The 53,543-nt window shown below is 36.5% G+C and carries 48 protein-coding genes and 1 pseudogene; 13 read left to right on the top strand and 36 right to left on the bottom strand.

Annotated elements, in window-relative coordinates:
- Window positions 1-41 precede the first annotated feature (41 nt).
- The 4 genes from HMPREF2810_RS03140 to HMPREF2810_RS03155 all read right to left on the bottom strand — a co-directional run bounded on the left by HMPREF2810_RS03140 (window position 42) and on the right by HMPREF2810_RS03155 (window position 4,075).
- Window positions 42-752 (bottom strand): DUF1003 domain-containing protein, encoded by a 711-nt coding sequence (locus tag HMPREF2810_RS03140; RefSeq protein ID WP_002386953.1) that lies wholly within the window; start codon window positions 750-752, stop codon window positions 42-44.
- A gap of 99 nt (window positions 753-851) precedes the next feature.
- Window positions 852-2,018, bottom strand: coding sequence for a serine hydrolase domain-containing protein (locus tag HMPREF2810_RS03145; RefSeq protein WP_002386952.1), 1,167 nt, complete (start codon window positions 2,016-2,018; stop codon window positions 852-854).
- A gap of 152 nt (window positions 2,019-2,170) precedes the next feature.
- On the bottom strand, window positions 2,171-2,551 hold the full coding sequence (locus HMPREF2810_RS03150; protein ID WP_002358720.1) for a VOC family protein: 381 nt from the start codon (window positions 2,549-2,551) through the stop codon (window positions 2,171-2,173).
- A gap of 132 nt (window positions 2,552-2,683) precedes the next feature.
- The gene (locus HMPREF2810_RS03155) at window positions 2,684-4,075 is read right to left on the bottom strand and encodes an L-cystine transporter (protein WP_002355598.1); all 1,392 of its coding nucleotides are present in this window, start codon (window positions 4,073-4,075) and stop codon (window positions 2,684-2,686) included.
- A 297-nt stretch (window positions 4,076-4,372) separates the two neighbouring features.
- On the opposite strand from HMPREF2810_RS03155, the gene HMPREF2810_RS03160 reads away from it, so the two are divergent.
- Window positions 4,373-4,708: a hypothetical protein gene (locus HMPREF2810_RS03160; protein ID WP_002358719.1), complete on the top strand. Its 336-nt coding sequence runs from the start codon at window positions 4,373-4,375 to the stop codon at window positions 4,706-4,708.
- 46 nt (window positions 4,709-4,754) lie between these two features.
- Here HMPREF2810_RS03160 and HMPREF2810_RS03165 read toward each other — a convergent pair whose 3' ends face one another.
- The 9 genes from HMPREF2810_RS03165 to ptcA all read right to left on the bottom strand — a co-directional run bounded on the left by HMPREF2810_RS03165 (window position 4,755) and on the right by ptcA (window position 14,218).
- Window positions 4,755-5,141, bottom strand: coding sequence for a DUF1149 family protein (locus tag HMPREF2810_RS03165; protein ID WP_002358717.1), 387 nt, complete (start codon window positions 5,139-5,141; stop codon window positions 4,755-4,757).
- A gap of 112 nt (window positions 5,142-5,253) precedes the next feature.
- The gene (locus HMPREF2810_RS03170) at window positions 5,254-5,685 is read right to left on the bottom strand and encodes a hypothetical protein (RefSeq protein WP_002386950.1); all 432 of its coding nucleotides are present in this window, start codon (window positions 5,683-5,685) and stop codon (window positions 5,254-5,256) included.
- A gap of 349 nt (window positions 5,686-6,034) precedes the next feature.
- Window positions 6,035-6,679 (bottom strand): deoxynucleoside kinase, encoded by a 645-nt coding sequence (locus HMPREF2810_RS03175; protein WP_002355594.1) that lies wholly within the window; start codon window positions 6,677-6,679, stop codon window positions 6,035-6,037.
- Window positions 6,680-6,687: 8 nt separating this feature from the next.
- Entirely contained in the window at window positions 6,688-7,386 is a 699-nt protein-coding gene (gene pnuC / locus HMPREF2810_RS03180) for a nicotinamide riboside transporter PnuC (RefSeq protein WP_002364798.1), read from the bottom strand.
- Between the two features lie 555 nt (window positions 7,387-7,941).
- The gene (locus HMPREF2810_RS03190) at window positions 7,942-9,528 is read right to left on the bottom strand and encodes an amidase family protein (RefSeq protein ID WP_002386948.1); all 1,587 of its coding nucleotides are present in this window, start codon (window positions 9,526-9,528) and stop codon (window positions 7,942-7,944) included.
- A 196-nt stretch (window positions 9,529-9,724) separates the two neighbouring features.
- Window positions 9,725-10,654, bottom strand: coding sequence for a carbamate kinase (gene arcC, locus HMPREF2810_RS03195; protein ID WP_002363186.1), 930 nt, complete (start codon window positions 10,652-10,654; stop codon window positions 9,725-9,727).
- Window positions 10,655-10,665: 11 nt separating this feature from the next.
- The gene (aguA, locus tag HMPREF2810_RS03200; RefSeq protein WP_002363185.1) at window positions 10,666-11,763 is read right to left on the bottom strand and encodes an agmatine deiminase; all 1,098 of its coding nucleotides are present in this window, start codon (window positions 11,761-11,763) and stop codon (window positions 10,666-10,668) included.
- On the bottom strand, window positions 11,756-13,132 hold the full coding sequence (locus HMPREF2810_RS03205) for an APC family permease (protein ID WP_002355588.1): 1,377 nt from the start codon (window positions 13,130-13,132) through the stop codon (window positions 11,756-11,758). The genes aguA and HMPREF2810_RS03205 overlap by 8 nt, the downstream gene beginning before the upstream one ends.
- Window positions 13,133-13,198: 66 nt before the next feature.
- A complete protein-coding gene (gene ptcA / locus HMPREF2810_RS03210; protein WP_002355587.1) occupies window positions 13,199-14,218 on the bottom strand; it encodes a putrescine carbamoyltransferase in 1,020 nt (339 codons plus the stop codon).
- A gap of 398 nt (window positions 14,219-14,616) precedes the next feature.
- Here ptcA and HMPREF2810_RS16155 point away from each other — a divergent pair, with 398 nt between their 5' ends.
- Window positions 14,617-15,462 (top strand): helix-turn-helix domain-containing protein, encoded by an 846-nt coding sequence (locus HMPREF2810_RS16155; protein ID WP_002392183.1) that lies wholly within the window; start codon window positions 14,617-14,619, stop codon window positions 15,460-15,462.
- A 42-nt stretch (window positions 15,463-15,504) separates the two neighbouring features.
- Here the strand turns inward: HMPREF2810_RS16155 and HMPREF2810_RS03220 are convergent, their stop codons facing one another.
- The 8 genes from HMPREF2810_RS03220 to HMPREF2810_RS15975 form a co-directional block, all read right to left on the bottom strand.
- Window positions 15,505-15,822, bottom strand: a complete 318-nt coding sequence (locus HMPREF2810_RS03220) for a thioredoxin family protein (RefSeq protein WP_002355583.1) — start codon at window positions 15,820-15,822, stop codon at window positions 15,505-15,507.
- A 139-nt stretch (window positions 15,823-15,961) separates the two neighbouring features.
- Entirely contained in the window at window positions 15,962-16,090 is a 129-nt protein-coding gene (locus HMPREF2810_RS15970) for a hypothetical protein (protein WP_002355577.1), read from the bottom strand.
- A complete protein-coding gene (gene rlmD / locus HMPREF2810_RS03230; RefSeq protein ID WP_002361260.1) occupies window positions 16,091-17,464 on the bottom strand; it encodes a 23S rRNA (uracil(1939)-C(5))-methyltransferase RlmD in 1,374 nt (457 codons plus the stop codon).
- Between the two features lie 199 nt (window positions 17,465-17,663).
- A complete protein-coding gene (locus tag HMPREF2810_RS03235) occupies window positions 17,664-18,752 on the bottom strand; it encodes a diacylglycerol kinase (RefSeq protein WP_002355572.1) in 1,089 nt (362 codons plus the stop codon).
- A gap of 18 nt (window positions 18,753-18,770) precedes the next feature.
- Window positions 18,771-20,201 carry an Asp-tRNA(Asn)/Glu-tRNA(Gln) amidotransferase subunit GatB gene (gatB, locus tag HMPREF2810_RS03240; RefSeq protein ID WP_002358703.1) on the bottom strand — a complete coding sequence of 477 codons (1,431 nt, stop codon included), beginning with the start codon at window positions 20,199-20,201 and terminating at the stop codon, window positions 18,771-18,773.
- A complete protein-coding gene (gatA, locus tag HMPREF2810_RS03245) occupies window positions 20,201-21,670 on the bottom strand; it encodes an Asp-tRNA(Asn)/Glu-tRNA(Gln) amidotransferase subunit GatA (protein WP_002361259.1) in 1,470 nt (489 codons plus the stop codon). Before gatA ends, gatB begins: the two co-directional genes overlap by 1 nt.
- Complete coding sequence (gatC, locus tag HMPREF2810_RS03250) at window positions 21,670-21,975, bottom strand: Asp-tRNA(Asn)/Glu-tRNA(Gln) amidotransferase subunit GatC (RefSeq protein ID WP_002355569.1); 306 nt, start codon at window positions 21,973-21,975, stop codon at window positions 21,670-21,672. The genes gatA and gatC overlap by 1 nt, the downstream gene beginning before the upstream one ends.
- Window positions 21,976-22,292: 317 nt before the next feature.
- Window positions 22,293-22,385 carry a putative holin-like toxin gene (locus tag HMPREF2810_RS15975; protein WP_306297391.1) on the bottom strand — a complete coding sequence of 31 codons (93 nt, stop codon included), beginning with the start codon at window positions 22,383-22,385 and terminating at the stop codon, window positions 22,293-22,295.
- Here HMPREF2810_RS15975 and HMPREF2810_RS16205 point away from each other — a divergent pair.
- Complete coding sequence (locus HMPREF2810_RS16205) at window positions 22,345-22,560, top strand: hypothetical protein (protein WP_002399765.1); 216 nt, start codon at window positions 22,345-22,347, stop codon at window positions 22,558-22,560. The genes HMPREF2810_RS15975 and HMPREF2810_RS16205 overlap by 41 nt on opposite strands.
- Here HMPREF2810_RS16205 and ligA read toward each other — a convergent pair.
- Window positions 22,557-24,587, bottom strand: coding sequence for an NAD-dependent DNA ligase LigA (gene ligA, locus HMPREF2810_RS03260; RefSeq protein ID WP_002361258.1), 2,031 nt, complete (start codon window positions 24,585-24,587; stop codon window positions 22,557-22,559). The genes HMPREF2810_RS16205 and ligA overlap by 4 nt on opposite strands.
- Window positions 24,588-24,712: 125 nt before the next feature.
- Window positions 24,713-26,971, bottom strand: coding sequence for a DNA helicase PcrA (pcrA, locus tag HMPREF2810_RS03265; protein ID WP_002363179.1), 2,259 nt, complete (start codon window positions 26,969-26,971; stop codon window positions 24,713-24,715).
- A gap of 164 nt (window positions 26,972-27,135) precedes the next feature.
- Between pcrA and HMPREF2810_RS03270 the strand changes: the two genes are divergently transcribed.
- From HMPREF2810_RS03270 to HMPREF2810_RS03285, 4 genes are all read left to right on the top strand, one after another.
- Entirely contained in the window at window positions 27,136-28,695 is a 1,560-nt protein-coding gene (locus tag HMPREF2810_RS03270; protein ID WP_002361257.1) for a ClC family H(+)/Cl(-) exchange transporter, read from the top strand.
- 138 nt (window positions 28,696-28,833) lie between these two features.
- On the top strand, window positions 28,834-29,586 hold the full coding sequence (locus tag HMPREF2810_RS03275) for a DeoR/GlpR family DNA-binding transcription regulator (RefSeq protein ID WP_010706705.1): 753 nt from the start codon (window positions 28,834-28,836) through the stop codon (window positions 29,584-29,586).
- Window positions 29,583-30,500: a 1-phosphofructokinase gene (pfkB, locus tag HMPREF2810_RS03280; protein WP_002363177.1), complete on the top strand. Its 918-nt coding sequence runs from the start codon at window positions 29,583-29,585 to the stop codon at window positions 30,498-30,500. Before HMPREF2810_RS03275 ends, pfkB begins: the two co-directional genes overlap by 4 nt.
- A gap of 23 nt (window positions 30,501-30,523) precedes the next feature.
- Window positions 30,524-32,446, top strand: a complete 1,923-nt coding sequence (locus HMPREF2810_RS03285; protein ID WP_002366176.1) for a PTS fructose transporter subunit IIABC — start codon at window positions 30,524-30,526, stop codon at window positions 32,444-32,446.
- A 46-nt stretch (window positions 32,447-32,492) separates the two neighbouring features.
- Here HMPREF2810_RS03285 and HMPREF2810_RS03290 read toward each other — a convergent pair whose 3' ends face one another.
- Together HMPREF2810_RS03290 and tig are read right to left on the bottom strand one after the other, a co-directional pair.
- Window positions 32,493-33,155 carry a DUF2238 domain-containing protein gene (locus tag HMPREF2810_RS03290; RefSeq protein WP_002384931.1) on the bottom strand — a complete coding sequence of 221 codons (663 nt, stop codon included), beginning with the start codon at window positions 33,153-33,155 and terminating at the stop codon, window positions 32,493-32,495.
- A gap of 111 nt (window positions 33,156-33,266) precedes the next feature.
- Window positions 33,267-34,550, bottom strand: a complete 1,284-nt coding sequence (gene tig / locus HMPREF2810_RS03295) for a trigger factor (protein WP_002355556.1) — start codon at window positions 34,548-34,550, stop codon at window positions 33,267-33,269.
- Between the two features lie 263 nt (window positions 34,551-34,813).
- Between tig and HMPREF2810_RS03300 the strand changes: the two genes are divergently transcribed.
- From HMPREF2810_RS03300 to HMPREF2810_RS03310, 3 genes and pseudogenes are all read left to right on the top strand, one after another.
- Window positions 34,814-37,189 (top strand): hypothetical protein, encoded by a 2,376-nt coding sequence (locus HMPREF2810_RS03300; protein WP_025193167.1) that lies wholly within the window; start codon window positions 34,814-34,816, stop codon window positions 37,187-37,189.
- Between the two features lie 54 nt (window positions 37,190-37,243).
- Window positions 37,244-37,983 (top strand): annotated as a pseudogene (locus HMPREF2810_RS03305) (WxL domain-containing protein).
- Between the two features lie 35 nt (window positions 37,984-38,018).
- A complete protein-coding gene (locus HMPREF2810_RS03310; protein WP_002403513.1) occupies window positions 38,019-39,098 on the top strand; it encodes a WxLIP family cell surface protein in 1,080 nt (359 codons plus the stop codon).
- A 44-nt stretch (window positions 39,099-39,142) separates the two neighbouring features.
- Here HMPREF2810_RS03310 and ptsP read toward each other — a convergent pair whose 3' ends face one another.
- The 3 genes from ptsP to HMPREF2810_RS03325 form a co-directional block, all read right to left on the bottom strand.
- Window positions 39,143-40,870: a phosphoenolpyruvate--protein phosphotransferase gene (ptsP, locus tag HMPREF2810_RS03315; RefSeq protein ID WP_002361251.1), complete on the bottom strand. Its 1,728-nt coding sequence runs from the start codon at window positions 40,868-40,870 to the stop codon at window positions 39,143-39,145.
- Entirely contained in the window at window positions 40,870-41,136 is a 267-nt protein-coding gene (locus HMPREF2810_RS03320; RefSeq protein ID WP_002355551.1) for a phosphocarrier protein HPr, read from the bottom strand. The genes ptsP and HMPREF2810_RS03320 overlap by 1 nt, the downstream gene beginning before the upstream one ends.
- A gap of 170 nt (window positions 41,137-41,306) precedes the next feature.
- Window positions 41,307-41,498, bottom strand: a complete 192-nt coding sequence (locus HMPREF2810_RS03325) for a hypothetical protein (protein ID WP_002366170.1) — start codon at window positions 41,496-41,498, stop codon at window positions 41,307-41,309.
- Between the two features lie 302 nt (window positions 41,499-41,800).
- Between HMPREF2810_RS03325 and HMPREF2810_RS03330 the strand changes: the two genes are divergently transcribed.
- Together HMPREF2810_RS03330 and HMPREF2810_RS03335 are read left to right on the top strand one after the other, a co-directional pair.
- Window positions 41,801-44,041: an ATP-dependent Clp protease ATP-binding subunit gene (locus HMPREF2810_RS03330; RefSeq protein WP_002384925.1), complete on the top strand. Its 2,241-nt coding sequence runs from the start codon at window positions 41,801-41,803 to the stop codon at window positions 44,039-44,041.
- A 194-nt stretch (window positions 44,042-44,235) separates the two neighbouring features.
- Window positions 44,236-44,550, top strand: coding sequence for a DUF1827 family protein (locus HMPREF2810_RS03335; protein WP_002355547.1), 315 nt, complete (start codon window positions 44,236-44,238; stop codon window positions 44,548-44,550).
- Window positions 44,551-44,592: 42 nt separating this feature from the next.
- On the opposite strand, the gene HMPREF2810_RS03340 is transcribed toward HMPREF2810_RS03335, so the two are convergent.
- The 8 genes from HMPREF2810_RS03340 to HMPREF2810_RS03375 all read right to left on the bottom strand — a co-directional run bounded on the left by HMPREF2810_RS03340 (window position 44,593) and on the right by HMPREF2810_RS03375 (window position 52,229).
- On the bottom strand, window positions 44,593-45,663 hold the full coding sequence (locus HMPREF2810_RS03340; RefSeq protein WP_002375935.1) for a hypothetical protein: 1,071 nt from the start codon (window positions 45,661-45,663) through the stop codon (window positions 44,593-44,595).
- 66 nt (window positions 45,664-45,729) lie between these two features.
- A complete protein-coding gene (locus HMPREF2810_RS03345; RefSeq protein WP_002355545.1) occupies window positions 45,730-46,377 on the bottom strand; it encodes a DUF421 domain-containing protein in 648 nt (215 codons plus the stop codon).
- Window positions 46,378-46,392: 15 nt separating this feature from the next.
- Window positions 46,393-46,836 carry a DUF3290 domain-containing protein gene (locus HMPREF2810_RS03350; protein WP_002355544.1) on the bottom strand — a complete coding sequence of 148 codons (444 nt, stop codon included), beginning with the start codon at window positions 46,834-46,836 and terminating at the stop codon, window positions 46,393-46,395.
- A 483-nt stretch (window positions 46,837-47,319) separates the two neighbouring features.
- Entirely contained in the window at window positions 47,320-47,814 is a 495-nt protein-coding gene (locus HMPREF2810_RS03355) for a Pycsar system effector family protein (protein ID WP_002384923.1), read from the bottom strand.
- Window positions 47,815-47,821: 7 nt separating this feature from the next.
- On the bottom strand, window positions 47,822-49,090 hold the full coding sequence (locus HMPREF2810_RS03360) for a nucleotide-binding domain-containing protein (protein WP_010774078.1): 1,269 nt from the start codon (window positions 49,088-49,090) through the stop codon (window positions 47,822-47,824).
- Between the two features lie 161 nt (window positions 49,091-49,251).
- The gene (locus HMPREF2810_RS03365; protein ID WP_002384921.1) at window positions 49,252-49,446 is read right to left on the bottom strand and encodes a hypothetical protein; all 195 of its coding nucleotides are present in this window, start codon (window positions 49,444-49,446) and stop codon (window positions 49,252-49,254) included.
- Window positions 49,427-50,488, bottom strand: a complete 1,062-nt coding sequence (locus HMPREF2810_RS03370) for a hypothetical protein (protein WP_002388528.1) — start codon at window positions 50,486-50,488, stop codon at window positions 49,427-49,429. Before HMPREF2810_RS03370 ends, HMPREF2810_RS03365 begins: the two co-directional genes overlap by 20 nt.
- The gene (locus HMPREF2810_RS03375) at window positions 50,478-52,229 is read right to left on the bottom strand and encodes a DUF262 domain-containing protein (RefSeq protein ID WP_002384918.1); all 1,752 of its coding nucleotides are present in this window, start codon (window positions 52,227-52,229) and stop codon (window positions 50,478-50,480) included. Before HMPREF2810_RS03375 ends, HMPREF2810_RS03370 begins: the two co-directional genes overlap by 11 nt.
- Before the next feature lie 965 nt (window positions 52,230-53,194).
- Between HMPREF2810_RS03375 and HMPREF2810_RS03380 the strand changes: the two genes are divergently transcribed.
- Window positions 53,195-53,440, top strand: coding sequence for a hypothetical protein (locus HMPREF2810_RS03380; protein WP_224561195.1), 246 nt, complete (start codon window positions 53,195-53,197; stop codon window positions 53,438-53,440).
- The last annotated feature ends 103 nt before the right edge of the window (window positions 53,441-53,543 follow it).

Consider the following 53,543-nt stretch of genomic DNA (forward strand, 5'->3'; position numbering starts at 1 on the left):
TTCTCGGAGCTAAACGGTTCTGTCCCGACCTCTTCTATATACTACTCCTTTTCAGAAGTCGCGGCGAGTTGTTCTTGCAATTCACCTAAAAGTTCAATTTGAATATTTTGGATTTTCACCAAATTTTCTAGTTGATTATTGATAATATAATCCATTTTCTCATGTAATAAATTAATTTCTACTTCTGCTTTTAAGTTAATTTTATAATCATTATTCGCTTGTTCTCTGTCACGGGCTTCTTGTCTGTTTTGACTCATCATAATAATCGGTGCTTGGATAGCTGCTAAACAAGATAAGGCGAGATTTAGCAAAATATAAGGATATTTGTCAAATGGTTGTCCCAATAAAGTGGTAGAGTTAATCACGATCCAAGCAATCAACACGAAGCAAAAGAAGCCAATAAACACCCAGCTACCGCCAAATTTAGCAATGGTATCCGCTGCTCGTTGGCCAAAGGTTAATTTCTTTTCCATCTTTTCATTCATATTATTGGAAATCAGCTTATCTTCTTTGATATGTTGAACCACCAATTCATTCAGTTGTTGGATTTTTTCAGAATCATTTGCGACCAATTGTTTCATGTAATCCAAACGATAATTAAGTAACTCCGCCAATGTAATCATCGATTCAGCTGTCAATTGTGGATTGTTTTGGAGAATAAAAGCTTGCGTTTCCTGTTCTATATCTTGAAGATAAATGTTTTTTTTCGTTGGTTCACCAATAACAACTTGTTTATTTTTTGATTGTTTCATCTTCGTCACTCCCTTTGATCGTTCTTCCCTTTATTTTAATATAAAGTCTCTCAGAAGAAACCTAAAAAGGCTTTGGGAGTGATCGTTGTTACTTCTGCTTTAAAATTTAACAGTTAAATTGGTTACATCATGGAACAACGAACCAATTAATTCTTTGTATTTCGCTGGATTCACACAGTTAGTTAGCAATATGACCCCTGTCTTCATATCTTTTGAAAATAAAACCAGGGCTTGTTGACCCGCTTCAACGCCGTGTAAACGTAAATAATTATCATGAACATAGATGCCGCCATGATAAGAGCTTTGCTGAGAAGACGTCCATAATTTTTGCAAAAGTGCGGTGGAAACTAAATGTCCACTCGTTAATTGATGTAAGTACCAATACAAATCACCTGTCGTCATATCCACATTACCAGTCCCAAATTCATGGGCAAAACTAGCTGCAGGAATTGAGAGCACTTGGTTATATGAATTATCTTCTGTCCATTTATAACTTGTTGAATTATTGGGCTGTTCCAATAAGGTTTCATAGAAGCCAAAATTCTTTAAACCAGCCGTTTTGTGATAAAGATTATTAAATAATTCTTGATAGGTACGTTGATACATTTTCTCTAACATTCCTGCTAAAAGGACAAAATTTACTGGGGAATAATTGTATTTTCCTTTATTGACTTGAATGGTATTTTGTTTAACAAATTGAATAATTTCTTCATCGGTAACGATATTATTAGGCATTGCTGATAACTTTAAACCACTTGTCATATTCAACATATCGCTAATCGTAATATCCTCAGCACCTTGAATTTGCGGATAAAACGTAGCGAGTTTTGTATCTAATGTAAGTTTACCTTCTTCAATTGCTTTTAAGATCAAGGTTGTGGTAAAAGATTTTTGAATTGAGCCAATCTGAAACCTTGTGTTTGGCGTGTTGGCTTGTTGCTTTTCAAAATTGGCAAAGCCATATCCTTTATTTACTAAAACCTGATCATCTTTAATGATCAAAGCCGAACCAATATAATTTGTTTCTTGAATTTTTTGATCAAGTTCGCCACTATCTGGTGCAACTATTTCTTTCGTTAAATTCGCATAATTATCACTTCGGCGATCTTCTTCCAAGACCACTTTCGATTCTTGACTAACTTGTGAATCTCTAGTGAAAAAGAACGTTTTTATTAAATAACCACTACCACCAATCACCACCAACAAACATACTATAAAAAGCCAATTCACTCCTCCATGTCTTTTCTTTGCATGTCGTTTACGCATACCGCTTACCTCCGCCTATTCTATTAACAGCATTATCATACGCTATATTTTCATGAAAATTACAGATTTTAGTAAAATTTATAAAACTTTCAACTTTTATAAAAAACAGCTTGGCACCGGAATCTAGATTGATTCTGGTGCCAAGCTGTTTTTTATTTACTTTCTTGCCCCATCACAGCAAAGTAATTATCATCGTTATCTGCAAAATTAAAAACTAAGCCTGTTGGCAATTGAACCATTTCACCAACAGTAACGCCAGCCTCTTGCATTTTTTTATAGAGACCAATGATATCATCGCTAGCAAACATTAAAGAAGGGGTATTCCCCGCCACTTCTGGTGAATGTTTTTGAATAAAGGCCAAATCATATAAAACAATAATCGCTTCTGCTGATTCACTTGGTGCAATTTCTACCACCAATGTGCCGTCAACTTCCTCTCTTTCCTTTTCAACAAAGCCAAACGTTTGCCAAAATTGACTAGATTCCTCAACATTATTCACATATAACATAATCTTTACTTGGTTTGAAAACATTCCTTCACGTCCTTTTGAATTTAGTTAACAACTTATTATATACGTTCTTTTAAATAATTACTGCACTTTCGCTTAAAATTCAAAAAAAGTGTTTGAGCAAGACATTGCTCAAACACTTTTCGTTTTATTGATTTAGATATTTGCATCTAAGACAACGTCGCGATCATTTAAGACATCACGATCTAATTCATGAATACGAGCACTTGTTAACACGCCTGCAACCATACTATCGTTAACGTTAACAGCTGTCCGCGCCATGTCAATAAGTGGTTCAACTGAAATTACTAAACCAACAATTGCAACTGGTAAGTTCATTGCGCCTAAAACGATTAGAGAAGCAAAGGTTGCTCCGCCGCCGACACCGGCTACGCCAAATGAACTGATTGTGACAACTGCTACTAACATTAAAATAAATTGTAAACTAAAGACATCAATTCCAACAGTTGGTGCAACGATGGTTGCTAACATAGCTGGATAAACGCCGGCACAACCATTTTGTCCAATAGATAAACCGAAACTACCAGCAAAGTTTGCTGTGGCATCATCGACACCTAATGCTTTGGTTTGTGTTTCAATATTTAATGGTAAAGCTCCTGCACTTGAACGAGAAGTAAAAGCAAAGCTCAAGACTGGAAAAACTTTTTTTAGATACGTAACTGGATTGACTTTTAAAGTAATTAAAATCAGCATGTGAATGGCAAAAACAATGATTAAGGCCACATATGATGCCAACACAAATTTACCTAAGTTAATAATCGCAACAAAATCACTTGTTGCTACAACATTAATCATTAACGCTAACACGCCATAAGGGGTCAAGCGTAAAACTAAGGTAACAATTCGCATGGTAATTTTATATAAACTATCAATTAAATTTGCAAAAAATTCAGCTTCTTTTGGCGCTTTACGACGAACGCCTAAATAAGCGACACCAACAAACGCAGCAAAGATTACCACCCCAATGGTACTCATTGGTCGTGTTCCCGCAAAGTCAGCAAAGACATTTTTAGGAATGAATGAAACGATTTGTTGGGGAATCGTCAAATCTTGAATCGCATCTTGACGCGTCGCTAACTCGGCAATTCTTGACGTTTCTGCAGCACCTTGCGTGAATTTTGCCCCTTGAAGACCAAACGCTAAGGTTGTTCCAATCCCCACCAAGGCAGCTACTGCTGTTGTTCCTAGTAAGGTGGCTAACACATTAAAGCTAATTTTTCCTAATTTATTGGATTCTTTCATTTTTGTAAATGCACCTACAATAGATACAAATACTAACGGAATTACGAGCATTTGTAGAAACGCTACATAACCATTACCTACAATCCCGATCCATTCCATTGATTGCGTAGTAATTTTACTGTCTGTACCAAAAGCAAATTGAATAATTGCACCTAAAACAATCCCCACGCCCAATGCTGAAAAGACACGTGTTGAGAATTTTAAATGTTTCTTTTGCATTTGGTAGAAACCGAATAACACAGCAATAAATGCAAGGATCACTAATACAGTGATGAATGTTGTCATTTTAGTTCCTCCCTATGTTTTTAATGACAAGTACATCAAAGGAAGTAAAGGTTCCCGGTACTCACTCTCCAGTAAATACCCTGAAAACAGCAAACTGTTTCCAGTGATAGTTCTATTGTACCTTATTTTATAGCAAATAGTGGGATAATTTGCTTACTTTTTGATAGAAAATAACCGTTGTGATAGTTTAAAACTATCACCAAGCGTTGTTTTACTAGTCACTGTAAAAATAATTTGTTTTTTGTCCTCTTTCTTTTAAGCTGACGTGGTATACTTAGTTCTAGGAGGTGTAAGCGTATGCAAAAAATTTGTTGGATCCTTTCTGTCAACCGTGATGGAGCGACGTTGTTTGTGGGGAGCCCTGCAAATGGAGGTCCTTGGCTCTTTTCAAATAAAGAGCAGCAAAACATCAAAGCCTTTTTTCAACCAACCTATGAAATTGACTTTATCAGTTATGATGTTCTTTCAGAGGAAGTACCAGAAGCTGCGTTCATTTTGTACAATGAAATGCTCGCTCCCTATCTTCCCGAAAAAATCACCAAAGTTGGTCAGCCGATTGCTTATGTGGATATCGCTACAAAAAATTATGAACAGTTTAAAAAAGCTTTGGTTGCTAAATCTTCACAAGAATAAAAACAGCGTTTATAACGGAATCCGTTATAAACGCTGTTTTTAAAGTTTAAGCTTCTTCTGATTGTTGAAAATTCAATTGAACACCTGGACGATCCAGAGCAATTTCAGTTACTTCATAAGATAAACGTTCGACGATGCTAAATAAAGGACGCACAAGTTCATCGACTTCTTCTTGCGAAATATCTTCTTGTTTTTCAATTTTACGATCAATAATGTGATTAATTTGGCTAATCGCCCCTGATAAAACAAATTCGTCAAAGACAATTCGAAATTCTAAGCGAGCAACAAGTGCTGAGCTATTTTCTGGATAATTTTCTTCTTCTACTTCAATTGGTGAAAAACTGACACGTAAATCTGTCTCTACTTCTGAATCAGGTACTCGCATATCATAGTGATACGCTTCAACAATTTCTTGTTGGCGTTTAATTTCCATTGTTTTTTCTCTCCTTTTTTAACAAGATATTCCCCTTTTAGAATATCCAATGGTTTCTTTTCTCAAGTATACCACAAGTCCGAAAGTTGCCTAGACCAAAAAACACAGAAGATCAGACTTTTTTGATAAATTGATTTTGACAGTTTGAACAAGTGACTTTGATTGTTCCTCGTCCTTTCGGCGCACGTAATGACTGCTGACATTTTGGACATTTAAAATAACGATACTCTTTCTGAGTCATATGTCGCTTGCGAAAAGCATGAACCTTTTGCATTAGGCGTTGTTTTCGAAGAATAAACCATTGATTTTCATTCAATCGCGGGTGAATATGTTTTGAAAAAAAGCGATAATACACGTAGGCGACTGTGATTAAAATCAATAACCGAACCCAAAGATAGCCAGTAAAAATATTGATGAGCGCCAGCACGACACTTGTTAGCAACAGCGTTCGATTCAATTCATCGAACCGGGCATAACGTCCTTGTAAAAATCGTTGCGCTTTTTTGCGCCAACGTAGAATGCGTTCAAACCAAATTTGGCTCATTTATCTTCCTTCTTTCGAGCATTATTTTTTGAATAAATGATTGATTTACAGAAACTTTCAATCAAAATTTACACTTACTAAGTCCAAATTTTGAACAACTGTCGGTTATTTTCGATGGTATACTTCTAGAGAAGTCAGGTCAACCGATGAATGACTTCGTTGATAATAGCTACCGCTATTTTATACAAACTTAAACTGTCGATAGATAGATTATCCGATTTTAACTTAGGGGAAGGTTAAAATCCGATTCTATAATTTAGCACTACACTCCTTTATTTAGTAGCAACTTTAGCCTATCTATCCACATTTTAAGTCAAAAAGAAGCAAGTCCGGACTTGCTTCTTTTTATTTATCTTTCTAATTCTTCAATTTTCTTCTCAATTAACGCCAAGACATATTGACACGCTTCAGGATCTTCGACAAAATCATATTTATCGCCATCAATTTGAATTTTAGGACTTTCATCATAGTCTTCATACCATTGATCATAACGCTCGTTCAACATTTGATAGTAATCATACAACGTTGGATCTGTCTCAATTTGTTCATAAGGACGGCCACGTTTTTTGATGCGTTCCAACATTTTGGGAAATGAAATACGAATGTGAACTAACAAATCAGGTCTTTTTTTATGCGCAGCATAAGGCAATTCTTGGAGCATGTTTTGTAATAAGTCATCGTACACTTTGACCTCTGTTTCGTTGGCACGACCTAAATCTGCATTTAAATGAAAAAGTAATGAATCTTCATAAATCGAGCGATCCAATACATTATTTTCATGCGTTAATGCTTGTTTAATACTATCAAAACGTTTATTTAAAAAATAAATTTGTAATAAAAATGCGTACTTTTCCGGTTCCGCATAAAATAAAGGTAATACCTCATTATCATCAACTGATTCGTAAAAGGCTTCTGAACCTAAACGGTTTGCAATTAAAGCTGTTAAACTAGATTTACCAGCGCCAATCGTACCTGCTAAAACAATCACTGCCATCGAACTCCCTACCTATTTTTTTCCATTTTATTTTTTATCTTCAACCAATTAAACATACCAAAAATTGAGTTAAAAGTATACATACAATACATAACAAATATCGCATAATCACCACCAGCGTGCGTCCCTGCTCGGAACCATAACAAAATTGAAAAAATATTTCCTAGTAGCCAAAACACGAATTGCGATTGATAACGTTTAATCATCAATAACATCCCTGTCGCTGAAACACTGAACGTGATTGCATCTAATGTTTGTTGCGCATCATTTACAAAGCCTAACAAAATATATGCAGCTACGCCAATGAGCAGCCACGTGAAAAAGGCATACAACCACTGAATACCTTTTAAAACTTTTACTTCGGTTACTTGACCCGAGCCATCCTCGCTAGCCCGAAGCCAAGCATAAAGCCCTGTAATGTCCATAATAATATAGAAGCTTTGTAAAAGAACTTCCGCATATACCCGTGTCACTAACCCAAAATAGCCAATAATCACTGCACTGATTAACCCAAAAATGTAATTGCTGACTTTTCCTTGGGCAATTAAATTCACACAAATGATGCCGGCTAAACCACCTACTAACGTAATCCAATTCGATGGATTGATAGCGAACGCAACCAACTGTACCCCCACCATCAAAGCTAAAAACAAGTAACTTCTCGTTTCCCAACCTTTAAAATCATTCACCAAAAAATTCTTATTCACGACAAATTTCCGACCTTCCTAAAACCAAACTTTTCTCTGTTGACGTCTCAATAAGAGTACTCCGTTTTAAAAAACAAGTCAATCAGATTTCGGAATAAAAAGAAGATTTTAATACTATATATTGATTCGAAAAATATCAAAACACTACATATAGTTATTAAGCAAGCTTTCTGATATCCTTTATTGCCACAATATTTTCTTCATCTTGTTTTAATCTTCTATGTATTCATGGATTTGTTTCCATCTAATAATTCCTGCAGCAGAACCCTTTACGACGGTAGCGCTTCAAATTAATATTGCGAAAGCGGAAGCAACCGCACATATTTATACTTCAAACACAGCCATCGTTCACTCTTTTTATTGAAATGCTTAAAAATTGATGGCCTTATTTCTCGAATCTGGCCACTTATTAACTTATTACATGAAAACATTCGCCTAAAAAAGCAAAAAAAAACGACTCACCTAAATAATCGACCTACAAACAATTCCTTTCATTTGTAGGTCGATTATCTTTATTAGGTTTGATACGGATGTTTCGCCATTCCTAGTTTCCCTTTACTGCTCATCTCTATTTATTTTTTTACTGTTTGCCAACAGCTCGTTGTCTGAAAGTACTATCCGTCCTTTTGTACTTTGTTCAAAGCTGTAAGCTTGCTCAAATAACGTTTGCTCTTTATTGGCAGTTTGTGTAAAAGTCAGCCCATAAGGTTGTCCTTCACTGTTTTTCGCCAAAGGAACAGTCAATTCAGGATATCCTGCCACAGCACTTAAACCCGTACCTTCAGAATCAATAAAGGCATATCCGTCTAATTGTTGTTTTTTTAGCAACGCATCAAACGTTTGCTGTGCTTTTTTAATGGTTGTTTGAATGATTTCTTTATCTGGTTGTTTCTTTTTAACATCTGCTTCTAATAAATCTTGCCCATACTTGGCACGAACCTTTTTATCTTGTTGATTATACGCAATTAGTTCCTCCAGTGTTTTAAATGGTAAGTCATAACGTTTCGCAAATTCTTCCAATGCAAACTTAAATTCATTGGAAATAACTTTCCCACCATCAATCCCTTCCATGTCTGGCGTTACCGGAATCACTTCTGCTCCTGCTTTTTGGAGGGCCTTTTTAGCAGCCGTAAATTCTTCTTCAGCACTTGGCATTTCTAGCAACCCAATGCGTTGACCTTGTAAGTTATTTTTAGTAAATTTCGTTGAATCAATGCTCGGAACCGTGTCTTTCTTAAACGCATTATAGCCTTGCGCAGCATCAACGACACTTCGGGCAATCGGGCCAACTGTATCTAATGACGGTGCCAATGGCAAAACACCTTCGCCACTTACTGAACTGTGGGTCGGTTTAAAACCAACCACTGATTGATGAGAAGCGGGGGAAACAATCGATCCCATCGTCTCAGTGCCTAAAGAGAAGGCGCCGATATTCATCGTCACACTAGCCCCACTCCCAGAACTTGAACCTGAAGGTGTTATTTTGAGCGGCCCATAAGGATTAAGTGTTTGTCCATGCTTGGAACTATAGCCACTTGGTGCTTTCATTGACATATAATTCGCTAGTTCAGATAAGTTTACTTTTCCTAAAATCAAAGCTTGCGCCTCTGTTAACTTCTTAACTACTTCCGCATCTTCCTTAGGCTTGAACGTGCGTAAGGCATAAGCTCCTGCACTCGAAATCATGTTGGTCGTATTTATATTTTCTTTCAAAGTCACAGGAATACCATACAAAGGCTTCTTCGGTGTTTGAGAGGCTTGCTGGTCAAATGCCTTGGCTTCCTTAATTGCTTGCGGATTGATTTCAGAGATGCTGTTCATGCCATTATCTATTTGATCGAACTGTAAAATACGGTCCAAATAAAACGCCGTAAGTTCTTCATAGGTCAATGTTCCGTTGGCAATCGCTTGCTGTAATTCAGTGATATTTTTTTCAATAATCAACGGTGCTTTGGTCCGAGCTTTTTGTACATCTGTTTCTTTTAATTGGTCTTCAATCGTTTTAACGATTCTCTCTTGATTGTACATTGCTGGGGTTTCTGCCTCAGGAGTGAACTTTTTGAGTATAAACCAATACGCTGCAGCGCCTATTATGACTAACAAAACAGCAATTATTCCGATTACTTTTAAAAATTTAGACATTTTTATCCTCCTATACCATTTAAAGATTATCTTACTATGTTTATTTTTGCATGACAACTAACAGTTTTGTTCGTTAAAAAGACAAAATAGAGAGTAGGACATCTGTCAAAACGACCGATGTCCTACTCTCTAACGATTAAGATAGTCCGCTAAATGCGTTTGTTTTAGTCTTTTATAAAAGTTAAATACTGAGAATTTATTGTGTAATTCGTGTACCACTTTCTCCTTTGATTGCTTCCGAAGCTAATTCTAAAAGCCCGATAATCGCCTGGCGGTTTGGTTTACTTTCTGCAAAACTGATGGCCGCTTCCACCTTAGGTAACATACTACCTGGCGCAAATTGATTTTCTTCTATATATTGTTGCATTGCCGTAACCGTAACATCGGTCAAAGCTTGTTGATTTGCTTGACCAAAGTTAACAAAAACATGTTCCACTGCAGTTAATACCACAAAAACATCTGCTTCAATGAGTTCAGCCATTTTTGCTGCCGCAAAGTCTTTATCAATGACTGCATCTACACCATGATAGACTGGACCATCATAGGCAATAGGAACCCCGCCACCACCACAAGCAATTACGATTTGTCCTGCATCAACAAGTGTTCGCAAGCTAACTTTTTCGTAAATATCAATTGGTTTTGGTGAAGGAACTACCCGTCGCCAGCCTCGACCCGCATCTTCTTGATAGACGTTCCCAGTTTCCGCCATCAACTGTTTGGCTGTTTCTTCGTCATAATAACCACCAATTGGTTTTGTTGGTTTTGTAAACGCTGGGTCTTTTGGATCCACCACGACTTGTGTAATTAACGTAACAACTGGTTGTTCCCCTAAATTTCTGGCTACTAGTTCTTCATCAATTGCTTGTTGTAAATGATAGCCAATATAGCCTTGGCTCATTGCTGTGCATTCAGGAAACGGCACGACATCTTCTGGAGATTGACTCGTTTCCTCAAAAGCTAAGCGAATTTTGCCAACTTGTGGCCCGTTGCCATGAGCAATCACCACTTGATGGCCTTGTTCAATTAAATCAACAATGGATTTTGCAGCGGTTTGTGCTTTTGCCAATTGTTCTTTCGAAGAATTTCCTAACGCATTTCCACCTAATGCAATCACTATTTTTGACATCTGTTTCCCTCCTAGCGCTTTGGTTCTTGTTGTGTGATACAGTGAATATTGCCGCCCCCATAAACAACTTCTACCGTATTAACGCCGACAATTTTTTTATCTGGGAACATCGTTTGAACTTGCTCTAAAGCCAAATGATCATTTTCATCACCATACTGTGGCACAATCACGCCATCATTTGTAATTAAAAAGTTCATATAGGATGCGATACAAATATCGCCGTCTTCTCGTGGCATGGTTCCTTCCACGAAATCAATTTTGAAGGAGCCTTTAATGGTTACATTTTTGACAGGACAGCATAATTTGTGGACTTTTAATTGGCGTCCTTTAGCATCAGTCATTTTAAGCAAACGTTGATACGCATCTTGTGCCGCTTCATAAAATGGGCTATTTTGATCTTCAGTGTAAATACAAGCCACTTCACCAGGTGCAATAAAACAAGCTACATCATCCACATGACCATTGGTTTCTTCTGGGTCAATTCCATCACCTAGCCAAAGAACTTTTTCAACATTTAAATAGTCGCATAATTTTTGTTCGATTGCTTCTTTTGAAAGTTGTGGATTTCGACCTTCACTTAATAAGCACATTTCTGTAGTCAAGACTGTTCCTTGTCCATCTACGTGGAATGAACCGCCTTCTAAAACAAAATCATCTGTACGATAAGAATCTACATGCTCAATTTCACAAATTTTTTGTGCAACCAAATCGTCTTGGTCCCAAGGGAAATATAAACCATCTACTAATCCCCCCCAAGCATTGAATGTCCAATCCACACCACGGATTTCTCCATGGTCGTTAATGACAAATGATGGTCCACAATCACGAACCCAGGCATCATTGTTTGACATTTCGTAAACCGTAATTTCTGGCGGCAATTGGCGACGGCAATTTTGAAATTGTTGTTGAGAAACCACCACATTCATCGGTGTAAATTGACTAATTGCTTTGGCCACATTAGTAAAAGCTTCTTGGACAGGTTTACCACCATCACGCCAATTATCCGGTCTTTCTGGCCAAATCATCCAAACTTTCTCTTGTGGTTCAAATTCTCCTGGCATTCTAAAGCCATCTTGTTTAGGGGTACTTCCTACAATTCGTTTAGCCATTTTCTTTCGTTCCCTTCTTAATTTTTTTCACGTAAATAATTACTTCACCAAACAGAATAAAAATGATTGCCCCAATTGTGATTGGTAATTTTTCATTTAATGCTGCGGGACTAAAATCTAAAGGCACTGCTGTGAAAATCAGTGAAATAATAATCATAATCATTGGCAAAACCACTAAAACTTTTAAAAATCCTGGTTTTCCGTTAACTTTAAACGGACGTGGTGTATCGGGATCAATTTTTCTAAGCTTATAAAAAGCTGGGAAAACTGGGATATACGATAACAAGAATAGGACGACATTCAAGGAGAAAAAGGCCCAGAATAAATCTTGATTAGGTAAAATTGGTGCTAATACAATGACCACCGATGCCACAATGCCATTCATCAAAGCAGCCCCAATTGGCATGTCATTTTTCTTACTACGTTTTTCAAAAAATTTAGGCATGTCACCATTTTCAGCAGCATAACAAGCTGTATTATTGACTCCTAATGACCAAGAAATCATGTTTCCGAACAACGTAAGAAGGAATAGGAAAGCCATCAACATAATGAACCAACCTTCTGTCGAGCCTGTCAATAGTTTAAAGCTATCCATCATACCACTGCCGGTACTAATTTGATCGGTGGGAATCGCTACCCCAATTCCAAAGGCTGAAAAAATATAAATGGCCGCAATGACTAACCCCGCTGCTACAATAGCTTGTGGAATTTGCTTCTTAGGATTTTCCATATCATCTGCAAACGTACAGATGACTTCAAACCCTAACAAATTAAAAATGATTACAGAAATAAAAGATAAACTCCTTAAGTCAAACGTTGGCAGCATTGATTTCAAGGTAAATTCATTGGCAACACCTTTCGTCAAGGCTACATACAATCCTAGCCCACCAATTAAGACAGCTAAAACCATCTTGATTACGGCAGCTCCATTTAGAATCCAGATACTGTCGCTGACTGGATAAAAACTAATCCAAACCACAATCCAAGTAAAAATTAATTCAACAATAATCATCATCGGTGTTGAAAACTTAATACCTGTAATTGTCGTTAATAGTTCTGGCGTCATAACGGCTAATGAAGCTAGCCACAATGGATAATTAATCCAATAATACCAAGAAACTCTGGCACCCCAACGATGACCATATGCTTTGGTCACCCAATCATAGATGCCCCCTTCACCAATATAAGTTGTTCCTAATTCTGATGAAATTAACCCATATGGCAATAGGAATGCAATTAATAAGAAAATCCACCAAAAAAACTGAGAATTACCAATTGCAGCAACAGGCGCCGCTGCTTCAGCAACGAAAACCACACAGATCACTGATAAAATGGCACTCGTTAAACTAAATTTCTTTTTCCCCTCCATGAAGACTCTTCCTCTCTTTATAAACTGTCCACTGATTCATTTTTTCAATCAGTGGACAGTTGGCCGTTAAATGCTTTGAGTGTCTAAGAAAACTTCTAGTTCTTTTTTCGCTTCTGCTTGCTTGATTAAATCATAAGGATTTTTTGCTTCATAATCATTCATAAGATATACTAATAAGCCACGAATAGATGTTAAACGGTTTTCTGCTTCATCGAAACAAATAGAATTTTTACCGTCAATTACTTCATCAGTTACTTCTTCCCCACGTGTTGCTGGTAAACAGTGCATGAATTTACAATTGGCACCTGCCCGATCCATCATTTCTTGATTCACTTGATATTTTGGATAGAAAACCTTCATACGTTCTTCTTCAGATAATTCCGCTTCGTACAAGCCATACCAAACATCCGTGTACAAGAAATCAGCGCCTTCAACAGAACTTGCATCATCTGTGACCAAAAAGCTACCGCCTGAAACTTCACAATTTTTTGCTAATTTCGCTTGATGCTCTTCATTTAATTGGAAGCCTTCTGGACCGAAGTGAACAAAATTCATGCCCATTTTTGTTGTGATTAATCCTAAAGAAAAACAAACTTGTGTCGCATCTCCGACAAAGACAACTTTACAATCTTCTAATTTTTTGCCTTCTGGTAAATGCTCAACCATGGTACACAAATCACCTAATTCTTGGGTTGGATGATTGTAATCAGACATACCGTTAATGACTGGGATGGTAGCACAATTAGCTAAATCAACAATACTATGGTGACGTTCCACACGAGCCATCAAAATATCTACTAAACGTGACAATACACGGCTGGTATCTTCAATCGTTTCATGTCCCCCTAATTGAATTTGACCAGGTGCTAAATATTCGCCATGTCCGCCTAATTGTTCCATTGCAGTTTCAAAAGATACTCGTGTTCGAGTTGAAGATTGTTGGAAAATCATTCCTAAAGATTTGTTTTTTAACAGTTGCGGATAATACCCATTTTTAATCGCTTCTTTAATTTTTAATGATAAATCGACTAAGTAGTGCATTTCCTCTTTCGTATATGTTTCTGTTGTAACGTAATCTCTTTTCATGATGTGTTCCTCCTAAAAGTTGTTTTTGTTTACACATTGACTTTACCAAGTTTAGCGAAGAGTTTACTATCCACCAAAAGTTAGAAAACGCTTTCTTTTTCGGCGTAATTTTTCATTAAAAAAAGTTTATTTATGGTTATAAACCGTTGGTACACCAGGGGTTTATAAAAGTTTAGGCGGATTTCTCTCTAATTTCTGACCAATCATAGATTTGAAAATGGTATAATTATTTTGAAAAATCATTCACTTAAAATAAAAGATGAAAGGGGTTTCCAATCGTGACATTTGTTTTTATTTATAACATCTTGTTGATTATTTTATATTCGTTTACTTCAACCTTTACCTTAAATCTTTACTTGAAAAATAAACAACCGATTTTTTTATTGCTTCTCTTTTTAATGGTTATTTTTATTTGTGACAATGTGATTGTTTATATGACTGAGTTCATTAATTCGTTTGCAACCGAATATAATCAGACCTTTATGACCGCACCTTTTTTAAAGACCATCATTTTTATTTGTTGTAATTTTGCCTATCTGGCTATTATCAATACTATTAGTGGTCGTCCTTTTAAAAATTATCAATTTGTCTGGTTATTTTTAATTGGTTTATGGATGCTAGCTATTCCATTTTCACAAAATTCCGCCTTAAAAGTTTGGTTGTACTATTTACCCAATCAGCTATTTTTAATTTACCTTGGATGCTATGCGCTCTATCAACTACGAATAGATCCTTTATCAGCCCTTGCGAAAAAATATCTTCGTTTTATTGGTTGGCTAAGCATTGGTTTCGGTGTGGCGATTCTTTTGGAAGATACCTTCGTTATTTTTAACATTGACCAATATTCTGATATTGTCTTTAAAATTAACAACCGAAACGTTTCTGAAGATATTTATACAATCATTCTCTCCATCGCCATTATCTACTTCTGTAATCGTGATTTTCCTCTGTCGGTTCTTGAAAAAGACGCTGCTAAATTGGAAGAAAATCAATCAGATGAACCCGTACTTTTGGCGCCTTTTTGTGATGCCTATCAATTAACGCAGCGAGAACGAGAAGTGCTTTCGTTACTTTTAGAGTGCAAAACAAATCAAGATATAGCCAACGAACTATTCCTATCAATCGGGACAGTAAAAACACATATCCACAATATTTTCGTTAAATTAGAAGTAAACAAAAGAGCAGAAGTTTTTGTCAGTTATCAACTTTTTTCTCAACAACAAACTGAACATTTAGCGAGATAATTAAAAAGGAAGCCTCTCCGTGATCGGTGGCTTCCTTTTTGATTAACTATTTTCTTGTACTTGTCGAACTCTCTTTTCAATTTCTTGAAAGTTAATAATTTTAGCTTGGCGATGAATTTCTTTTCCTTCATAGTATAAGATAATGGTCGGTGCAGAAAAAGCATTTAATTGTCCAATTATTTCTGGACTTTTATCAGCTTCTGCAATGTATGTAGGAAATTCATATTTTGTTGCAATTTTTTCGACAATCGGTTTATCAACTGTACAAACACTACAATTTTTTGCTGTCAAAAAGACGGCTTGTAGACGATTGTCTGTAATTTTTTCTTCTAATTCTTCTAATGTTGTTACATATTCCACTGAATAGCCCTCCTTGTCTTTTGTCTAAAATAACAGATTTACTAGCAAAATAACAACTTATTTGTTTGGCTAGGAATGCTTTAACAAAAAAGTTGTCGCCCATTTTATTAATGGGCGACAACTTTTTACTGATAACCGCTTATTTATTAAAAATTTTAGGCCCTTTGCGCATGTTTTTACGATCATTTTTGGGAGTTTCCATTTTTTTAGAACGGCCACCACCTTGTTTCTTTTTAATTAATTCTAACATTTTTTCTTTTTCATTCATTTAATCCACCGCCTTTGTTAATAACGTGACAGATTCAATGTGGGTCGTTTGTGGGAAATTATCCACTGGTTGAATTTCTTTTGCTTCATAGCCACCTTCTGTTAATAATGCAATGTCGCGAGCGAGTGTGGCTGGATTACAGCTGACATAAACAATTCGTTCAGGTTGCGTTTCAATTAATGTGTTTACTAATTGACCGTCTAACCCTTTCCGTGGTGGATCCACCACCACAACATCTGGTTGCAAGCCATTTTCAACTAATTTTGGCAATAATTCTTCCGCTAAACCAGCCGTGAAAGTGGCATTCTCAATGTTGTTTAATTTAGCATTATTTTCTGCATCTTTGACCGCTTCTTCAATTACTTCAATACCGTAAACTTGCTTTGCATCTTGGGCTAAAGTTAAGCCAATCGTTCCAATCCCGCAATAGGCATCCACCACAATTTCATTGCCTGTTAAAGCCGCATACTCTTTAACTTTTTGATACATCACTTCTGTTTGTTGTGGATTTACTTGATAAAATGAACGCGCGGAAATTTCAAATTTCAAATCAAAAATAGTATCTGTAATTTTTTCAGACCCATGTAATAAGATGGTTTCGTCGCCAAAAATGACATTGGTTCGTTTTGGATTTACATTTTGTACAATGCTGACTACTTCCGGAATAGCTTCCAAAATATCTGGCACAATTTTACTAATTGGGAATAATTTCGGTGTTCTCGTAATTAGAACAACCATCATCTCCCCAGTATGGTAGCCACGACGAACGACAATATGGCGTAAGTTCCCTGTATTATCAGATTCGTTATAAGGTTTTACGCTATATTTACGCATAATGTCACGGATTTTAACAATTGCTGCATCAATTTCTGGGTCTTGAATATAGAAATGTTCCATCGGAATTAAATCATGGCTATTTTTCCGGAAAAAACCTGTTTGTAGTTGGTTGTCAATTTTACGCACGGGAATTTGTGCTTTGTTCCGGTAATGCCACGGATCGTTCATCCCAATTGTTGGTAAAACAGGGACTTCTTGCAATTTAGCGACACGTTGCATAACATTTTCTACTTGTTGTGTTTTAAATGATAGTTGGGCGCCGTACGCTAAATGTTGCAACGGACTAATCCCGACTTTTGTAAAGTTTTCATCTTTCACGGGCACACGCTGTTCACTGCTTTTTAGGACAGTCAATACTTTCCCATAACCAAAACTTTTGCCTGTTTTTAAGACTTTGATTTCAAGTTTTTCACCTGGTAAGGCATTTTCAATAAATAATGGATAATGGTCCACTTTTGCCACGCCTAAACCTTCATGCGTCAAGTCAATGATTTCTACTTCAATGACGTCATTTTTCTTTACTGGATAATTTTTCATAAGTCGCTCCTTCTTTTTATACACTTCACTCATTCTAATGAAAATACCTAAGAAAAGCAACAACGAATTTTCATGGCGATTTAGCAATTCCGTTTGAGCTTTTTGGGTAAATAAAAGAATGAGACCCTTTCCCTTAGTCAAAAAATAGCCAATGAAAGATCTTATCAACTAAATCTTTCATTAGCTATTCACGGACTACCTAGTGCTTTTCTTTTTCCGCAATCTTTCCATCGCCATCAATATCTTCGTCTGTTAGTCGTTCAACTTCTTTGACAAATTCTTTGCTGGCTTCGTTATATGCTTCTTCCTCTTCGTCTTCTGATTCTACGACAATCTCATCGCTACCAGTTAAGACAGAACCCATAATTGCATTGGACGGCAGTGCATCACCATTTGCAAAAATTTCAATGTGTTGATGCATATTTTTAAAGGTCATTGGAGCATCGCCTCCATATTCACCATCTAAATTAATCATCATTTTATTGTTCTTTTCTAACGTTTCTGCATGTAAATAGCTGGTCTTTGTATAGATCAGTCGATGATCTTCAACATGCTTTCCACCATTTAACATTAACGCAACTAAATGAAGAATCTCAAAAATATTGGCTGTTTTTACAATGATTAATGAAAACTTACCATCGTCTAATTTAGCATCTGGTACGATTTGCTCAAAACCACCCACCGAGTTAGTCAGCCCTAGGAAAAACATTGATGCATTGCCTTCGTACACACCTTCATCATACGTCATGCGCATTTTAATCGGCTTCACTCGCGGCAACATTTCGGCTCCTTTGGCTAAGTACGCTAAGTAACCAAAAATACTTTTCAACTCTGACGGAACTTCATAAGTCAGTTCCGTTAAATGACCACCCGCCGCAATATTGATAAAGTAATTTTTGCCGGCTTGGCCAATATCCATTTTGACAGTTTGATTTTTTTTAATCACTTCTGCTGCCTTAACGATATTATCACGAGGAATCTTCAAGGCCCGTGCATAGTCATTCGTCGTTCCAGCAGGAATAATAGCCATTTTAGGGCGCCGCTTCAACGGAGCAATCCCATTCACGACTTCATTAATGGTCCCATCTCCACCTGCAGCTACTAGTAAATCAAATCCTGCCCGCGCAGCACGATGTGCTTCATTGCGTGCTGAATTTTCTTCTGGTGTGGTCGCAAATGCACTGGCTTCATAACCACATTCTTCTAAAATAGATAAAATATCGGCTAAGTTCTTTTTGATTAACTCTTTTCCTGACGTTGGATTATAAATCACTCTAGCTTTTTTCATGGTTTGCCTGCTACTTTCTTATCGTTTTGAAAGCTCTTCTTGCAATAACTTGTTAACCACACCTGGGTTTGCTTGTCCACGAGTTGCTTTCATAATTTGTCCAACAAGGAAACCAACTGCACGGTCTTTTCCGTTTTTAAAGTCATCAATTGATTGTTGGTTGTTGTCTAAAACTTCGTTAATCATTGGTAATAATTGCGCTGGATCAGATAATTGAACAAGGCCTTTTGCTTCGACAACTTCTTTAGCATCTCCACCGTTTTCAATTAACTCTTTGAACACTTTCTTCGCAATTTTCGAGCTGATTGTGCCATCGTTAATCAAAGTAATCATACCCGCTAGATTTTCTGGTGTCAGTTTAGTATCGGCTAATTCAACTTTTTCACTGTTTAAGTAAGCAGAAACTTCGCCCATTAACCAGTTTGATGCTTGTTTCGCATCTGCACCGTTTGCTAAAGTTGCTTCAAAGAAATCTGACATTTCTTTCGTTAAAGTCAAGACCATTGCGTCGTATTCAGGTAACCCTAATTCACTGATATAACGGGCACGACGTGAGGCTGGCATTTCTGGCAAACTAGCGCGAACTTTTTCAATCCATTCATCATCAATTGAAAAACGAGGAACATCTGGCTCTGGGAAGTAACGGTAGTCACTTGAGCCTTCTTTAACACGCATAAGCAACGTTGTACTAGTTGCTTCATCAAAGCGGCGTGTTTCTTGTTGAATTTCGCCACCAGATAATAGGACTTTGGCCTGGCGTTTTTCTTCATAAGCTAAACCTTTTTTTACAAAGTTCATAGAGTTCAAGTTCTTTAATTCCGCTTTAGTACCAAATTCTTCTTGACCATACGGACGTAAAGAAATATTGGCATCACAACGCATAGAACCTTCTTCCATTTTCACATCAGAAACTTCTGTAAATTGGATAATTGAACGCAACGCTTCTAAATAAGCATACGCTTCTTCTGGTGAACGCATGTCTGCTTCAGAAACGATTTCAATTAAAGGCGTGCCTTGACGATTCAAGTCTACATAAGAATAGCCATCTGTGCCGTGAATATTTTTCCCAGCATCTTCTTCTAAATGCACACGTTCAATGCGAATTTTTTTCTTTTTGCCTTCGACTTCAATTTCAATCCAACCATCATGTCCGATTGGTTGATCAAATTGAGAAATTTGGTATGCTTTCGGGTTATCTGGGTAAAAATAGTTTTTACGGTCAAAATGTGTTTCTTTTGAAATTTCACAGTTCAAGGCAAGTGCTGCTTTCATGCCAAATTCTAAAGCACCTTTATTCATCACAGGTAAAACACCTGGGTAACTCCAGTCAACCACGTTTGTGTTGCTGTTTGGTTCTGCTCCGAAATGCGCTGGCGCAGAGGAGAAAATTTTAGAGTTGGTTTTCAATTCTACGTGGACTTCTAATCCAATGACAGTTTCAAAGTTCATTAATCGTTCCCCCCTAAAATGACTGGTTTTTTCGTATGGAAATCTGTCGCTTGTTCAAAAGCATAGGCTGCTTTATACATTGTATGTTCGTCAAAATGTTTTCCAATAATTTGTAAACCAACTGGCAATCCTTCTGAGAAGCCTGCTGGAATTGACATGCCTGGTAACCCAGCTAAGTTAACAGGAACAGTTAAAATATCATACATATACATCGTGATTGGGTCATTGATATTTTCACCCAAACCAAAAGCAACAGTTGGTGTTGATGGGCCAATGATTAAGTCATAATCCGCAAAGACATTCTCAAAATCTTGTTTGATTAGTGTACGGACTTGACCAGCCTTTTTAAAGTGCGCATCATAATAACCAGCACTTAAAGAGAAGGTTCCTAACATAATCCGACGTTTGACTTCAGTACCAAAGCCTTCGGAACGCGAATTAACATAGACGTCTTCTAGATTTTGGACATTTTCGGAACGGTAACCATAACGAATGCCATCAAAGCGTTGTAAGTTTGAACTTGCTTCTGAAGAGGCAATAATATAGTAAGCGGCAATCCCATATTTAGAATGTGGTAAGCTAACTTCTTCCACTGTTGCGCCTAAAGCTTTGAACGTTTCTGCTGCTTTTAATACCGCTTCACGAACATCAGGTTGTACCCCTTCACCTAAGTATTCTTTTGGTAAAGCAATTTTCATGCCTTTGATGTCGCCAGTTAAATCTGCCGTAAAATCAGGAACAGAAACGCCTGCAGAAGTGCCGTCTTTTTCGTCATAACCACTAATTGCATTTAAAGCTAAGGCATTGTCTTTAACATTTCGTGTCAATGGACCAATTTGGTCTAAACTTGAAGCAAAAGCAATCAAACCAAAACGAGACACACGTCCATAAGTTGGTTTCAAGCCCACAATACCGTTGAATGCGGCTGGTTGGCGGATACTACCTCCTGTATCGCTCCCTAAAGAAACTGGGACTTGTCCGGCTGCGACAGCAGAAGCTGAACCACCAGAAGAACCGCCAGGAACTTTGGTTTGATCCCAAGCATTTTTTGTTTTCTTGAAGTAAGACGTTTCCGTACTTCCGCCCATGGCAAATTCATCCATGTTCAATTTTCCGACAGGAATCATATCTGCTTGATAGACTTTATCCATCACGGTCGCATCATAAATTGGGTCAAAATTGTGTAACATTTTTGAGCCAGCTGTTGTTAAAATATCTTTTGTGACAATGTTGTCTTTAATCCCAATAGGAATCCCAGCTAATGGATTACTTTCAGTGATGCCTTTTAAGTCAATCGCTTTGGCTAATGCCATTGCTTTTTCTTCACTAACTGTGATAAAAGAACCTAGTTGTTCTTCTGTATCTTGAATACGATTTAATGTTTCTTCGGTTAAATCAACTGCAGTGATTTCTTTTGAGACCAATAAATCATGTAACTCTGTTAACGATTTGTCGTATAATTTTTCCATTAGGCTCCTGCCTCCCCGTTATCCATAATTGCAGGCACTTTAATGTAACCATTCTCTGATTCCGGAACATTCCGCATTAATTCTTTACGGTCCATTCCTGGTGTCGCTACGTCTTCACGCATGACATTGATTGATTCATTCACATTTGAAGTAAAAGGAACCCCGGTTGTATCTACTTCTTCTAGTAATTCCACCATATCAATAATTTTATCTAGTTGATTGGTAAAGTCCGCTAATTCTTCTTCGGAGAAAGATAATTTTGATAATTTAGCGACATGTTTGACTTGTTCTTCTGTAATTGCCATAGATACCCTTCTTTCTATCATTTACTGAAATTTTCATTTTCAGATTAATCAATTGGATTGTATTTCTTTAAACAGCTTAGCACAGCTGTTCACTCTGTTCCTATTCTACCATAAAATGGTCGGATATTTTAGATGAAACCTTGAATTTCATTGATAATTTGTCGCTCGCAAAAATGACGGAAACATGTTATTATGAAAATGAAAAGAGAGATATGCAGGAACATACCTCTCTAGTAGCCACTACTAGTTATAAGAACTAGCGGCTTACTGAGTTATTGGTTTTATTTCAAACGCTTAACCGTTCAGCTCCTCAAAGCTTATGAACGGTTATTTTTGTTGTCTAAGACAAGCGCTAAGATAACGAAGATAATGGTCACAACAAGTGTTGCAAAACCAATCATCAGTCCCAACGCTGCTTCAACGGACAAAAACATTGCTCCTTTCATTAAGATAAGAAGAATTGCGCATAAGCATCAACCTCCTTTCTCAACTCAGAAAGTCCTCGTTCATATAACTTTTATGACTAAAATAAGCATACCATCAAATTACTACATAAAATCTGACAACGTTAATTTTTCTTCTTAAAAATGACTTGCATCTAACGCATCGACCATTTCTTGTTCATTCCAAACGGTCACGCCTAAGCTTTCAGCTTTGGTTAATTTACTGCCTGCATCTTCGCCAGCAACCACAATGTCAGTTTTTTTCGAAACACTCCCTGTAACTTTTCCACCAAGATTTTCAATTTTTTCTTTGGCTTCTTCGCGAGTGTACTGCGCTAATTTTCCTGTTAAAACAACTGTTTTGTCTTTGAAAGGTGACTCCACTTCTGCTAATTGTTCTGTCCGGAGACCTTTATATGTCAAGTTCACTTGGGCTTTTTCCAGTTCAGCCATTAATTCATGAACTTCCTCATTTTCAAAATACGTCACAACGCTGTCTGCGATTGTTTCGCCAATTGAATCCAAAGCCACAATTTCTTCCGCGGTTGCACGACTTAAGGTTGGTAAATCACCAAAATGCTCCGCTAAAATTTTCGCCGCTTTCGCCCCCACATGGCGAATCCCTAAGCCAAAAATCAAACGTTCGACAGAGTTTTCTTTACTCCCTTGAATGGCAGTATAAATGTTGTTTGCTGATTTTTCTTTGATTTTATCCAAAGTCATTAATTGTTCTTCTGTTAAGAAATACAGATCCGCTACGTCTTTCACTAATCCTTTGTCATACATTTGTGCTAACACTCGTGGCCCCAAGCCATCAATGTTCATTGCGTTTCGTGAGACAAAGTGATTCAGCCCTTCTTTAATTTGCGCAGGGCATTTTGGATTAATACAACGTAACGCCACTTCCTCATCTAAATGCACCAACTCACTATGACAAATTGGACAATGTGTCGGCATTTCATAAGGCTGACTATCGGCTGCACGTTTTTCAACTAGCACTTGCGCTACTTCTGGGATAATATCGCCGGCTTTGTAAATAATAACATGATCATTTAAACGGATATCTTTCATTTGAATAAAATCTGCATTATGCAAACTTGCCCGACTAACCGTGGTTCCCGCGACTCGTACAGGAGCCATGACCGCAGTAGGAGTGACCACCCCCGTGCGCCCAATTGTCCATTCAATATCTTCCACTACTGTTTCTGCTTCTTCTGGTGGAAATTTGTAGGCAATCGCCCAGCGAGGTGCTTTGACAGTGAAACCTAATTCATCTTGCAACGCAAATTCGTTCACTTTAATCACAATTCCATCGATTTCGTATGGCAAAGTGCTCCGCTTTTCATGGTATTCTTCAATGTAGGCCCAAACTTCATCAATTGACTGACATAATTGCCGTTCGGGATTGGTTCTAAAACCAATTGCAGAAAGCTCTTCTAATGCCTCAAACTGCGTCTTCGCTTTCATTGGTCCAAAGTCAGCAACTGTGTATAAAAACGTATTTAAGTTCCGTTTAGCCACAATTTTTGTATCTAGTTGGCGCAAGCTTCCCGCCGCTGCATTCCGAGGATTGGCAAAAATATCTTGGCCATTTTCTTCACGTTCTTCATTCAATGCGACAAAGGATTGTTTAGGCATGTAGCACTCGCCACGAACTTCCACTGAAATGGGCTCCGTTAAACGCATCGGTACAGAGCGAACCGTTCGTAAGTTCTCTGTAATGTTTTCACCAACCGTTCCATCGCCTCGTGTTGCTCCGCGTACAAACACCCCGTTTTCATAACGTAATGAAATTGCTAACCCATCAATTTTTAACTCACAACAGTAAGCAACGGGTTTACCAATCGCCTTACGAACACGTTCATCAAAAGCAAAAATGTCTTCCTTGCTAAACCCATCATTTAAACTATACATTGGAATGTCATGCGGAGCTTTTTCAAAACCAGATAAAACTTTGCCACCTACACGTTGTGTCGGCGAATCTGGCGTGATTAAATCAGGAAACTCCGTTTCAATATCGACTAACTCTTTATACAAACGATCGTAAACATAATCTTCTACGGATGGTTGATCTTTGACATAATATTCATGGGAATATTGATTGAGTTGTTTTCTTAATTCTTGCGCACGAGTTGTCGCCGCCGTTAATGTTAATGGTTGTTGTTCCATCGTAGAACTCCTCCTCATAAGCGTAATGCTCCTATCGTCTTTTTAACACATTTACACTAAGATAGAAAATAAAAAGAATTTAACTAATGATGATTTCTCATTAAATCGCTGACCTATTTTGCATGTTAAATTTTTTCAATTGGTGCAAATGCCGCTAACAACCGTTTAATGCCTTTTTCTGGGAAAGCAATGTCCAACTCTAAGTCTTTGGCCGAACCGCCTACACGAACGACTGTACCAACGCCCCATGCTTTATGTTGGACCTTATCACCTGCTTGCCAAGAAACTTTTTCGCCACCACTTGCCACTTTGTTGCTAACTGATTTTGTAGCTGGTTGTGTATAAGCTGGTTTACTTGCGCTGGGCTTAAATACTTTAGGATCAAAGGTGCGCGCTGGAGCTTTCTGTAAATTGGCTGCCGCCCCTTGTTTCATTAAACGCTCCGCCTCAATTTCTTCTAAAAAGCGACTTGGTCGATTATATTGCGTGCGACCATATAATGTTCTCGAATAAGCATTCGTTAAGAACAAGGCTTCTTCCGCTCGTGTGATACCAACATAAGCCAAGCGCCGTTCTTCTTCCAGTTCACTTTCTTCTAGCATGGCACGTGATAATGGGAAAACCCCTTCTTCTAAGCCCATTAAAAAGACCACTGGAAATTCCAGCCCTTTGGCCGCATGCAACGTCATTAAGGTTACCTGCGAAGAGCTCTCTTCTAAATTATCTAAATCAGAAACCAAGGCTAAATCTGTTAAGAAATCCGCCAATTTTGTTTCTTCGCCATTTGGATCGTCGTTGTTTTGCGCTTCAAAACGTTTATCAAATTCTTGTGTCACAGATAAAAATTCGTCCAAGTTTTCTAAGCGAGCTTGAGACTCTAAATTATTTTGCGCCATCAAAGCTTCCCGATAACCACTACGTTGTAAAGTTTCTTTCACCAATTCTGTAATCGTTAAATAGGGCACTGTTTTCGTTAAGTCTTGAATCATCATGCCAAAATTACCAAGCTCTTTACCCGCTTTTCCTGAAATATTTGCCAAATCAACATTTTGGGCAGCTTCCAGCAAAGCCCAACCATGCGTATCCGCAAATAGCCGTAATTTTTCAATTGAACTTTTACCGATTCCTCGTTTTGGTTCATTGACAATTCGTTCAAAACTAATCGAATCATCTGGATTGGCAATCAAACTTAAATAAGCCAAAATATCTTTAATTTCTTTACGGTCGTAGAATTTATGTCCGCCCACCATGGTATACGGAATATTAGATTTCAAGAGCATTTCTTCCACTACACGGGATTGAGCATTGGTCCGATATAATACCGCAAAATCACCATAAATTCGGTCATTTTCCCGCATTTCTTTTTGGATTTGGCTCACAATAAATTGTGTTTCATCCCGTTCTGTGTCCCCGCGATAATAGACAATTTTTTCACCGTCTATATTTTCTGTCCACAGTTCTTTCTCGCGGCGGTTACGGTTATTTTTGATGACATCATTCGCAGCCGCCAAAATGTTTTTGGTGGATCGATAATTTTGTTCTAGCAAAATTACACTGGCATCTGGATAATCTTTTTCAAAATCCAAGATATTTTGCATATCCGCCCCGCGCCAACCATAGATACTTTGGTCGGCATCACCTACGACACACAGATTTTTGAAACGTGCAGCCAATAAATTGACTAAGGTATATTGTGCATGATTGGTATCTTGGTATTCATCCACATGAATATAGTGAAATTTATTTTGGTAGAAAGCCAACGTATCTGGTTGTTCATTAAATAAACGAATCGTATTCATAATCAAATCATCAAAATCCATACATTGGTTTTTGCGCAATTCTTTTTGATAGGCTTCATAGCATTTTGCGACAATTTCTTCATATAAGGAACCTTGCATTTCAGCAACTTTTTCAGGCGTTTGTAATTCATTTTTGGCATTGCTAATCGTACCTAAAATTGAGCGAGGATCATATTTTTTTGAATCAATATTTAAGTCGTTTAAGATGCGTTTCATTAATGTTTTTTGTTCCGATGGGTCAATAATTGTAAAATTACGGTTGTAACCAATCTGATCCACATCACGACGTAAAATTCTTACACACATGGAGTGAAAAGTGGAGACCCATACATCTTCGCCACCCGTTTCCAGTAATTTATTTACACGCTCTTTCATTTCTTTAGCAGCTTTATTGGTAAACGTAATCGCCAAAATATTCCATGGATTTACTTCTTTTTCCTCAATTAGATAGGCAATTCGGTGTGTTAAAACCCGCGTTTTTCCACTACCAGCACCAGCCATGACTAACAGTGGTCCTTCTGTATGCAAAACGGCTTCTTCTTGTCGAGGATTCATTCCCTGAACCAAGGCATGTTTTTGTGTCATATTAAACGTCCTCTCTCTTTTTTCAATCTTATACAGTATACCAAAAATCCCTTTGAAGTTCTTTAGAAAAGAACAAAAAATCTTTTTCTTTTTATATGAAATTTTCTTGTAAATCAAGTCAAACCGCAGTACATTAGTAAGTAGTGATGGAGGCTAAAAATGAAATGAATAATGATGTACATGAAATTAAACAATTAGATGGTACCCGAATCGGCTTTATCCTTAAAGGCATCGTCGTCGGAATTCTTGTCGGCTTTGTTGTCAGCTTATTTCGCTTAGGCATTGAAAAAATTGGCGAACAAGTCGTTCATCTGTATCAAACGTTTCACGAAAAAACCTTTTGGATGATTCCTTGGTTCTTATTTTCTCTCGTGCTTGCTTATTTATTAGGACGACTGATCAAAAGCGAACCAGCAATTAAAGGCAGTGGCATTCCCCAAGTGGAAGGACAACTTCAAGGTCAATTAGAAATTCACTGGTTTCCAGTGCTTTGGAAAAAATTTATCGGTGGGATCTTAGCGATTAGTCCTGGGCTATTTTTGGGACGTGAAGGTCCTTCAATTCAACTAGGTGCAGTGGTTGGACAAGGCTATAGTCAATGGCGGCAAAGCACCAAGTCTGAAGAAAAAATTTTAATCAGTAGTGGTGCCAGTGCTGGTTTAGCCGCCGCTTTTAATGCACCAATCGCAGGACTTTTATTTGTTCTAGAAGAGGTTCACCATTCCTTTTCACCTTTAGTTTGGTTAACCTCTTTTTCTGCGGCCATTTCCGCTAACTTTGTTTCTTTGCATTTCTTCGGATTGCAGCCAGTTCTTTATATTGGTCCGGTTAAATCTTTGCCTTTAGAGTACTATTGGACATTAGTACTGCTGGGCGTTTTGCTAGGATTATTAGGTTGGATATATCAAAAAACATTGTTGTCCTTACCAAAAGTATATGGAAAAATCAAAGGCCTTTCTTCTAATTATTATGGTTTTGTTTCTTTTATTTTGATTTTACCGATTGGTTATTTCTTTCCACATTTACTTGGCGGTGGGAATCAAATTGTTTTAGCTTTAGGCAATCAACCGACTACGATTTGGGCTTTAGTCGGCTTACTGGTTTTACGTTTTGTTTTTTCAATGGTTTCTTACGGTTCGAATCTCCCTGGTGGTATTTTCTTGCCTATTCTAACTTTAGGTGCCATTATCGGAACATTGTATGGCAGTCTACTTGTCCAATACGTAGGGATGGATCCAATTTTTGTGAAAAACTTTTTAATTTTTGCCATGGCTGGTTATTTTACTGCGATTGGTAAAGCACCGTTAACAGCGATTATTTTAGTAACAGAAATGGTCGGCAATTTTTCTCATTTAATGTCTTTAGGGGTTGTCGCTTTAGTTAGTTATATTACCATCGATAGTCTTGGCGGCAAGCCAATTTATGAAAGCTTATTAGAACGTTTGGTTCCTTCTAAAGTAAGTAATATTCGTGGCCACAAAACGATTATCGAATTACCTATCACTGCAGAAAGTTCCTTAGATGATACGATGGTACGTGATTTTGTCTGGCCTAAACAAATGTTGCTCACTTCCATTCGGCGTGGCGAATCGGAAATTTTAACACATGGTGATACTGTTATGCATGTTGGCGATGTGCTCATTATTTTGACCGATGAAAAACTCGCTTACCAAGTCAAAAAAGAGATTTATCAAAAAACTTTACCGAATGATTTAGTGAATTAAAGAAAGCTGCTGAACCTGAGTTCAGCAGCTTTCTTTTTTTCTTATGACTGTTTTTTAATTTTTTTGAATGTTTTTGACCGTTTTAGATTGATTAGCGTTTTCATTTGTGCTATTATATCCATGAAATGAGGGATGAAAATGCTTACGGAAGAACGACATCAAAAAATTTTACAATTGTTAGATCAAAAATCAGTCGTCAAATCGCAAGAACTTGCTAGCTTGTTCAATGCTTCAGAATCCACAATCCGCCGCGATTTACAAGAATTAGAAGACGCCAATTTGTTAGAACGCATTCATGGCGGCGCTAAGCGTATTCTTAATTTAGGCTTTGAACAAAACATGACGGAAAAATCAATCAAAAACACGCACGAAAAGCAAAAGATTGCTTCTTTAGCCGTTAGTTGTGTACAAGATGGCGATATGATCTATTTAGATGCTGGTTCAACCACGTTAGAAATGATCCCTTTTTTAGTTGGGAAACAAATCCATGTAGTGACGAATTCCGTGCATCACGCTGCAAAACTTAGCGATATGGAAATTCCCACTATTATGCTTGGTGGTACTTTGAAGCTCTCCACTAAAGCAATCATTGGTGCCACTAGTATGGAACAGCTACAACATTTTCGTTTTAACAAAGCTTTTTTAGGAACTAACGGCGCACATTTAGAGTTTGGTTTAACAACGCCTGATCCCGAAGAAGCAGCGCTAAAAGCCTTGGCTATTCATCAAGCAGAAACAGCCTATGTTTTACTGGATCATACAAAATTTAATGAAGTAACGTTTACCAAAGTGGAAGAATTAGAGTCAGTTACTTTACTAACTGACTACTGCCCTGCTGAATCGCTTCAAGGATTCCAGCAAAAAACTATTTTAATGGAGGCAAACAAATGATTTACACAGTGACTTTAAACCCTTCTATCGACTTTATCGTTCATGTCGATCATCTACAAATTGGTGATTTAAATCGGATGACGAATGATTTTAAATTACCTGGCGGCAAAGGAATCAACGTTTCACGTATTTTAAAACGTATGGAGACAGAATCCACTGCCTTAGGTTTTTTAGGTGGTTTTACAGGCTCATTCATTGCCGATTGGTTGAAAAAAGAAGAAATCCAAACGAATTTCACTCCCGTGTCTGCTGATACACGAATCAACATTAAATTGAAATCAGATACTGAAACAGAAATTAACGGCTTAGGACCTGCTCTAACAAACGAAGAAATTCAAGAACTAAAACAAGCAGTTAGTCGTGTTCAGGCTGGTGATATTGTTGTTCTTTCAGGAAGTACACCTGCTTCTCTACGCAAAGGATTTTACGAAGAATTAATCCAAATTGTGAAGGAAAAAGGCGCAGAATTTGTTATTGATACGACAGGTGAAGATTTAATGAACGCTTTGTCACAAAAGCCTTTATTGGTCAAGCCAAATAATCATGAGTTGGCAGAATTATATCATACAACCTTTACAAGTGTTGAAGATATTTTACCTTATGGACATCGGTTACTAGAAGAAGGAGCGCAACACGTAATTATCTCAATGGCTGGTGATGGTGCATTACTTTTCACAACAGAAGGTGTTTATCGTTCCAACGTTTTAAAACGTCCACTGAAAAATTCTGTCGGCGCTGGCGACTCAATGATTGCTGGTTTTATTGGCAACTTTTCAAAAACACAAGATCCTTTAGAGGCTTTCAAATGGGGTGTCGCTTGCGGTAGCGCGACTGCATTTTCTGATGATTTAGCCTCAGAAGATTTTATCCAAGAACTTATCCACGAAGTAACAATTGAAAAAATTTCAGAATAAATCCACTAAGGGAGGAAAATAGAGTGAACATTAATGATTTATTAATAAAAGATGTCATGATTATGGATTTACAAGCTACTGATAAAAAAGGCGCGATTGATGAAATGGTCCAAAAATTATACGATGGTGGCCGCATCTCTGACATTGACACTTACAAAGAAGGAATTTTAAAACGCGAAGCACAAACATCGACTGGTTTAGGCGACGGCATCGCTATGCCTCACGCAAAAAATAGTGCCGTAAAAGAACCGACAGTTCTTTTCGCTAAAAGTAAAAAAGGTGTTGATTATGAAGCACTAGATGGACAACCTACTTATCTATTCTTCATGATTGCTGCTCCAGAAGGCGCCAATGATACACATCTCCAAGCGCTTGCGGCCCTTTCTCGATTACTTATCGACCCAGAATTTGTTGGCAAATTGAAAGAAGCGGAAACTCCAGAAGCAGTACAAGCACTTTTCCAAGCAGCGGAAGATCAAAAAGAAGCGGAAGAAAAAGCAGAACAAGAACAAACAACGCCAGCACCAGAAAGCAATCGTAAATATATTATTGCTGTGACTGCTTGTCCTACAGGAATTGCTCATACTTACATGGCCGAAGATGCACTGAAGAAAAAAGCAAAAGAAATGGGCGTAGACATTAAAGTAGAAACAAACGGTTCAGAAGGAATTAAAAATCGTTTAACTGCTGAAGATATTGCTCGTGCTGATGGCGTGATTGTTGCAGCCGATAAAAAAGTAGAAATGAATCGATTTGATGGTAAAAAATTAGTCAATCGTCCCGTCAGTGATGGAATTCGTAAAACCGAAGAACTAATTAACTTAGCCATTAGTGGTGAAGCTCCTACTTTCCATGGCAGTGACTCGGCTGCAAGCGACCAAGAGGATTCAGCGGAAGGTTCAATCGGTTCTCGTATCTATAAAGATTTAATGAATGGTGTTTCTCATATGTTACCTTTCGTTATTGGTGGCGGAATTGCCATTGCTCTTTCCTTTATGATTGATCAATTTATCGGAGTTCCTCAAGATCAATTAGCCAACTTAGGTAATTACAATGACGTAGCTAGCTGGTTTAACCAAATTGGTGGCGCAGCATTTGGCTTTATGTTACCTGTCTTAGCTGGTTTTATTGCTTCTAGTATTGGGGATCGTCCAGGCTTAGTTGCTGGTTTCGCGGCTGGTGCATTAGCAAATGCTGGCGGAGCTGGATTCCTTGGGGCCCTAATCGGTGGTTTCTTAGCTGGTTATGTAGTGGTTCTTTTACGTAAAGTCTTCAAAGGCTTGCCAAAATCATTAGATGGAATTAAAACCATTTTATTCTATCCAGTTTTTGGTTTGATTATTACGGGCTTATTAATGTTAGTCATTAACATCCCGATGAAAGCAATTAATGATGCGTTAAATCATTTCCTACTTGGTTTAGATGGCACAAATGCTGCTTTACTTGGTGCCTTATTAGCTGGTATGATGGCCATCGACTTAGGTGGACCAGTTAACAAAGCTGCTTATGTTTTCGGTACAGCTACGTTAGCAAGTACTGTTGCAGAAGGTGGCAGCGTGGTCATGGCTTCTGTAATGGCTGGCGGAATGGTTCCTCCATTAGCAATTTTCGTAGCAACTCGTTTATTTAAAAATAAATTTACAAAAGATCAACAAGATGCCGGCTTAACCAATATTGTAATGGGACTTTCTTTTGTCACTGAAGGGGCAATTCCTTTTGCAGCAGCTGACCCATTACGTGTGATTCCAAGTTTCGTGGTAGGTTCTGCCTTTACTGGTGCGTTGGTTGGTGCGTTTGGTATCAAATTATTGGCACCACATGGAGGAATCTTCGTCGTCTTCCTATTAAGTAATCCATTACTATATCTATTGTTCATCTTAATTGGGGCGATTATTTCAGGAATTGTCTACGGACTTTTGAAAAAACCTGTCGAAGTACCTGCTTAAAAAAACAGCAAAAAAGCGATTCAACCATGGTTGAATCGCTTTTTTATTATTTTCTCTTCATCGCATAATTTTCTAAATACTCAGGATTCCCTTTGCTTCTGATATACGTATACACGCCCATCACAAAGGCCCCAAGGGTATTGGTAAATAAATCCCCCATCGTATCCATTAAAGCAGCACGCCCAATAAATGGTTGGCCGTTGGACATATTATAGCGTTGTAAGTTCATGTTCCCTAGTGAATCGCAGATAAATTCCCAGAATTCCCAGAAGACGCCACAAAGCCCTGCAAATGCAAACCCAAATAATAAAAATAACCACGGGGAAACATCGGCGTACTTCGTTTTCTTCAATAGGAAACCAGCAATACCATAACCAACAGCAGTTAACAGCATCGGACTAACAAAGTGTAAAATTTTATCCCAGAACGAAATGATTGAAATCATATGCAACGAGGTTCCTAGGAATACTGAAATAAATAAGAAAAACCAGTAAAAATAAACGATGGTCGGTGGCATAATAATTTTTAAAAATTTATTGACAAGATCTGGTAAAAAGATCAGCCCAATTCCAAGTAAACATTCGATAACAAACGTCACACCTTGTTTTGTTGAATACTTAGCCGTAAAAAATTCCCAGAGATTGTACGTCAAGCATAAGATGCCAAACACCACTAATCCATATTTAATTTTCGAATAATTTTTATCCATTTTGACACACCCTTTCAAAAGTTATTTTATATGAAAAAAACTGTAGATGAAAGACACCTTCCATCTACAGTTTTAGAAAACTCTATCGAATGAAGAGCTTATTAAAAATGTTTATTTTTCAACAGCTGTTTCAGTAATTGTTTCAACCGCACGTTTCATACGAATATCGTGTTCTAACATGTCGTTGTTTAATACTTTACGTACTTGCGCTTCAGGCATGTTGTATTGTTCTGCTAAATCTTTCACTTCAGCATCGATGTCTTCTTGTGTTACTTCGATGTTTTCAGCTTTGGCAACTGCTTCAATCACTAAGTTTGTTTTTGTGCGTGTTTCTGCTTCGCCTTCAAATTGTTTGTGTAAATCTTCTTCTGTAGAACCAGTTAATTGGTAGTACATTTCAGGAGAAATTCCTTGGCGTTGCATGTTGTTTAAGAATTCATCCATTGAACGGTGAACTTCGTCGTGAACCATTACGTGTGGTAATTCAACGATTTCAGCATTTTCAACAGCTAAACGAATTGCTTCTTCGTCTTTTGCTTCTTCAGCTGCTGCTTCTTTTGCTTCTGTCAATTCTTTACGGAATTTTTCTTTTAATTCGTCTAATGATTCTACTGAATCGTCAACGTCTTTTGCAAATTCATCATCCAATTCTGGTAATTCTTTTGCTTTTACTTCATGAACAGTTACTTTGAAAACTGCTTCTTTACCAGCTAAATCTTCTGCTTGGTAATCTTCAGGGAAAGTAACGTTTACTTCTACTTCTTCGCCAGCTTTTTTGCCAACTAATTGGTCTTCAAAGCCTGGAATAAATGAATTAGAACCTAATTCTAATGAGTAATTTTCGCCTTTGCCGCCTTCAAATGCTTCGTCGCCTAAGAAGCCTTCAAAGTCGATAACTACAGTGTCGCCATTTTCAGCAGCGGCATCTTCTTTGATTACTAATTCAGCTTGAGATTCTTGTTCGCGTTTCAAACGTGCTTCCACGTCTTCATCTGTTACTTCACGGTCTTGTTTAGACACTGTTAAGTTTTTGTATTCGCCTAATTTTACTTCAGGTTTTACAGTTACTTCAGCAGTGATAACCCAGTCTTCCCCTTTATTCATGCTTTCAACATCAATTTTTGGTTGTGCTACTGGTTCAATTCCTGCTTCTAATACAGCCGCTTCATATGCTTCTGGTAAAACAGCGTTTAACGCATCTTCGTATAACGCTTCTTCTCCATACATACGGTTAAAAACAGTACGTGATACTTTTCCTTTACGGAAACCAGGTACGTTTAAGTTTTTTTTCACTTTATTGAACGCTTGCGTTAATCCTTTTTCGATTACTGCTTGTTCGATTGAAAAAGTTAATACACCATCATTAGTGCCTTTTTTTTCCCATTTCGCAGACATTTGTTTCCCTCCGAATAACATTTAATTTTATACATCAAACTTTATTTATGCATACCTTTAAATAGTACACTATCCCTAGGAAAATGTAAATATTTTAAGTGCTAAGAAGTGAAAGAAAGACTCGATTTTTAGCAAACTATCAGTTTTTTAATTTTTTCGGATTAAAAAAGCATAGAATTTCGAGAAATTTCCTTCTTAAAACACTAAAAGATTGTGAACAAAATATCTTGTTCACAATCGGATGTAATCGCTTTACTTTATGAATGGCCCATTATAGAATGTATGTACTCAATATTTACACATTATATATTCTCGTCATTATACATATAATATCAAAAAAGGAGAGGATGGTTTTGAATAAGTTCGTATGGGGAATCTTTTCTTGCATCATATCATGGCTTTTTTTATCGCTGACTCAACCTTTGATAGCTCATTCTGAAACACTGAACCCTACAACTCACGCCTCTACTTTTAGTGAAACATTTACTTCAGTTTCAACAGAACAACAAACAACTCAAGCAACCGATATCGTGGAACAAGAAACCGAGCAAACCCATGCTTCCTCTGAAAACGATGAACCTATGGCACCTACGCCAGCTAGTGTTTCTGTTGGTAATAGCACCTTAAAAAGTACCTTAAGCACGGGAACGTATAACCAAGATATTATCACACTTTCGTATGAATACAGTGTGACACTTATCGGCTTAGCAATTAATGATCGACCGATTATTGCTATTCAACTTCCTACAGAAATTTCAAGCCAGTTAGATAACGACACTCTAAAGCAACAAGATTTTCTGACTCTTTTAACAGGGACTGTCAGTTATCCAGGAACAGCCACTCAAGATATTCACAGTTCAACTAACGGCGTCAGCCTCTCTTATAGTAGCACTTATCATTCTGTTTATCTGACTTTTCCAAGTAGCACCTTGGTGTTACTTCCCGGAACCAAATGGTCTGCCGCCATTTCGTTTGATGTGGGCGCACTTTATAAACGAGGAATTTCAATCCCTCCTGCTCTTAACGGCAAAGACTATCCGATTCGAGGAACCTTTACAGATGTCGGCACTGGATTAGGTGCAATTAATATTATTATTGGGAACAATACAAAAACAGGCGTAATTAGCAAAGCTCAACTTAGTTTAGGTAATTACCCCGTTCCTCAAGTCACACCAGCCAAACTAACTCAACCAAATCATCTGGACACTACTGTAACAGGGACCATTCAACAAGTACAAGACCCAAACTATAACTACTCTGTTCAATTAACCTTGAACCGCCATGATGGCACCACTACCCCCATTGTGGTGAAAGGGATTTCTGTCGATGCAGCCGGAAATTTCTCGACATCGTTAGCTTCACCATTAGAATATGGCGACACGCTCTCTACAATTGTCTTTGCTCGTTCCAAAACGTCAACCGACTATATTCAAAGCAGCCCCTCAGCTGACCAAAGTGTCAATTGGTCAATCCAACCAGTCACAAACGTAGTCGCCAATGCCGGCTCAACTCAACTTTCAGGTAAAGCTTCTCAAGTATCTAACGGAACCTATCAAGTTAAAGTACAAATAAATGGTGGTTCTATTTACACAACGTCCTTAGATTCCAATGGCCATTTTCAATTTGCTAATTTACCCACTTTCCAAGGAGGAGAAACGGTCAGCTTGTGGGTCCAAGGGCTCAGCAATCGCACTGGCCTGCCTTTGCTAACCAGTTCTACTGTTTCTCAAACAGTTGCTTATTCTGTGCCTCAACTAACGGTCACGCAAATCATTGAGCGGAAAAATGCACAAGGGCTCTGGGAAGCTGCAAACTCTGTCGTAAGTGGTCAAATCATTCGTTTTACGTTAACCACACGTTTAACCAATCAACCAGCAACGTGGATGAATCAACAATTACGAGCAACGGTGCCTAAAGGACTGTCCCAACTTTCAGCTGCTACATTAACAAAACAATCAGCAGCAGGTTTAAGTACGCCAATAGCTGGGCTTCAACTTTTAACTGATAGTTCCACTGGTTTGCCGTATTGGAGTTATCACAATTCGCTGCCAGCAGATAATTTTACAGAAGCCAATACACAATTCACCTTACAATATACAGCAACGGTTACAGAAGAATGGATAAACCAATTTCTTTTATTTTCTAGCACGGTTACTGGCAATGATGGTGGCGGAACGCCAATTACGCCAATCACTAAGGAACAGTCTTTACCTACCAAAAACGGTACCCTCCGTTTTGTGCAGATGCCAACTACAGTTTCCTTTAAAAATTTACCTTTTCCCAGCAAACGAACTATATACTCACCATCGACCATAAGCGCTCCTTTCCTCATTGCCGATGGTCGAGTTGCAAAAACACCATGGCATTTGTTGGTAAGAGAGAGTCAGCCCATGCATTCAACTTCTACAAATAAAACGATCCAGCAAGCTTTCATTTATCGAAAAAATGGCAGTGATTTTCCTCTCTCCTCTTTAGCAACCGAAGTTTATCAATACACCGCAACGGACGATAACAATGTAGAAATTCCTTGGAACCAACAAAATGGACTTTTTTTAAGCGTTGCTCCTGACCTTAATTTAACGGTCAAAGAATCTTACACTGCCGAATTACAATGGATTCTTTCTGATACACCCCTCTAATTAGGATTTAGCTTTTTTAAAAGTTAAAAATAAACAAGAAAGAAGGAATAAAAAATGAAAAAGATCGTGCGCATTTCAAGCATTTTGTTCGTTGCTACGCCTCTTATGCTTTTAAATAGTCCAAAAGTTGAAGCAGCTCAAGTCGCTTCTATTCAATCCAACGCTGATATTACGTTTGCTCTTGATAATACTGTCACGCCACCTGTCAACCCGACGAACCCTTCTCAGCCTGTGACACCTAATCCTGCTGATCCTCATCAACCTGGTACAGCCGGACCCCTTAGTATTGACTATGTTTCAAATATCCATTTTGGATCAAAACAAATTCAAGCCGGAACAGCAATCTATTCGGCACAACTGGACCAAGTACAAAATAGTACTGGCGATTTAATTAGCGTGCCAAACTATGTTCAAGTAACTGACAAACGTGGTCTAAATCTTGGCTGGAAATTATCAGTTAAACAGAGTGCGCAATTTGCTACAAGTGATTCAACACCCGCTGTTTTGGATAATGCATCCTTGACCTTTTTAGCAGCAACACCCAATTCAACACAGTTACTTTCTTTGGCGCCATTAACGGTCCCAGTAACCTTGGATCCAACTCTGGTGCCGCCACTTCTCCTGTGGCGACTGCCGCTCTTTCAACAGGAATGGGCACTTGGACATTAGCTTTTGGTAGCGGAGCGACCGCTGCTCAAGGCATTCAATTAACTGTTCCTGCGACAACGAAAAAAGTTGCAGCTAAACAATATAAAACAACGCTTACTTGGATTTTGGATGATACACCACTTTAAAAGAAAACAACCAAGGTATTGCATGAAACAACTTCATGCAATACCTTGTTATAAAAAATTGTCAAAAAGGAGTGCACACTATGAATCAGCAGCTTTTTAAATGGCTTCATGCTGTTAGCGTCATCATTTTTTTATTTTTTATTGGCTCTTATTCTGTAGAAGCAAGCGAAATGACTTTTTCTGTAAAAGCCATTTTACCCGACAATCAACGAACCAAAGAAACAAGTTATTTTGATTTACGTGTCGCTCCAAACCAAACACAAAAGCTACAAATCGAACTAACGAATCAAACAGCCAACGACATTACCGTGCTAGCTTCAGCCAATGCAGCGATTACTAATGATAATGGCTTGGCAGATTATTCTCATGCTGAAACAAAAAAAGATCCATCTGCACCTTTTACTTTTAATGAGATTGCGCAATTACCAAAAGAAATCCAACTACCTAAACACTCAACCAAGACTGTTGAATGTCAGCTTATTTTACCGGAAAAACCATTTAATGGGTATGTTTTAGGAGGACTCTACTTTGAACAAAAGTCAGATGAACAACCTGCTCACTCAGAAAACGGCGTGGCCATCAATAATCGTTTTTCTTATGTAGTCGGCGTCTTACTTAGTGAAACAGATGAACCTGTTCAGCCAGAATTATCTTTAAATGAAGTAAAAACCGATCAAGCTAACGGTCGTAACCGCGTATTAATGAATCTCCAAAACAAACAAGCGGCTATGATTAAAAAATTACAAGTCGACGCCTCTTTATATTATGAAAAAGAAGCTAAACCTCGCTACGAAAATCACCAAGAGTCGTTAACAATGGCCCCTAATACAAATTTTAATTATCGGATTGACTTAAAGGAACAACCTTTTGTTCCTGGAAATTATACTGTAAAAATCAAAGTAAACGATGGCTATCAAGACTATTCGTGGGAAAAACACTTAGTCATCCAAGAAAAAGAAGCTAAAAAATACAATGCTACCGCCGTCAACCTCCCACCTGAAAAACACACCAATTTCCCTTGGAAACTGGTGAGTAGCATCACGCTGGTTTTTCTATTCATTTTGGGAAGCACGATTTATTATTTCAAGAAAAAAATACGTGAATCGCAACAATAAAAAAGCACATCGACAATTGTCGATGTGCTTTCATAATCACTTAATTATTTTGTATATTCTTCAACTAATGCAACGACTTCTTCCATCGTGTCGCATTCTTTTAATGCGCGGTCAGCAAGTTCAGCCATTTTAGTTGTGTCTAGACGTTTCATCAAGCTACGTGTTTTAAGGATAGATGTAGCACTCATTGAGAACTCATCTAAGCCCATACCCAATAGTAATGGAACAGCTGTTTGATCGCCCGCCATTTCACCACACATACCAGCCCATTTACCTTCAGCGTGTGCTGCATCAATTACATTTTTAATTAAACGTAAGATTGATGGGTTGTATGGTTGGTATAAGTAAGAAACGCGTTCGTTCATACGGTCTGCCGCCATTGTGTATTGGATTAAGTCGTTGGTTCCAACACTAAAGAAGTCTACTTCTTTGGCAAATTTATCAGCTAATACGGCAGCTGCTGGAATTTCAATCATAATACCTACTTGGATATCGTTTGAAACTTCAACACCTTCGTTGACTAATTTTTGTTTTTCGTCTTCAAAGATTGCTTTCGCTGCTCTAAATTCTTTCAAAGTAGCAACCATTGGGAACATGATACGTAAGTTACCATGAACAGACGCACGTAATAATGCACGCATTTGTGTACGGAACATGCCGTCACCTAGTTCTGATAAGCTAATACGTAATGCACGGTAACCTAAGAATGGGTTCATTTCGTGTGGTAATGTTAGGTAAGGAAGCTCTTTGTCCCCACCAATATCCATTGTACGAACCACAACTGGTTTTCCTTCCATTCCTTCAAGAACTGCTTTATACGCTTGGTATTGGTCCTCTTCAGTTGGAAAGTCAGATGAATCCATGTATAAGAATTCTGTACGATATAAACCAACAGCTTCGCCGCCGTTTTTGTGTACGCCTTCTAAATCTTTTGGTGTACCAATGTTTGCAGCTAACTCAACATGTTTGCCGTCAGCTGTCACTGTTTCTGCATTTTTTAGTTTATCCCATTCTGCTTTTTGATCTGCATAAGCTTTTGCTTCTGCTTCAAATTCAGATTTTTCAGCATCTGTTGGGTCAATAATAACATCCCCAATGATTCCGTTCACTGCTAAAATATCGCCTGCTTTTACTTTGTCAGTAATTTCTTTTGTACCAACGATTGCAGGGATTTCTAACGAACGAGCCATGATTGCTGAGTGAGAAGTACGTCCGCCGATGTCTGTAACAAAGGCTTTAACATACGTACGGTCTAATTGTGCAGTATCACTAGGTGTTAAGTCATGGGCAACCACGATTACTTCTTCGTTAATCATTGAAGGATTTGGAAGAGTCACACCTAATAAATGTGCTAAGATACGTTTGGCAACGTCACGAATATCTGCTGCACGCTCTTGCATGTAAGCATTGTCGTCCATTGCTTCAAACATACCAATATACATATCCGTAACTTCTTTCAAGGCAGCTTCTGCATTGACTTTGTTGTCTTGGATATTTTGTTTGATTTGACCAACCATTTCTGGGTCAGATAAAACCATTAAATGAGCATCGAAAACTTGCGCTTCTGCTTCACCAAGGCTTTGAGCTGCTTTGTCGCGAATTGCTTGCAACTCTTCAGTAGATTTTGCTAAAGCATCGTCTAAGCGAGTTGCTTCTGCATCAGTATCTTCTACGGAAGTTTTGTTGAAAGACAAGTCAGGTTGAACTAGCAGGTAAGCTTTAGCAACAGCAACGCCATCACTTGCGGCAATCCCTTTTAGCATCTCAGACATTATTCAGCCAATCCTTCTTTTTGTAATGTTTCAACGATTGCTGCCATTCCTTCAGCTTCGTCAGCACCATCAACAGTGATTGTTACGTCAGAACCTTGACCAACGCCTAAAGACATAACGCCCATGATTGATTTTAAGTTAACAGATTTACCTTTGTATTCTAAGTTAATATCTGAGTTAAATTTGCTTGCAGTTTGTACTAATAAAGTAGCTGGACGTGCGTGAATTCCTGTTTCTGCTACAATGTGAAATTCTTTCTTTTCCATATAAATCGGTCTCCTTCGTAAATAAAAAATTTTTATGTTAGGGTTTTCCTTTCTTGATACGCTAAAATCAAACGTCTACTCGAAAAAAGACCCTTTCAGTTTCTAAGATTACCATTTTTTTCTATCTTACACAACACTTTTTGCTTAAATTTCGTGATGTTTTGCACTGACTATTCTTCCTCTTTTTGGTAACGATAAATGATTCGTCCATTTAACCCCGCTTCTCCAACAATTTCCGCGCGGTCAGGCAAAGAAATCCAAGCATCACGAAATTGGAAAAATTCATTTTGCTCCACGATTAATTCAGAGATTTCTCCAGCTTTTAATGAAGCAATTTTTTCTACAAAAGGATTTTCAGCCATTGATTTCACCACTCTTTCTCTTAAATATCAACTCTTATAGTTTACTTGAAAATGGCGCAATTGTCTGTAAAAAAAATCGAATCTTTGCCTTTTTTTAAACAAGGTCTTTTACTTGATTCTCTTACAAAAAATGCTATAATAACCTCAAAGGTCAAAAATGGTCAAGTGGTTTTATAGACAGAATTTATTCTTGCTATCTAGTACTTGGCTGGTTTGAGGAAAAATGGTCTGTTTACTAGAAATAATAGAGCAAACAGCTATTTTTCTGGCCTCAGTTATTTTGAAAGGATGTGTTTCATTCAATGATTTGTCAAAATTGTCAACAAAATGAAGCAACAATTCATTTATATGCAAATGTGAATGGTCAAAGAAAACAACTGGACTATTGCCAAAGCTGCTATCAAAAATTAAAAAATCAAGCAAATAATTCCCCTCAAAATATGGGACAAGACCCTTTTGGCTTTGGGAGTTTAGACGATTTATATCGTTCTCTTTCTCGCCAAATGCAACAAGGTAATCCTTATGAACAACAAACACCACCCACTCAATTTGGTGATGGTGGTAATGGAGGTCAACCCCCTCGCGGAGGCGCTGGCGCTGGTCAAGGTTTACTAGGCGAGTATGGGATTAACATCACCGAAGCGGCACGCCAAGGAGATATCGATCCTGTGGTAGGACGTGATCAAGAAATTAAGCGTGTCATTGAAATCTTAAATCGCCGTACAAAAAACAACCCCGTTTTAATCGGTGAACCAGGTGTTGGTAAAACAGCCGTTGTTGAAGGTTTAGCCCAAAAAATTGTCGATGGCGATGTGCCCCAAAAATTATTGGACAAAGAAGTCATTCGTTTAGATGTGGTTTCACTTGTTCAAGGAACTGGTATTCGCGGACAATTTGAAGAACGGATGCAAAAATTGATTGAAGAAATCACTGAAGCTGAAAATGTCATTTTATTTATTGATGAAGTCCATGAAATTGTGGGTGCTGGTGCTGCTGGTGATGGCAATATGGATGCTGGCAATATTTTAAAACCAGCCTTAGCACGTGGTGAATTACAATTAGTCGGTGCCACAACTTTAAATGAGTACCGTATTATTGAAAAAGATGCTGCCTTAGAACGTCGGATGCAACCAGTCCAAGTAGATGAGCCAACCGTTGCCGAAACCATAACGATTTTACATGGTTTGCAAAAACGTTATGAAGATTATCATCATGTTAAATATACAGATGAAGCGATTAACGCAGCAGCAAACTTATCCAATCGTTACATTCAAGATCGCTTTTTACCAGATAAAGCGATTGACTTGTTAGATGAATCTGGTTCAAAAATGAATCTAACTATTCAACTCGTCGATCCAAAAACAATTGATAAAAAATTAGCAGAAGCGGAACAACAAAAACAACAAGCTTCCGCAGAAGAAGATTTTGAAAAAGCGGCTTATTATCGTGATCAAATCAATAAATTACAAGCAATGAAAGAAAAACAAATCAGCGATGAAGAAACACCCGTCATCACTGAAAAAGATATTGAAGCCATTGTGGAACAAAAAACTGGCATTCCTGTCGGTGACTTAAAAGAAAAAGAACAAACCCAATTGAAAAATTTAGCTGTTGACTTAAAAGCTCATGTTGTCGGACAAGATGATGCCGTCGATAAAGTAGCTAAAGCGATTCGTCGCAATCGTGTAGGCCTAGGCAAACAAAACCGCCCAATTGGTTCCTTCTTATTTGTTGGGCCAACAGGCGTTGGTAAAACAGAATTAGCAAAACAATTAGCTTTTGAGCTATTCGGTTCAGAAGATTCGATGGTTCGTTTTGATATGAGTGAGTATATGGAAAAACACAGTGTTTCTAAACTGATTGGTTCTCCTCCAGGCTATGTTGGGTATGACGAAGCTGGACAACTCACAGAAAAAGTCCGTCGTAATCCTTATAGTTTAATTTTATTGGATGAAATTGAAAAAGCGCATCCTGATGTTTTACACATGTTTTTACAAATTCTCGACGATGGTCGTTTAACAGATGCACAAGGTCGTACGGTCAGCTTTAAAGACACCATCATTATCATGACAAGTAATGCTGGAACAGGAGCTGTGGAAGCCAACGTTGGCTTCGGTGCTGCCCGTGAAGGTGTGACTAAATCCGTTTTAGGTCAATTGAACAACTTCTTCACCCCCGAATTCCTTAACCGTTTCGATGGTATTATCGAATTCAAAGCATTAAGCAAAGAAAACCTGATGAACATTGTCAGCTTGATGTTAGAAGAAGTAAATAGCTTATTAGCTAAACAAAAATTACACATTGAGGTTCCAACAGAAGTCAAAGAGAAACTCGTTGATTTAGGTTATGATCCTGCAATGGGCGCTCGTCCTTTACGTCGAACAATTCAAGAACAAATTGAAGACGGCATTGCTGAATACTATCTAGATCATCCTGAAAATCATCAATTAGTCGCAGCGTTAGATAACGAAGGTAAAATTATCGTAACTGGCGCACAAGAAGTGACTAAAACAGAAACTTCAACATCTGACCAAGCAGAATAATCAAAAATCCACACGCATTAATAACAATGCGTGCGGATTTTTTTATGCTTTTCACTTTTTATTTTCATCAAAAAAAACTATAATAGAAGAAAGATATTCGTATACTTGTTCCTCATAGAAAAAATTCAATCTGGAACTCCTGTACATAATTGGAAACGCTCTTTTGCAGCACACAACTATAATGAGGTGATAAAATGAAATTAGTGAATGTGACCAATAGCTACAAACAATTAGTAAATAAACAATTGGAAAACACGGATGCTTACTTTGTAAAAGTCTACTCAGCAGGAAACACGACCGCTGTCTATTCAGAAGCAGCTCACCATGTGGAAGTTCTGATTATGAATAAAAATCGTCGCATTCGTCCGACAGAAGTAAAAGAAATTTTAGCAAAACTGTTAAAACGATTACCTAAAGAGGCTTATGACCCAGATGAAATTTCTATCATTGAGTTAAACCATGTGACCGAAGTGTCTGTTCCATTAAAAGTTTCCCTCATGGAAAACTAAAAAAAACTGCCGAAGTTTCCCCACTTTGGCAGTTTTTTCAATTTATTGTGACGTTATTTTTTTTACAAGACTTTGATAATTTTCCGACCAGGCTTCCTCATTTGTCGGACTGACTAATTTATTCTCCTCGATTGCTTTTTTTCTTAAGTCATCCACTTCTTTTTTGAAATTTTCCCCCGATTTTTGAGCATAATCTTTAGAAAAATATTTTGATTGGCGAGAATAAGCCTTCAGTTTTGCGTCTTTAATCTCTTCTTCTGTATCTGCAAAATATTCATCATAACGAAGATCGGTTATTTTCCCTGAATCTTTTAACGTAATAACAGTTAAACGTCCAGAAAGCCCCTCCCCAAAATCTTCTGTTAGACTTGTATAATGTTCTTTTGAAGGTTCTTTGATTTCCTTGGCTAAAGCCCTAGCAGCAGGAAGATAGCCATTATTAGCGCTATTGGATTGACCTTTGGCTGTCTGGAATGCGCCATCTAGGCGATTTTCAGCAACCATTTGATTTTCTAAAAAAGTCATCGTATTAACAACGGTCACTAACGATTGATCGGTTCGGGCGTTGTTCGCTTGAAAATTTGCATAGCCGGATAAACGTTTTGTCACTCCTGCCCATTCTTCAGAATAATAGTTTTTAGGTCCACGTTCATCAAATTCCACTAACTGAATTTGTTGATCCTTAACAACGACATCAATTAAAGCCGTATAGCCGCCATCAAACACGACTTCATGATGATAATAATCCCCTTGAACTTCCCCGATTTCTGGACGACCTGACCAATACATCTTCTGGGCTTTTTCTTCTGGACTAATTCCTGATTGTCCATTATTAGCTTCTACTGTAGCGCCAGAAACAGCATCAACTTCAAAGGTATGTCCATTACGCTCATAACTCACTTTGGCAGCACTCTCCTTCGGTTGATCATTCGTGTTTGTCTGCTCCTCCTGCTTTACAGAAGTGGCATTAGTGGCTGCCGAGGCACCACTCGTTACTTGGACTGCTTCTGCTTCAGTACTTTCTTTCATTTTTTCAGTTCGTTGATCTGGTTGGCACCCCATTAAAATAATCATTGAACAAAATAACCCGACAACTATCTTTTTAGTTTTCATTTTTCCTCCTTTTAAAACTCATTGAATTACCATTTAATTTTAATATAAGTAGAATGAAAAGTATAGCTAAGAAATCGTTTTTTCTTCATACGGCGATAAACTTAACTGTCCAGATAAATACTCACCTAAATAGATTTCCTGTAATCTTTGGAATCCTTGTTCTTGGATTTGCGTTAATAGCCAGTGCTCATCTTTTTTGATTAACTCTAGGACATCCATGTTGGCTTGACCGTCCACAATAATCGGATAACGAATACTTTCATCGCCATATTCGACGATTGTTAATTGACCATTTTGTTCTAAAACCGCCCGTTTAACAAGCTGGACTTCATAAATACCATTTGCTCGTAATTTAAACATTAGATCATTTGCAGAAATACCATTTTTCAAACATTCCTTCACCACAACCTGTCCATCCTTGATTAAAGTAATGGGTTTACCATCCACAATTTGCTTCACATAGCGATTGTGTTCTTTTGCAAATTTTAAAATTAAGACTAATAATGTCCACAAAATTAACACTAATACAAATTGGAGCACCGTAATTGAATCATTATAAATAACACCACCAATAATGCCCCCCAATACATAGTTTTGCACTTGGTCCATAGCCGATGTGGGCGCCAAATTGCCTTTTCCCATCAAATTAATTTGGACAATTAAACAAATAATACCTAAAGCAAATTTAATAATAATTGGACTATAAAACTGCATTAATTTTCCCTCACTTTACTTTATGATTTCAATCGTTGGTGTTAATAAATACGTTTCTTGTAACGTATAAGACTGCTGATCCGTACTTAAACTCATTTTATAAAAGACTTCGTCAATTTTAACTATGGTTCCGTCAGCCAATTGTGTACCATTGACATAAACTTTTTCTGGAGAAACCTTTTTTTCCTGTGCCACTTGTTCGACAAAATGTACCATTTGTGAAGATTGTGAATGCTGATTTTGGTTCAGTTGATAATTGGAATATTGAACCCCTAAAACAAATAATAATGATAAAAAAATAATAATACTTAATTCACGATATTTCGTTTGAATTTGATGTCGCACATAAAAACTAAACACAATGACTAGCCCGATTAACAAAGCAAAAATAAAAAAATACTTTAAGTAATCATTTAAATTAGATTGGCTTTTTAAATACTCGATGCCATAAAAATTCATGTTCTTGTCCACTCCTTGATAGATTCGTTATAGTAAGTATTCTATCTCAAAAAAAACAATCACGCCTGCTTTAATACCTTATAACAAGAAAAAGCCCAGCGCAATCATCTTGATAATGACTGCGCCGAGCTTCAATCTTCTAAAGATTCAGCTACTGATTGATTACAAATTAATTTTACATCAAACTTTTCAGTTCAACATCTGGATATTTATCCGCAAACCAGCGTTCCGCAAATTGGTTTTCAAATAAGTGAAAGTCCCTTTTTATCAGGCTTCATCATACAATAAATAATCTTAGAAAGCAATCCATTTCTGCTACAAACCAACGCAATGTTCAACCTTTGTTTTTCTCAATACACCTATTACTTCTTAATCAATAATTTTAGTAGGAAAATTGATTAGACAAGTATCACAAAACAAAAGTTGAAAATTATATGTTATTTATTGTGACTTTTCTGTTTTATCAATGGAACCTAATTTTAATCATTTCAATACATTCAGGATAGAAAAAACAACTACAGATATATAAGAAGCTATCGAAAAAATAAAACTCCAGTGTAAGTTTTTATACTTTTTCGTTGCTGTCTTTGCCAGATAATAATTTTGTTCAATCATGACTTCTTCAAAACTACCTTGAGGGATTTCAGATACTTTCATTTTATAAGATTCTGCATCTTTATAGGTAGTTACGTCTTCCCAAAAAACAATTCCGTTGCCATTTCTATAGCTTCTACGTGGAAAAATAACTAAAAATAAAAAAACATAAGCCACAAGTAAAAGTCCAATACTCGCTAATAAAAAAAGATTTTTCGATTTTTCAAATTCGAAAGGCATATTATCTTTAATTTGAGTATATAAAAATCCCATCAATACACCGTTTACAGTTATAAATACTGCTGATTTAGTATCTGCAAACTGTATATAATTGTTTAGATAGTCATTTTGTGAATAAACAAAGTCTTTTTTTGATGATGCCATGTAAATATCACTCCAATTCAGCTTTTTTTAAGTAACTCTTAGATAAATCATTATCATTAACATATAAACTAAAATATTTATTTTTGGTAATATTTCCTTCAGCTTTTATCTTACAAATCATATAATGCAGTCCATTAAAAGCAGTATGTCTCTTACATCGAAAAACAGCATTATCTTCATCCGTGAAAGCTTCCTTTGGGACTACATAGTCTAATTCTTCTTCTTTCGAAGCTTCAATACCAGAGTTTGAAACAGTCCATTCTACACTGTTAATTTTATGTAGCAACGACTGACTAGCTTCAATTTGATAAACTATATCTGTATCTTTTTCTAATGCTTTTTCTGAATAGTAAGGTATCCGCCTTTCGTTTTCTGATAAATAGTAACATTTTATTTGAAAATCTCCCTCATACGATTCAAAATGGGCTATTCTTTCTAAATATTTTGACCAATCAAAATTTTTCATTTTATAATTAAATGAATTGTGTTTCATAATATAATAGTCTTTTTCTTCAGAGCTACCTTTAATGTAGATATCACTGAGCAAATCATCTGGTAATTGCAAGTATGAAAAAACATTTTCTCCAACCATAATACTATTTTCAGAAGCCTTATTTTGGAGCTTAGATGACAAATCAGCATGTAAACTAGTCACAGTAACTTCATTAATATTATCAATGCCATATTTAGACCAAAGAACTTCATCATCATCCCCAAAATCTATACCAATTCTTATTTTTAATGATGATACACCTAAAACATTCTCAAAATATTTTTTCAAAATATTTTGATTCATGTATTGTATCACTGAAGCAGCATTTATAGCTTGAATTATTGCATCACTTTTTAAAAGTTTACTATGTCCAGTAAAAGCAAAAATTGCATCTCCTTGAAGTCGGTGGATATGACCACCAAAATATCTAATAATTTCAATTCCAGTTGAAAGAACAGCATTTTTTATTTTCTGAACAGTCTCTAAATCATATTTAAGTGCCAATCTAGTGGAACCTTTAATATCTAAAAAAATGGAGCAGATATACTGTGTCTTTGGAAGTAAACTTTCATCAATAAAATCTGGATGTGTTCCTATTTTCTCAGAAAATCTATTTGGTGGAAACTTAGCTATAGTAAGTGTTTCATTCTCTGGAACGATTATACTTTGAGAAGAATCCATATATCTACTATGAATTACAGATTTTTCTAATTTATTATCTAGGTTTTCTTTTCGTAAGTTTTTATAAAAAATTCTTTCAATATTATTATAATTATTATACAATTTAATTTTCATCCTTTCAGCTATACGAGCACATAGTTACAATAAAAAGCCTAATAAAGGCTTTTTATTATAAACACTCTAAATTTTAGTCAATTATCTCCAAAGGAGGTAAGCTTTCTACTAAATCCATTTATTGACTATAACATGATTAAACATTCCAACTAAATCTTTTTCTTGATAATACTGTTTGCTAAAGTAGTCACTCCTAGAATAGCTACGCTACCTAAAGCAGTTCCAACTAAATTTCTTTTTTCCTTTAAGCTACGACTATGTTCCATACAAAATAAAGATTTATCTGATGGAACTTCTTTGTTGCAATTTGGATACTTACAAGTCTTAATTTTCGATTCTTTCATTTTCAGTCACGTCTGTCCTTTCATTATTATAAGTTGCTATGAGCACTTCAATTTTTGTAGACAAATCATTAGTTAATTCCTGAATTCTTCCATCATCACCCACGTGAGCATTATCTAATAACCACGCAATAGTTCTTCCGCTTTCGTTTTCTTTCATTAACACTTGTTTAACAAACGAGTGATAGTTTGTCAGTGTTGCAAATAAAGATTGTTTTTCTCCCAAAGCTGTATACGCTATTAGGTTTAGTTGGACTGCAGAATTTAAATATCCTAAAGATGTTTGCAATAAATTATCAATTCTACGTGCATCTTTTGATTTTGTTTTTGAATCAATTAAAAGAGCTGCATCTTCGTGAATAGAAAGCATTAGCTTGCTAATTGTTTCATTAGCAATTTTGATAGAACTAATCAATAGCTCTCTTTTGTTCGATTCATTCTCTGAAGCTAATCCTTCAACAACTAATTGTCTGGATGAAAAAAATCCCGCATATCTATCATTATACTGACCTTTCTCTACCCTTTGTATAATTTGATTTAATCCCTCAATTTGCTCTGAAATTGATGCTAACTGACCTTGGATTGCTGATAACTCTGGTAGAACACCTAACTCTTTTACAATTTTCTTATCAAGAGTAACAAAACTTTTATTTTCCCCACTTAAATTATCCTTAATGACAGCATATGTTTCACCTGTTTTTTTTCTTACGCCAAATGACCATTCTCCAGAATCTATCTTTTCCTTTGCAAAATCAGGTATCCTAGCTACGTATTCTGTTTCTTTCTGATTAGACAAATTTTCAATCAAACTCATTTCTGAAATATTTGAAAATAAACTGTTTTTAATTTTTACCGCTATCGATTTTGAAGCTATTCTTTGCAATGGCAATAATGAATAAGATGTAAAATCATAATTGTATAAATTTTTATCGGTAACATTTACCAATAACGATGCGTCTTTAGGTAAACCAATTTCGAAATCTTTCATAATAACACCTACCTGATAATAAGTTGAATTACAAGCCACTAAGGTATTATTTAACAAGCTCCTTTAAATCTTGTTTCATCTTGGCAACTCTATTTTCATAAAACAATTCAAAATTTTCTATATCTAATTTGATATCTTCATCAATAAATAAAAATGAGTTATTCAAGTGATTGATTTCCATCCATTCTGACAAACTCTTATCTTTCTTCAAAATATTTTTTTCCTTATTTAATAATTGTAAATTTCCAATTTTATTCCAATTATTACCAATCCTCTCAATTTCTTCTTTACTAAAATGGTTTTCCATAAATGTTTTATTTTGAAATTTTGATTTTGGGTGAATATGGTCAATATCGAAATTTTGATTGAAATAATCTAAATCTGGATAGAATAAAGACAATACAAAAAATGCGTCATCAGAACCACATTGTACTTCAAATAAGCCTTCAATTATTGCATCATCAAAAGAATAATTTTTTGTAGGATTGCTTTTAGCACTATTGATTATTTCTTTTAAAGGAAAGACACCAGAGGAAGAGTCATCAATTATTTTACGAATTTCTCGAAGGATACTATCTGATTGCCCACCAAAAATACGTTTCAAAAACACTAATAATAACCATTTTTTCATGAGTTGAGAATTGGCGTTTTGCGTGTTGGAATCTAAGAATCTATTTTTTATAACTTCATCCTCAAGTTTGTTTTCATAGATATAATAAACAATTGGTATAGCAGCATTTTTAGCAGGAAACGTTCTGTTTTCAAAACCCAATCTATAGAACATCTCAAAAGCATTAAGAATTGATTTACGAATCCTTTCCCAATTAGTTTTAATTTTATTAATTACATCTTCATTAAAATTTTTCACTCTACTCTTTATGTCATCTGCATATAAAACTAACATATTTTTCAAAATGAAGTCTATTGTGATAGAAAAATCACCGAACTGGTTAACTTCTCTAATTAATTCCTCAAAATTTTCCCTCGCATCAGACCAATGAACTGTTAAAAAAGACATCAACAAATCTGAAAAAGTAAGTTTCGTCCCGCCATCATTAGTTCGAATAAAAATATCTAATACCTTATCAAGATTTTGTTCATCTTCCAAGTAATAATTTAAAACTTTTTCTTCGTTGATAGTCTCATATAACAGATTTAATATATCTTTGGAGTATTCATTATTTTCTAAACCCACTTTTTCTAAATAAGAACATCGATTTTTTTCATCTGACAAGCCTAAAATACTTCCTACTTCAAACCAATATTTTTCACCTAATTTATTTTCTTTCTCTACTTTATCTCTACGTAAAAATTTGAATTCATATTCTTTATCAATTTTTGTTTCTTGCTTATAGGTATTTTTTATATTTAAGTATAACTTCATTGGAGGAAAATTGTCTTCATTGTCCACCCATCGTTTGTGATTTAATTTAACTGCATAGCTTCCTTTTAGTCCAATATATAAGCTGTTCAACCTCTGTTGTCCATCAATTACTGCAAAAAAATTGTCTGTTCGTCCCATAGAATTATAATATTCATTCATTTCTCCAAAACGTTGTTTATATTTTCTCAAAAAAGAATAAAATCTATAATTATTTTTTATTTCATCTGAAGTAATTTGCCATAACATTAACGAATTTATAGGATACTTTCTCATGATACTATCAAACAATGATTCTATCTGCTCTGGGCTCCATACAAATTTTCTTTGGATAGCAGGTAATAGATAAATATTTTTGTCTATATTTTCAATAGCTTCTTTGATAGTAATTAACGGTTGAAATCCTCTTTCCACCATATCATATCTCCTTGCATAGTTGACTTATTTTTTAATCTGTGAGTGTATTTTTTGAATTATCACAATAATAAAGAACAATATTTTAGAGAATACGGTTCCATAATAAATAACAAGTAAAATTACTCTATTTTATATTCCGTTCTTCTAAATTTTCCAATCATACAATATTATCTCAAACTTATAAGAAAAATCAACTTAAAATAGATATAAAAAACTCGTATAATCCATACTTTTCTTACTATTAACTTAAATTAATATTCACAGAAGCCAGACCACACTTCCTCTCTTCTGAAAATATATTCAAAATCTCCAGAATCGATTGTATGCTGCCTGTATTACATTCTAAGCGTTTCTAAAATATTAAGTATTAATTTTTATCAAGAATAAATTTTAAAACCCCTGAAAAATAACACAGGCTATTTAAATTCCATACTACGTTATTTTTAACACTACATATCTAAACAAAATAAAAATATAACTTTACCTATATATTCTAGATATGAAGATAGTTCTAGTTGATTTCAAAAAAACAAATAATTCAACTAAAGCAACAATGAATTATCACTTTTTCGTTATATAAATATATCTAGAGCGTAAATTTTAGCTATTTTACTGAACCTAAATAGTGCTATTAAGTAAGCAAGATATCTCTTGCCGGCACTAAAAAATAAATACTGATATATCAATTTTTTACAGCCATTTTTATCACACAATTATCGATGTAAATAGTTTTTTTGCGTAAAGATATGCGTGAAAACAGGTAGATTACCTTAGATTTTATTGACTTTTATTATCCTACCATTTTTATCAGTGTTTCTAGAGATAAACTATAAAGATTTTCTTATCTCGCACTTTTTCTTTTTTTAAGTTACTATTATACTAACAAAAAAACAAATAGAGAGTTGGAACATATAATGAATACTCACAAGATGCAATTTGGATGGATTATCGAAGCTCCTAAGTATTTGTCGATACTAACAAATCAAGATGGATTAGTTGCTATTGTTTCTGAATATACTACTTTTGGCGACAATCAATCATTATTAATTACGTTGTCAGAAACATCTGCTAAAGTGGCAGTAACTCCTCATTATATTTCTTCTTTAACGATTTCAACAGATAAAAAGATTAAAATATCTACCTCGCCATTCTATGAACAACAAATAGTTGAAATTGAAAAAATGAATTCTGATGGTCAAATTATAGATTAAAACTTCTCAAATCTTATTGACTATTAAAAATCATATGAAATATCATAACTTATAATACTTACAGTTTACAGAGGGAGCGTCAATAATTTTGTGTAAATAAATT

It is taken from the genome of Enterococcus sp. HMSC078F03 (assembly GCF_001811595.1).
Taxonomy (GTDB): Bacteria; Bacillota; Bacilli; order Lactobacillales; family Enterococcaceae; genus Enterococcus; species Enterococcus faecalis.

Bases quoted from the DNA above. Each gene is read 5' to 3' on its own strand.
- HMPREF2810_RS03140 (WP_002386953.1), bottom strand. From the start codon at position 752: ATGAAACAATCAAAAAATAAACAAGTTGTTATTGGTGAACCAACGAAA.
- HMPREF2810_RS03145 (WP_002386952.1), bottom strand. From the start codon at position 2,018: ATGCGTAAACGACATGCAAAGAAAAGACATGGAGGAGTGAATTGGCTT.
- HMPREF2810_RS03150 (WP_002358720.1), bottom strand. From the start codon at position 2,551: ATGTTTTCAAACCAAGTAAAGATTATGTTATATGTGAATAATGTTGAG.
- HMPREF2810_RS03155 (WP_002355598.1), bottom strand. From the start codon at position 4,075: ATGACAACATTCATCACTGTATTAGTGATCCTTGCATTTATTGCTGTG.
- HMPREF2810_RS03160 (WP_002358719.1), top strand. From the start codon at position 4,373: ATGCAAAAAATTTGTTGGATCCTTTCTGTCAACCGTGATGGAGCGACG.
- HMPREF2810_RS03165 (WP_002358717.1), bottom strand. From the start codon at position 5,141: ATGGAAATTAAACGCCAACAAGAAATTGTTGAAGCGTATCACTATGAT.
- HMPREF2810_RS03170 (WP_002386950.1), bottom strand. From the start codon at position 5,685: ATGAGCCAAATTTGGTTTGAACGCATTCTACGTTGGCGCAAAAAAGCG.
- HMPREF2810_RS03175 (WP_002355594.1), bottom strand. From the start codon at position 6,679: ATGGCAGTGATTGTTTTAGCAGGTACGATTGGCGCTGGTAAATCTAGT.
- HMPREF2810_RS03190 (WP_002386948.1), bottom strand. From the start codon at position 9,528: ATGTCTAAATTTTTAAAAGTAATCGGAATAATTGCTGTTTTGTTAGTC.
- arcC (WP_002363186.1), bottom strand. From the start codon at position 10,654: ATGTCAAAAATAGTGATTGCATTAGGTGGAAATGCGTTAGGAAATTCT.
- aguA (WP_002363185.1), bottom strand. From the start codon at position 11,763: ATGGCTAAACGAATTGTAGGAAGTACCCCTAAACAAGATGGCTTTAGA.
- HMPREF2810_RS03205 (WP_002355588.1), bottom strand. From the start codon at position 13,132: ATGGAGGGGAAAAAGAAATTTAGTTTAACGAGTGCCATTTTATCAGTG.
- ptcA (WP_002355587.1), bottom strand. From the start codon at position 14,218: ATGAAAAGAGATTACGTTACAACAGAAACATATACGAAAGAGGAAATG.
- HMPREF2810_RS16155 (WP_002392183.1), top strand. From the start codon at position 14,617: ATGGTTATTTTTATTTGTGACAATGTGATTGTTTATATGACTGAGTTC.
- HMPREF2810_RS15970 (WP_002355577.1), bottom strand. From the start codon at position 16,090: ATGAATGAAAAAGAAAAAATGTTAGAATTAATTAAAAAGAAACAAGGT.
- rlmD (WP_002361260.1), bottom strand. From the start codon at position 17,464: ATGAAAAATTATCCAGTAAAGAAAAATGACGTCATTGAAGTAGAAATC.
- HMPREF2810_RS03235 (WP_002355572.1), bottom strand. From the start codon at position 18,752: ATGAAAAAAGCTAGAGTGATTTATAATCCAACGTCAGGAAAAGAGTTA.
- gatB (WP_002358703.1), bottom strand. From the start codon at position 20,201: ATGAACTTTGAAACTGTCATTGGATTAGAAGTCCACGTAGAATTGAAA.
- gatA (WP_002361259.1), bottom strand. From the start codon at position 21,670: ATGGAAAAATTATACGACAAATCGTTAACAGAGTTACATGATTTATTG.
- gatC (WP_002355569.1), bottom strand. From the start codon at position 21,975: ATGGCAATTACAGAAGAACAAGTCAAACATGTCGCTAAATTATCAAAA.
- HMPREF2810_RS16205 (WP_002399765.1), top strand. From the start codon at position 22,345: ATGGTCACAACAAGTGTTGCAAAACCAATCATCAGTCCCAACGCTGCT.
- ligA (WP_002361258.1), bottom strand. From the start codon at position 24,587: ATGGAACAACAACCATTAACATTAACGGCGGCGACAACTCGTGCGCAA.
- pcrA (WP_002363179.1), bottom strand. From the start codon at position 26,971: ATGACACAAAAACATGCCTTGGTTCAGGGAATGAATCCTCGACAAGAA.
- HMPREF2810_RS03270 (WP_002361257.1), top strand. From the start codon at position 27,136: ATGAATAATGATGTACATGAAATTAAACAATTAGATGGTACCCGAATC.
- HMPREF2810_RS03275 (WP_010706705.1), top strand. From the start codon at position 28,834: ATGCTTACGGAAGAACGACATCAAAAAATTTTACAATTGTTAGATCAA.
- pfkB (WP_002363177.1), top strand. From the start codon at position 29,583: ATGATTTACACAGTGACTTTAAACCCTTCTATCGACTTTATCGTTCAT.
- HMPREF2810_RS03290 (WP_002384931.1), bottom strand. From the start codon at position 33,155: ATGGATAAAAATTATTCGAAAATTAAATATGGATTAGTGGTGTTTGGC.
- tig (WP_002355556.1), bottom strand. From the start codon at position 34,550: ATGTCTGCGAAATGGGAAAAAAAAGGCACTAATGATGGTGTATTAACT.
- HMPREF2810_RS03300 (WP_025193167.1), top strand. From the start codon at position 34,814: ATGGCCCATTATAGAATGTATGTACTCAATATTTACACATTATATATT.
- HMPREF2810_RS03310 (WP_002403513.1), top strand. From the start codon at position 38,019: ATGCAATACCTTGTTATAAAAAATTGTCAAAAAGGAGTGCACACTATG.
- ptsP (WP_002361251.1), bottom strand. From the start codon at position 40,870: ATGTCTGAGATGCTAAAAGGGATTGCCGCAAGTGATGGCGTTGCTGTT.
- HMPREF2810_RS03320 (WP_002355551.1), bottom strand. From the start codon at position 41,136: ATGGAAAAGAAAGAATTTCACATTGTAGCAGAAACAGGAATTCACGCA.
- HMPREF2810_RS03325 (WP_002366170.1), bottom strand. From the start codon at position 41,498: ATGGCTGAAAATCCTTTTGTAGAAAAAATTGCTTCATTAAAAGCTGGA.
- HMPREF2810_RS03330 (WP_002384925.1), top strand. From the start codon at position 41,801: ATGATTTGTCAAAATTGTCAACAAAATGAAGCAACAATTCATTTATAT.
- HMPREF2810_RS03335 (WP_002355547.1), top strand. From the start codon at position 44,236: ATGAAATTAGTGAATGTGACCAATAGCTACAAACAATTAGTAAATAAA.
- HMPREF2810_RS03340 (WP_002375935.1), bottom strand. From the start codon at position 45,663: ATGAAAACTAAAAAGATAGTTGTCGGGTTATTTTGTTCAATGATTATT.
- HMPREF2810_RS03345 (WP_002355545.1), bottom strand. From the start codon at position 46,377: ATGCAGTTTTATAGTCCAATTATTATTAAATTTGCTTTAGGTATTATT.
- HMPREF2810_RS03350 (WP_002355544.1), bottom strand. From the start codon at position 46,836: ATGAATTTTTATGGCATCGAGTATTTAAAAAGCCAATCTAATTTAAAT.
- HMPREF2810_RS03355 (WP_002384923.1), bottom strand. From the start codon at position 47,814: ATGGCATCATCAAAAAAAGACTTTGTTTATTCACAAAATGACTATCTA.
- HMPREF2810_RS03365 (WP_002384921.1), bottom strand. From the start codon at position 49,446: ATGAAAGAATCGAAAATTAAGACTTGTAAGTATCCAAATTGCAACAAA.
- HMPREF2810_RS03375 (WP_002384918.1), bottom strand. From the start codon at position 52,229: ATGGTGGAAAGAGGATTTCAACCGTTAATTACTATCAAAGAAGCTATT.